This window comes from Streptomyces sp. NPDC030838, assembly GCF_055572035.1.
The window spans coordinates 227,624-282,548 of the sequence record NZ_JBVIED010000003.1 but is presented as its reverse complement, the minus strand read 5'-3'; the positions used below and the strand labels follow the sequence as shown (position 1 = coordinate 282,548).

Annotated in this window: 54 protein-coding genes and 1 pseudogene (2 of these 55 cut by a window edge); 27 read left to right on the top strand and 28 right to left on the bottom strand. The window is 72.3% G+C overall.

Translation table 11 applies throughout. The features are described 5' to 3' along the window. The 7 genes from ACZ42A_RS11760 to ACZ42A_RS11730 all read right to left on the bottom strand — a co-directional run. Positions 1-666 carry the 5' portion of a Fe(II)-2OG oxygenase family protein gene (locus tag ACZ42A_RS11760; protein WP_468527009.1) on the bottom strand. Its footprint begins 279 nt before the window's first position, so only the first 666 of its 945 coding nucleotides appear in the window; the start codon lies at positions 664-666; its stop codon lies off the left edge, out of view. Between the two features lie 80 nt (positions 667-746). Next, positions 747-1,499: a sulfite exporter TauE/SafE family protein gene (locus ACZ42A_RS11755; RefSeq protein ID WP_468527008.1), complete on the bottom strand. Its 753-nt coding sequence runs from the start codon at positions 1,497-1,499 to the stop codon at positions 747-749. A 31-nt stretch (positions 1,500-1,530) separates the two neighbouring features. Next, positions 1,531-2,289, bottom strand: coding sequence for an SDR family oxidoreductase (locus tag ACZ42A_RS11750; RefSeq protein ID WP_468527007.1), 759 nt, complete (start codon positions 2,287-2,289; stop codon positions 1,531-1,533). Between the two features lie 31 nt (positions 2,290-2,320). Continuing rightward, entirely contained in the window at positions 2,321-2,680 is a 360-nt protein-coding gene (locus tag ACZ42A_RS11745) for a cupin domain-containing protein (RefSeq protein ID WP_468527006.1), read from the bottom strand. 116 nt (positions 2,681-2,796) lie between these two features. Continuing rightward, positions 2,797-4,056 (bottom strand): diaminobutyrate--2-oxoglutarate transaminase, encoded by a 1,260-nt coding sequence (gene ectB / locus ACZ42A_RS11740; RefSeq protein ID WP_468527005.1) that lies wholly within the window; start codon positions 4,054-4,056, stop codon positions 2,797-2,799. A gap of 26 nt (positions 4,057-4,082) precedes the next feature. After that, positions 4,083-5,399, bottom strand: a complete 1,317-nt coding sequence (locus ACZ42A_RS11735; protein WP_468527004.1) for a lysine N(6)-hydroxylase/L-ornithine N(5)-oxygenase family protein — start codon at positions 5,397-5,399, stop codon at positions 4,083-4,085. 24 nt (positions 5,400-5,423) lie between these two features. Continuing rightward, on the bottom strand, positions 5,424-7,367 hold the full coding sequence (locus ACZ42A_RS11730; protein WP_468527287.1) for a class I tRNA ligase family protein: 1,944 nt from the start codon (positions 7,365-7,367) through the stop codon (positions 5,424-5,426). Positions 7,368-7,522: 155 nt separating this feature from the next. Here ACZ42A_RS11730 and ACZ42A_RS11725 point away from each other — a divergent pair, with 155 nt between their 5' ends. From ACZ42A_RS11725 to ACZ42A_RS11685, 9 genes are all read left to right on the top strand, one after another. Then, a complete protein-coding gene (locus ACZ42A_RS11725; RefSeq protein ID WP_468527003.1) occupies positions 7,523-8,374 on the top strand; it encodes a GNAT family N-acetyltransferase in 852 nt (283 codons plus the stop codon). Between the two features lie 7 nt (positions 8,375-8,381). After that, complete coding sequence (locus ACZ42A_RS11720; RefSeq protein WP_468527002.1) at positions 8,382-10,304, top strand: FAD/NAD(P)-binding protein; 1,923 nt, start codon at positions 8,382-8,384, stop codon at positions 10,302-10,304. Between the two features lie 112 nt (positions 10,305-10,416). Further along, the gene (locus ACZ42A_RS11715) at positions 10,417-11,433 is read left to right on the top strand and encodes an SIS domain-containing protein (RefSeq protein ID WP_468527001.1); all 1,017 of its coding nucleotides are present in this window, start codon (positions 10,417-10,419) and stop codon (positions 11,431-11,433) included. Beyond that, positions 11,430-12,767, top strand: a complete 1,338-nt coding sequence (locus tag ACZ42A_RS11710; RefSeq protein WP_468527000.1) for a hypothetical protein — start codon at positions 11,430-11,432, stop codon at positions 12,765-12,767. The genes ACZ42A_RS11715 and ACZ42A_RS11710 overlap by 4 nt, the downstream gene beginning before the upstream one ends. A gap of 104 nt (positions 12,768-12,871) precedes the next feature. Continuing rightward, on the top strand, positions 12,872-13,957 hold the full coding sequence (locus ACZ42A_RS11705; protein WP_468526999.1) for a GNAT family N-acetyltransferase: 1,086 nt from the start codon (positions 12,872-12,874) through the stop codon (positions 13,955-13,957). A 30-nt stretch (positions 13,958-13,987) separates the two neighbouring features. Continuing rightward, positions 13,988-15,250, top strand: coding sequence for an ATP-grasp domain-containing protein (locus tag ACZ42A_RS11700; RefSeq protein ID WP_468526998.1), 1,263 nt, complete (start codon positions 13,988-13,990; stop codon positions 15,248-15,250). After that, positions 15,244-16,476, top strand: coding sequence for an MFS transporter (locus ACZ42A_RS11695; RefSeq protein WP_468526997.1), 1,233 nt, complete (start codon positions 15,244-15,246; stop codon positions 16,474-16,476). The genes ACZ42A_RS11700 and ACZ42A_RS11695 overlap by 7 nt, the downstream gene beginning before the upstream one ends. 16 nt (positions 16,477-16,492) lie before the next feature. Then, a complete protein-coding gene (locus ACZ42A_RS11690) occupies positions 16,493-17,989 on the top strand; it encodes a TldD/PmbA family protein (protein WP_468526996.1) in 1,497 nt (498 codons plus the stop codon). Positions 17,990-18,031: 42 nt separating this feature from the next. Then, a complete protein-coding gene (locus ACZ42A_RS11685) occupies positions 18,032-19,465 on the top strand; it encodes a metallopeptidase TldD-related protein (protein ID WP_468526995.1) in 1,434 nt (477 codons plus the stop codon). Between the two features lie 24 nt (positions 19,466-19,489). Here ACZ42A_RS11685 and ACZ42A_RS11680 read toward each other — a convergent pair whose 3' ends face one another. The 4 genes from ACZ42A_RS11680 to ACZ42A_RS11665 form a co-directional block, all read right to left on the bottom strand. Beyond that, positions 19,490-20,464 carry a helix-turn-helix transcriptional regulator gene (locus ACZ42A_RS11680; RefSeq protein ID WP_468526994.1) on the bottom strand — a complete coding sequence of 325 codons (975 nt, stop codon included), beginning with the start codon at positions 20,462-20,464 and terminating at the stop codon, positions 19,490-19,492. A gap of 161 nt (positions 20,465-20,625) precedes the next feature. After that, positions 20,626-21,720, bottom strand: a complete 1,095-nt coding sequence (locus ACZ42A_RS11675) for a fatty acid desaturase (RefSeq protein ID WP_468526993.1) — start codon at positions 21,718-21,720, stop codon at positions 20,626-20,628. A 5-nt stretch (positions 21,721-21,725) separates the two neighbouring features. Beyond that, entirely contained in the window at positions 21,726-21,857 is a 132-nt protein-coding gene (locus ACZ42A_RS11670) for a hypothetical protein (RefSeq protein ID WP_468526992.1), read from the bottom strand. A gap of 306 nt (positions 21,858-22,163) precedes the next feature. Next, positions 22,164-22,784 carry a hypothetical protein gene (locus ACZ42A_RS11665; protein WP_468526991.1) on the bottom strand — a complete coding sequence of 207 codons (621 nt, stop codon included), beginning with the start codon at positions 22,782-22,784 and terminating at the stop codon, positions 22,164-22,166. A 242-nt stretch (positions 22,785-23,026) separates the two neighbouring features. On the opposite strand from ACZ42A_RS11665, the gene ACZ42A_RS11660 reads away from it, so the two are divergent. The 4 genes from ACZ42A_RS11660 (at position 23,027) to ACZ42A_RS11645 (ending at position 28,222) form a co-directional block, all read left to right on the top strand. Beyond that, positions 23,027-23,938 carry an EamA family transporter gene (locus ACZ42A_RS11660; protein ID WP_468526990.1) on the top strand — a complete coding sequence of 304 codons (912 nt, stop codon included), beginning with the start codon at positions 23,027-23,029 and terminating at the stop codon, positions 23,936-23,938. A 56-nt stretch (positions 23,939-23,994) separates the two neighbouring features. Beyond that, positions 23,995-24,840 carry an LLM class F420-dependent oxidoreductase gene (locus tag ACZ42A_RS11655; RefSeq protein ID WP_468526989.1) on the top strand — a complete coding sequence of 282 codons (846 nt, stop codon included), beginning with the start codon at positions 23,995-23,997 and terminating at the stop codon, positions 24,838-24,840. 137 nt (positions 24,841-24,977) lie between these two features. Further along, complete coding sequence (locus tag ACZ42A_RS11650) at positions 24,978-27,563, top strand: bifunctional FO biosynthesis protein CofGH (RefSeq protein ID WP_468526988.1); 2,586 nt, start codon at positions 24,978-24,980, stop codon at positions 27,561-27,563. 83 nt (positions 27,564-27,646) lie between these two features. Further along, positions 27,647-28,222, top strand: coding sequence for a hypothetical protein (locus ACZ42A_RS11645; protein WP_468526987.1), 576 nt, complete (start codon positions 27,647-27,649; stop codon positions 28,220-28,222). 17 nt (positions 28,223-28,239) lie between these two features. On the opposite strand, the gene ACZ42A_RS11640 is transcribed toward ACZ42A_RS11645, so the two are convergent. Then, positions 28,240-28,683 (bottom strand): DUF2000 family protein, encoded by a 444-nt coding sequence (locus tag ACZ42A_RS11640; protein WP_468526986.1) that lies wholly within the window; start codon positions 28,681-28,683, stop codon positions 28,240-28,242. A 49-nt stretch (positions 28,684-28,732) separates the two neighbouring features. Between ACZ42A_RS11640 and ACZ42A_RS11635 the strand changes: the two genes are divergently transcribed. Beyond that, entirely contained in the window at positions 28,733-29,551 is an 819-nt protein-coding gene (locus ACZ42A_RS11635; protein WP_468526985.1) for a helix-turn-helix transcriptional regulator, read from the top strand. Here ACZ42A_RS11635 and ACZ42A_RS11630 read toward each other — a convergent pair. Both ACZ42A_RS11630 and ACZ42A_RS11625 read right to left on the bottom strand, forming a co-directional pair. After that, positions 29,521-30,021 (bottom strand): DUF2165 domain-containing protein, encoded by a 501-nt coding sequence (locus tag ACZ42A_RS11630; protein ID WP_468526984.1) that lies wholly within the window; start codon positions 30,019-30,021, stop codon positions 29,521-29,523. The two genes, ACZ42A_RS11635 and ACZ42A_RS11630, sit on opposite strands and share 31 nt — an antisense overlap. Positions 30,022-30,074: 53 nt before the next feature. Continuing rightward, positions 30,075-30,434: a MerR family transcriptional regulator gene (locus ACZ42A_RS11625; RefSeq protein ID WP_468526983.1), complete on the bottom strand. Its 360-nt coding sequence runs from the start codon at positions 30,432-30,434 to the stop codon at positions 30,075-30,077. A gap of 69 nt (positions 30,435-30,503) precedes the next feature. On the opposite strand from ACZ42A_RS11625, the gene ACZ42A_RS11620 reads away from it, so the two are divergent. After that, complete coding sequence (locus ACZ42A_RS11620) at positions 30,504-30,926, top strand: hypothetical protein (protein WP_468526982.1); 423 nt, start codon at positions 30,504-30,506, stop codon at positions 30,924-30,926. Between the two features lie 15 nt (positions 30,927-30,941). On the opposite strand, the gene ACZ42A_RS11615 is transcribed toward ACZ42A_RS11620, so the two are convergent. Beyond that, entirely contained in the window at positions 30,942-32,057 is a 1,116-nt protein-coding gene (locus ACZ42A_RS11615) for an ADP-ribosylglycohydrolase family protein (protein ID WP_468526981.1), read from the bottom strand. A 227-nt stretch (positions 32,058-32,284) separates the two neighbouring features. Between ACZ42A_RS11615 and ACZ42A_RS11610 the strand changes: the two are divergent. Together ACZ42A_RS11610 and ACZ42A_RS11605 are read left to right on the top strand one after the other, a co-directional pair. After that, positions 32,285-32,413 (top strand): annotated as a pseudogene (locus tag ACZ42A_RS11610) (transcriptional regulator); the annotation flags it as partial. Further along, complete coding sequence (locus ACZ42A_RS11605) at positions 32,410-32,577, top strand: DUF397 domain-containing protein (RefSeq protein ID WP_468526980.1); 168 nt, start codon at positions 32,410-32,412, stop codon at positions 32,575-32,577. The pseudogene ACZ42A_RS11610 and the gene ACZ42A_RS11605, both read left to right, overlap by 4 nt. 440 nt (positions 32,578-33,017) lie before the next feature. Here ACZ42A_RS11605 and ACZ42A_RS11600 read toward each other — a convergent pair whose 3' ends face one another. Together ACZ42A_RS11600 and ACZ42A_RS11595 are read right to left on the bottom strand one after the other, a co-directional pair. Then, a complete protein-coding gene (locus ACZ42A_RS11600) occupies positions 33,018-34,592 on the bottom strand; it encodes a sodium:solute symporter family protein (protein WP_468526979.1) in 1,575 nt (524 codons plus the stop codon). Between the two features lie 173 nt (positions 34,593-34,765). Next, positions 34,766-35,554 carry an SDR family oxidoreductase gene (locus ACZ42A_RS11595; RefSeq protein ID WP_468527286.1) on the bottom strand — a complete coding sequence of 263 codons (789 nt, stop codon included), beginning with the start codon at positions 35,552-35,554 and terminating at the stop codon, positions 34,766-34,768. Positions 35,555-35,645: 91 nt separating this feature from the next. On the opposite strand from ACZ42A_RS11595, the gene ACZ42A_RS11590 reads away from it, so the two are divergent. Then, positions 35,646-36,473 carry a hypothetical protein gene (locus ACZ42A_RS11590; protein ID WP_468526978.1) on the top strand — a complete coding sequence of 276 codons (828 nt, stop codon included), beginning with the start codon at positions 35,646-35,648 and terminating at the stop codon, positions 36,471-36,473. Between the two features lie 6 nt (positions 36,474-36,479). Here the strand turns inward: ACZ42A_RS11590 and ACZ42A_RS11585 are convergent, their stop codons facing one another. Together ACZ42A_RS11585 and ACZ42A_RS11580 are read right to left on the bottom strand one after the other, a co-directional pair. Beyond that, positions 36,480-38,312 carry an MFS transporter gene (locus tag ACZ42A_RS11585; RefSeq protein WP_468526977.1) on the bottom strand — a complete coding sequence of 611 codons (1,833 nt, stop codon included), beginning with the start codon at positions 38,310-38,312 and terminating at the stop codon, positions 36,480-36,482. Positions 38,313-38,520: 208 nt separating this feature from the next. After that, positions 38,521-40,854, bottom strand: coding sequence for a D-alanyl-D-alanine carboxypeptidase (locus tag ACZ42A_RS11580; RefSeq protein WP_468526976.1), 2,334 nt, complete (start codon positions 40,852-40,854; stop codon positions 38,521-38,523). A 338-nt stretch (positions 40,855-41,192) separates the two neighbouring features. Here ACZ42A_RS11580 and ACZ42A_RS11575 point away from each other — a divergent pair, with 338 nt between their 5' ends. From ACZ42A_RS11575 to ACZ42A_RS11565, 3 genes are all read left to right on the top strand, one after another. Continuing rightward, positions 41,193-41,948 carry a GOLPH3/VPS74 family protein gene (locus tag ACZ42A_RS11575; protein WP_468526975.1) on the top strand — a complete coding sequence of 252 codons (756 nt, stop codon included), beginning with the start codon at positions 41,193-41,195 and terminating at the stop codon, positions 41,946-41,948. A gap of 256 nt (positions 41,949-42,204) precedes the next feature. After that, complete coding sequence (locus tag ACZ42A_RS11570) at positions 42,205-43,068, top strand: helix-turn-helix domain-containing protein (RefSeq protein ID WP_468526974.1); 864 nt, start codon at positions 42,205-42,207, stop codon at positions 43,066-43,068. Between the two features lie 176 nt (positions 43,069-43,244). Then, complete coding sequence (locus ACZ42A_RS11565) at positions 43,245-43,436, top strand: DUF397 domain-containing protein (RefSeq protein ID WP_468526973.1); 192 nt, start codon at positions 43,245-43,247, stop codon at positions 43,434-43,436. A gap of 94 nt (positions 43,437-43,530) precedes the next feature. Here ACZ42A_RS11565 and ACZ42A_RS11560 read toward each other — a convergent pair whose 3' ends face one another. The 3 genes from ACZ42A_RS11560 to ACZ42A_RS11550 all read right to left on the bottom strand — a co-directional run bounded on the left by ACZ42A_RS11560 (position 43,531) and on the right by ACZ42A_RS11550 (position 45,985). Further along, positions 43,531-44,385: a MerR family transcriptional regulator gene (locus ACZ42A_RS11560; protein ID WP_468527285.1), complete on the bottom strand. Its 855-nt coding sequence runs from the start codon at positions 44,383-44,385 to the stop codon at positions 43,531-43,533. 114 nt (positions 44,386-44,499) lie between these two features. Further along, the gene (locus ACZ42A_RS11555) at positions 44,500-44,997 is read right to left on the bottom strand and encodes a glutathione peroxidase (RefSeq protein WP_468526972.1); all 498 of its coding nucleotides are present in this window, start codon (positions 44,995-44,997) and stop codon (positions 44,500-44,502) included. A 10-nt stretch (positions 44,998-45,007) separates the two neighbouring features. Next, positions 45,008-45,985, bottom strand: coding sequence for an ArsR/SmtB family transcription factor (locus tag ACZ42A_RS11550; RefSeq protein ID WP_468526971.1), 978 nt, complete (start codon positions 45,983-45,985; stop codon positions 45,008-45,010). Positions 45,986-46,061: 76 nt separating this feature from the next. Between ACZ42A_RS11550 and ACZ42A_RS11545 the strand changes: the two genes are divergently transcribed. Then, entirely contained in the window at positions 46,062-47,288 is a 1,227-nt protein-coding gene (locus tag ACZ42A_RS11545; protein ID WP_468526970.1) for an MFS transporter, read from the top strand. Here ACZ42A_RS11545 and ACZ42A_RS11540 read toward each other — a convergent pair. Then, the gene (locus tag ACZ42A_RS11540) at positions 47,263-47,703 is read right to left on the bottom strand and encodes a MarR family winged helix-turn-helix transcriptional regulator (protein ID WP_468527284.1); all 441 of its coding nucleotides are present in this window, start codon (positions 47,701-47,703) and stop codon (positions 47,263-47,265) included. The two genes, ACZ42A_RS11545 and ACZ42A_RS11540, sit on opposite strands and share 26 nt — an antisense overlap. Positions 47,704-47,978: 275 nt before the next feature. On the opposite strand from ACZ42A_RS11540, the gene ACZ42A_RS11535 reads away from it, so the two are divergent. The 5 genes from ACZ42A_RS11535 (at position 47,979) to ACZ42A_RS11515 (ending at position 52,666) form a co-directional block, all read left to right on the top strand. Next, a complete protein-coding gene (locus ACZ42A_RS11535) occupies positions 47,979-49,418 on the top strand; it encodes a hypothetical protein (protein WP_468526969.1) in 1,440 nt (479 codons plus the stop codon). An 89-nt stretch (positions 49,419-49,507) separates the two neighbouring features. After that, entirely contained in the window at positions 49,508-51,013 is a 1,506-nt protein-coding gene (locus ACZ42A_RS11530) for a hypothetical protein (RefSeq protein WP_468526968.1), read from the top strand. A gap of 328 nt (positions 51,014-51,341) precedes the next feature. Further along, the gene (locus tag ACZ42A_RS11525; RefSeq protein WP_468526967.1) at positions 51,342-51,758 is read left to right on the top strand and encodes a hypothetical protein; all 417 of its coding nucleotides are present in this window, start codon (positions 51,342-51,344) and stop codon (positions 51,756-51,758) included. A 107-nt stretch (positions 51,759-51,865) separates the two neighbouring features. Then, the gene (locus ACZ42A_RS11520) at positions 51,866-52,348 is read left to right on the top strand and encodes a DUF2975 domain-containing protein (protein ID WP_468526966.1); all 483 of its coding nucleotides are present in this window, start codon (positions 51,866-51,868) and stop codon (positions 52,346-52,348) included. A gap of 57 nt (positions 52,349-52,405) precedes the next feature. Then, positions 52,406-52,666, top strand: coding sequence for a helix-turn-helix domain-containing protein (locus ACZ42A_RS11515; RefSeq protein WP_468526965.1), 261 nt, complete (start codon positions 52,406-52,408; stop codon positions 52,664-52,666). Here the strand turns inward: ACZ42A_RS11515 and ACZ42A_RS11510 are convergent. The 5 genes from ACZ42A_RS11510 to ACZ42A_RS11490 form a co-directional block, all read right to left on the bottom strand. After that, on the bottom strand, positions 52,663-53,064 hold the full coding sequence (locus tag ACZ42A_RS11510; RefSeq protein WP_468526964.1) for a hypothetical protein: 402 nt from the start codon (positions 53,062-53,064) through the stop codon (positions 52,663-52,665). The genes ACZ42A_RS11515 and ACZ42A_RS11510 overlap by 4 nt on opposite strands. Positions 53,065-53,114: 50 nt before the next feature. Next, positions 53,115-53,504, bottom strand: a complete 390-nt coding sequence (locus ACZ42A_RS11505; RefSeq protein WP_468526963.1) for a VOC family protein — start codon at positions 53,502-53,504, stop codon at positions 53,115-53,117. 78 nt (positions 53,505-53,582) lie between these two features. Beyond that, positions 53,583-53,933, bottom strand: coding sequence for a helix-turn-helix domain-containing protein (locus tag ACZ42A_RS11500; protein WP_468526962.1), 351 nt, complete (start codon positions 53,931-53,933; stop codon positions 53,583-53,585). 548 nt (positions 53,934-54,481) lie between these two features. Continuing rightward, positions 54,482-54,745, bottom strand: coding sequence for an SCO5918 family protein (locus ACZ42A_RS11495; RefSeq protein ID WP_468526961.1), 264 nt, complete (start codon positions 54,743-54,745; stop codon positions 54,482-54,484). A gap of 59 nt (positions 54,746-54,804) precedes the next feature. After that, positions 54,805-54,925, bottom strand: the 3' end of a protein-coding gene (locus ACZ42A_RS11490; protein WP_468526960.1) for a CBS domain-containing protein. The gene runs 227 nt beyond the window's last position; 121 of the gene's 348 nt are visible here — the last part of the coding sequence; its start codon lies off the right edge, out of view — the gene reads right to left on this strand; it ends in the stop codon at positions 54,805-54,807.

Genomic DNA, 54,925 nt, shown 5'->3' with positions numbered 1-54,925 from the left:
GTCCGGGGCGGTGATGTCGTAGAGCGGTTCGGCGAGCGCGGCCCGCAGACCGGCGTCGAGCGTCTGCTCCAGGTAGGGCAGCGGCATGACGTCGGTCGGGACGGCCTCCTCGTTGCGGATGCCGGTGAAGGTCAGATAGCGCGGGATGTAGCGGCGCGGGTCGGAGCCGGGGTCGCCGAAGTCGAGGTGCGGGTTGTCGGTGTGCCAGAAGAACTCGGTGTCGGCCCCCCATGAGCTGGTGGTGCCCGCCGCCGTGGGCGTCGGGCAGACGTTGCGCATCAGATGGCCCGCGTTCTCGTACTCGACGGCGAACGGCGCCAGACCCATCAGCTGCACGATGCCCATGTGCAGCGCGTTCAGCGCGGACAGCTCGCGCTCGGCGCACCAGCCGGCGGTCGGCGAGGCCGGCCAGACGGCCTGGCGGGGCAGATTGCGCAGGACGACGACCGAGGCGCCCGAGCGCGGGAAGCCGCGGAGTTCGTCGATCAGCTCGGCCGCGACCGAGGAGGCGAGCGCCTCCGCGCCGATCCGGGCGAGGATGCCCGGCTCGCGGTCCGGGTCCAGACCGTCCGGCGGCAGCGCGGCGGCGATCCGCTCGCCGACGCGGGCCGACTCGGCATCGGCCAGCTCCAGCTCGACGACCGGTCTGAGTGCGGTCACGCTCATGGCGGATGACATACGGGATTCCCCCTGTTGGTACGGCACCTCGGTGCGGTGCCGGTGTGTGGTGGAGCGTCCGACGGGCGTCAGACGACGTAGCGCAGGGTCAGAGAGACGAACAGCACGGAGAGGGAGGCGACGAGCGTCGCGCGGACGATCTTCGCGCCGCCCTTCACGGCGGCCTTGCTGCCGATCCAGTTGCCCGCGATGTTCGCGAGAAGCATGGGGATGCCGATCAGCCACAGGATGTGGCCGGAGATCACGAAGGCGATCAGCGCGCCCACGTTCGAGGCGAGGTTGAACACCTTGGAGGTGGCCGAGGACTCCAGCAGGCCCATGCGCAGCACCAGATGGAAGCCGAGGATCAGCATCGAGCCGGTGCCGGGCCCGAAGAAGCCGTCGTAGAAGCCGATGCCGAAGCAGAGCAGCGGCGTCCACAGCCACAGGGTGAGGCCGTGCAGTTCCTGGAGGGTCTCGGCGCGGCGGTTGCGCTTGGGCAGCAGGGTCAGCAGCAGGCCGAACGGGATCAGGAAGGTGACGATCTTCCCGATGGTCTCGGCGTCGAAGGCGAGGATCACCTTGGCGCCGACGAAGGCCCCGGCGAGCGCGAAGACGACGCCCGCGCCGACCAGCTTCCACACGACCTTCTTGCTGCGGGCGAAGTTCCACAGCGCGGCGAGGGTGCCGACCGTGGAGACGTACTTCTCGGTGCCGAGGGCGAGTTGCGGCGAGTAGCCGGCGAACAGCACGGCGGGCACGAGGATCAGCGCGCCGCCGCCGGCGATGCTGTCGATGAAGCCGGCGACGAAGGCCGCGAGCGTGAGCAGCCCTATTTCCATGGGGTGTCCTGACGTGGATGCGGAGAGTGGGTCACGGTTGTCTGTGCACCTTGTGCTGGGCGGCCTGGGCGCGCGGGCGGACCACGAGCAGGTCGACGTTCACATGCGGCGGGCGGGTCACGGCCCAGCCGATCGTGTCCGCCACGTCCTCGGCGGTGAGCGGGTCCGGGACGCCCGCGTAGACGGCGGCGGCCTTGCCGGCGTCGCCGCGGAAGCGGTTCACGGCGAACTCGTCGGTGCGGACCATGCCGGGCGCGATCTCCAGGACCCGCACGGGCGCACCGCACAGCTCCAGGCGCAGGGTCCCGGCGAGGGCGTGCGCGCCGTGCTTGGCGGCGACATAACCGCCGCCGCCCTCGTACGCGGTGAACGCCGCGGTCGACGAGAGCACGACCACCGTGCCCTCGGCGGCGGTCAGCGCGGGCAGCAGCGCCTGGGTGACATGGAGCGTGCCGAGGACGTTGACCTCGAACATCGCCCGCCAGTCGGCAGGGTCGGCGTCGGCGACGGACTCGGCGCCGATCGCCCCGCCCGCGTTGTTCACCAGGACGTCGACCCGGTCCAGGGACGCGGCGAACGCGCGGACGGCGTCCTGGTCGGTGATGTCGAGGGGGCGGACCGTGGCGCTGCCGCCGGCCGTCTCTATCTCCTTGGCGACGACTTCCAGGCGGTCGGCGCGGCGGCCGGTGAGGACCACGTGGTGGCCTTCGGCGGCCAGGCGCCGCGCGGTGGCGGCACCGATGCCGCTGCCGGCGCCGGTGACCACGGCGGTCGGGGTGGTGCTGGGCATGAGGGGCTCCTGAACGGACGGATGGTGATGGTCAGTTCGCCGAGTCGACGACGAACACCTTGCGGAGGGTCTCGGTGACCTCCCAGAGCGTGCGGTCGCCGGTCCGGAAGGCGGCGACGGCACCGGGGGAGAGGGTCAGCTCCGGCCCTCCCTCGACGCGGACGCGGGCGTGGCCGCGCAGCACGACGAGGGTCTCGTTGCGGGGGAAGTTCCACGTGAAACGTCCCGGCTCGCACTCCCAGACGCCGCGTACGACGGCCCGGTCCTCGGCGGCCCACAGCACGGCGGTGCTCATCCGCGGGTCGCCGTCCAGGACGTCGCCGGGGAAGCCGCCGGAGTCGGGGGTGAGGTCCACGTCCTCGACGAGGACGGAGAAGGGGACGGTGGTCATGACAGGGGGCTCCTGAGGGGCGTGAAGGGCGTGAAGGGCGTACGGCTCGGGCGGCCAGAGCCAGGCGGGCAGGTCGCTGGGGTCCGGGCGGCCGGTGGCGGAGGGGTGCGGGCGGTTCACGCCGCCAGCGGGATCCGGACGGCCGGGGACGTCACCGCCGCCACCGACTCCTCCAGCAGCGTCAGGCCCTCCTCCAGCTCCGCGTCCGACACGGTCAGCGGCGGCAGCAGCTTGACCACCTCGCCGCGGGCGCCGGAGGTCTCCACGAGCAGGCCCCGCTCGAAGGCGGCGTGACTGACCCGTCCGGCGAGCGCCGGGTCGTCGAACTCCACACCCCACACCAGGCCCCGGCCCCGCACCCGGGCGCCGGGCAGCTCGCGCAGCCGGTCCCCGACCTGCTCGGCGCGCCGCAGGGTGCGCTGCTCCAGGGCACCGTCCCGCCAGTACTCGCGCAGGGCGGCGGCCGCGGTGACGAAGGCCAGGTTGTGGCCGCGGAAGGTGCCGTTGTGCTCGCCGGGCGCCCAGACGTCCAGCTCGGGGCGGAACAGGGTGAGGGCGAGCGGGAGGCCGTAGCCGCTGAGCGCCTTGGACAGGCAGACGATGTCCGGGACCACGCCCGACGCCTCGAAGCTGAAGAACTGCCCGGTGCGTCCGCAGCCCATCTGGACGTCGTCGACGATCAGCAGCATGCCGTGCCGGCGGCACACCCGGGCCAGCTCGCCCAGCCACTCGGCGGACGCCACCTGCACACCGCCCTCGCCCTGCACCGTCTCGACGATCACCGCGGCGGGCCGGTCCAGGCCGCTGTTGCCGCTGGTCAGCATGGCGTCGAGAAGGGCGGGCCCGTTGACCGTGCCGCCCGCGAACCCGTCGTACGGCAGCCGGTGGACATGGCCGAGACCCACCCCGGCACCCGCCCGCTTGGCCTCGTTGCCGGTGACCGCGAGGGAGCCCAGCGACATGCCGTGGAAGGCGCCGGTGAACGCCACCACGGTCTGCCGGCCGGTGACCTTGCGGGCCAGCTTCAGCGCGGCCTCCACGGTGTTGGTGCCGGTCGGGCCGGGGAACTGCACCCGGTAGTCCAGGCCGCGCGGGGCGAGGACGTGCTGCTGGAGGGCGCGCAGGAAGTCGGTGCGGGCGGCGGTGAACAGGTCGAGGCTGTGGGTGATGCCGTCGTCCTCCAGGTACGCCAGCAGCGCCTTCTTCAACGGGGCCGGGTTGTGGCCGTAGTTGAGGGTGCCCGCCCCGGCGAAGAAGTCCAGGTACGAGCGTCCGCGCGCGTCCGTCACGCGGGAGCCGCGGGCGTGGGTGAACAGGGTGGGCCAGTCGCGGCTGTAGCTGCGGACTTCCGATTCCGGCGCGACGTCCGGGTACATGGGGTCTCTCCTAGGGGTACGTCGGTTCAGGCCGCGATCGGGAGCGGGGTGCCGGTGACGGTCGCGGAGGCGAGATCGCTCAGGGCGCCGGCAAGGGTGGCGGCGCGCAGCGACAGCAGGCTGAAGGAGCCCGCGTCGCCGATGCCGTGCGAGGACTCGCACAGGCCGTTCAGGAACAGCGGCGGGGTGTCCGCGCCGGACACGGGCTCGGCCAGGTACTCGGCGGAGACCCGGAGATGACCGTCGGCGTCGTAGGCGAACCGGTCGGCGATGCCGGCCACCACGCGCGGGAAGCGGTCCTGCCGCTCGCCGGGGCCGAGATCGCGGAAGCCGGTGGCGAGGACGACCAGGTCGGCGCGGTCCTCCTCGATCTCGCCGGTCACCGTCTCGCGGGCGGTCAGGCGGACGCCGTCCGGACCGGGCAGGGCCTCGGTGAGGTGCCGGTTGCCGAGGACGCGGATGCGGGGGTCGCCGTCGAGGCGCTGCTCGTACATCTTCACGTACAGCTCGCGCAGCACGTCGCCGTCGGCCGCTGAGTAGTTCGTCGGGCGCATATAGGCGTCGAGGGCGCGCTTGGCGTCCCGGGAGGCCCGGTAGTAGTACTCGGTGAACTGCGGGAAGTAGCCCTCCTCGCTGAACGGGCTGGTGTCCTTCTCGCGCAGCGAGTGCGAGCGCGACCACACGGTGATCCGCGCGTCCGGGAAGCGGTGCGAGAGGTCCAGGGTCAGCTCGACCGCGCTCTGGCTGCCGCCGACGACCGCGATACGGCGCGGGGTCTCCGGCAGCGCCTCCAGGGTGGGCAGGAAGCGGGTGAGGTGGCAGACGCGCGGGTCGTCCACCGTGTCGAAGGGAGCGGGGACGTACGGGGCGCGGCCGGTGCCGACGACGAGAGTGCGGGCGTGGCGGCGTCGGCCGTCGGCGGAGGTCACCTCGTAGAGCGGGCCGTCCTCGCCGGGAACGACGCTCACCTCGGTCACCTGGGTGTCGTATTCCACCAGATCCGCGAAATGCCCGGCGACCCAGTCGATGTACTGGGCGTATTCCTTGCGCAGCGGGAATTCCGTCGGAAGGTTGAGATGGTCGAGGAGCCGGCCGTGCTCGAAAAGGAAGTTGACGAAGCTGTAGCGGCTGCGCGGATTCCGTAGGGAGACGAGATCGCGGACCGGGTGGTTCTGGATGTCGGAGCCGGGCAGCATCATTCCGCTCTGCCACGGGGTGTGCGCCGGGGAGGATTCCAGGAACAGCGCGTCGAGGCCCGCCTCCTCCTCTTCCAGCGCGATGGCGAGCGCCAGGTTCGCGGGGCCGAAACCGATACCGATGAGGTCGTGTATGTGGCTGGTCATGTCTTTTCCTAGGCGGCTGGACGACTAGACGGCTGCGGGGAATTCGGGGGTGGTGCCGGACGGCAGGAACGTCCACGCCGCCTCGCGCTCCGGTACGGCGGGCAGGCCCAGCCAGCTCTGCACCCGCTCGGCGAGGTGCGGCAGCACCGGCCAGGCGAGCGCGGCGAACACCTTCGCGGCCAGGTACTCCAGGGCGAGGCTGGTGCGGGTCTCCTCGGCCTGCGAGCGGATGCCGCGCAGCGGCTCCTCGGTGGCCCGGAACTCCTCGGCGCGTGCCACCAGCCCGTCGAGCAGGCGGATGTAGCCGCGCGCGGAGAACGCGGCGGGCAGCAGCAGCCCGTCCAGCTCCTGGGTGACGGACTGCAGGTAGCGGTAGAACTCGCGCTGCGCGTCCGTCCACGCGCCGGTGCCCGGCACCTGCTGCCCGTACCGCTTGGCCAGGTCGGCGAAGTCGCCCAGCCAGGCGCGGGCCGCCCGGTAGAGCGGGTCGTCGCCGCAGGCCTCGGCGGTGGCGCGGGACATGCTGGTCTCGCGGCCCTCGGGCGCGGCGCGCAGCAGCGCGAGGCGCACGGCGTCCGGGTCGGAGCCGGCGAGCGCGTCGTCCGCCCACACGGCGTGGCCGCGGCTGGTGGAGAACTTGGCGCCGTCCAGCTGGAGGAACCGGTTCGTCACGTACGACGTCGGCAGGTACTCCTCGGTGCCGGTGGCGAAGGCCAGCGCGGGCAGCAGCACGGCGTAGAAGAAGCCGTTGTCCAGGCCGAGGAAGAGCGCCGTGTCGGCGGGGCCGTGCTCGGCGGTCTCCGCGCGGTTGGCGTCCAGGAAGGTCAGGGCCAGGTCCGCCCAGGGGTCGAGGCGCTGTGCCGGGTCGTCGCCGACGGGCACGCCCCAGTCGGTGGTGCGGGTGAGGCGGTACGGCGGCAGGCCGCGCGGGTCGTCGAGCAGCCGCTCCACGACGTCCCGCAGGTCCGGCGAGAGGGCGGTGCGGGCCAGGTGGGCGCGCAGCCGCTCGGCGAACCGCCCGAGGTCCAGCCACAGGCCGGTCTCCTCGCGCTCGGAGGCGGCGGCGCCGCAGATCCGGCAGTGCGGGTCCAGCAGCTCACGGGCCTGGTTGGGGCGGGCGCAGGCCTCGCAGATCTCGCCGTCGCTGCTCTCCCGGCAGCTGGGGCAGGTGCCGCGGGCGAACGCCTGGAACAGGGTGAGGTCGCAGTCGGCGCAGTACGCGGTGGGCTCGGTGCGCGCGGAGACCGCCGGGGACGCGGCCAGCTGCTCGAACCACTCCCGCATCCGCTCCGCGTGCCCGGCGTCGCCGCCGGGGCGGGTGGTGCGGGCGAGGTCGACACCGGCCGCGCGGAGGGTGCGCACGATCCGGTCGCCCTGCTCGCCTGCGACGGCGGCGGGGGTGCTGCCGGTGAGGCGGGCCGCGGCGGCGACGTAGGACTGGTGGTCGTCGGTGCCGGTGACATACCGCGCCGGGCGGCCCATCGAGCGCAGGGCGCGGGCGAACAGGTCCGCGCGGACGTACGGTCCGGCCAGGTGGCCGAGGTGCAGTCCGCCGTTGGGGGTGGGCGGCGGGCAGAACACGCGAACGGACTGCGGGAGTTGCCCGCGTGCGGGAAGCTCTTCCAGCGCCTTCGCGGCGGCCTGCGGATTGTCCCAGTAGACCGACACCAGGTCGAAGGGCTCGTCGGACTCGTTCCGGATCTCGTGGAAGGTGAACGGCGTCAGATAAACGGCGTCGCCCTTTCTCAGCGTGCGTTCCTCCTCGCCGAGCACCACCACGGCCTCGCCGCCGAGCACGAAGAAGATTTCCCCGTCCTGGTGGGAATGCCGCTTGGAGGTGCTGCGGCCCGGAACGCTGCCGAAGACCGAACCGAAAGGAAGTCCGGGAATGTCTTCGCCGCTCAGCAGGGACTGCAGATGCATTTCGTAGGACCAGGTCATCAGGTCCCGGTCGAACCGTCGCGTCATCACCCGACGAGCATGACCGCACGACCGTCCCGCCGAGAAGGCGAACAGGCGGCCAAATGCTGCCGTGACCCCTGGCGGACAGCTCGCCGGGCGCCCGGCGGAAATACGGGCTGGCATCGTGAGGGCGGTCCGTCACCCAGTTCGAAAGGGGACCCATGAGTGACCCGCTGTCGCCGATCCGCCGCCTGACCCCGGACGACATACCGGAGTGCGTCGCCCTGGCCGTCGACCGCGGCTGGCCCGCCGAACCGCGCCGCTGGGCGCTGCTGCTGGACATCGGCGAGGGCTGGGGCGTCACCGCCCCCGACGGTTCGCTGATCGCGACGATCGTCCTCACCCGCCACGGCAGGGTCGGCGCCGCCGGCATGCTGCTGGTGGCGTCCACGCACGAGCGCCGCGGTCTGGGACGCCGCCTGATGGAGCATCTGCTGCGCGAGGCGGAGTCGCTGGACAGCGTGTTCCTGTACGGGACGCCCGCCGGGCGGCGGCTGTACGAGCGGCTGGGCTACCGCGTGGTGCGCGAAGTCGCCAACCACATCGGCCGGTTCGCCCCGCCGGGCGTGTCGTACGGCGTCGAGACCGAGCCACTGCCTCCGGGCGCCGTCGGCGAACTGCACGCCCTGGACCTCGACGTCCTCGGCTTCGACCGGGCCCGGCTGCTCAAGGCGCTCCCGGACTTCGCCGAGCGTCTGCGGGTCGTCCGGGAGCCCGGATTGGGTCACGTCATCGCCTACGCCGCCGCCTGGCCCAACGCGGGCCGCCTCGCCGTAGGCCCGGTCGTCGCCCCCGACCCGCGTACGGCGCAGGCACTGATCACCGACCTGGTGGCGGGGGAGTCCCGGCCCGTCCGCCTGGAGTGCGCGCTCGACGCCGGTCCGGAGCTGCGGGACTGGGCGGTGGCGCGCGGACTGGCCGAGGTGGACCGCTGCACGGTGATGGTGCGCGGCCGGGACCTGCCGACCGACGCCGCGCGCATGGTCGCGCCGTTCATGCAGACGGTGGGGTGAGCCGCCGATGACCCACCGCATCGCCGTGATCGGTACCGGCCCGCGCGGCCTCGCCGTCCTCGAACGCCTGGCGGTCCGCCTGGCCGAACGACCGCCCGGACATCGCGTGAAGATCCACGCCTACGACGACCACGCGCCCGGCCCCGGCCGGATCTGGCGCCCCGACCAGTCCCCGCTCCTGCTGATGAACACCCCGGCGGGCGACGTCACCCTGTTCTCCGGCCCGGCCGACGGCGGCCCCGCCCGCCCCGGCGCCGGACCCACCCTCGCCGAGTGGTGGCAGGCCGAGGAGCCCGGCGTCGGCGGTCCCGGGGCGTACGCGCCGCGTCGGCTGTACGGGAGGTACCTGGAGTTCGTGCTCGACGCGATACGGCGGCACCTGCCGCCCGGCGTCGAACTGCGTCCCGTCCGCGCCCGCGTCGAACGACTGCGGCGGGCTCCCGGCGGCGGCTGGACCCTCCACCTCGCCGACGGCCGCCGCCACCCAGCCGACCGGGTCCTGCTCAGCACCGGCCACAGCCGCCCCCGCCCCGGCCGCACCGCCCGCGAGCACGCCGCCTTCGCCGCCGCGCACGGGCTGGCGTACGTCCCCGCCGACTCCGCCGCCGACATGGCGCTGGACACCGTCCCGGCGGGTGCGCCGGTCGGGGTGATCGGTCTCGGGATGGCCTTCTACGACGTGATGGCGCTGTTCACGGAGGGCCGCGGGGGCCGGTTCGAGCCGCGGCCGGACGGATCCCTGCGCTATCTGCCCAGCGGGGCGGAGCCGGTGCTGGTCGCCGGGTCCCGCAGCGGGGTCCCGATGCCCGCCCGCGGAGTCCACCAGAAGCGGCCCGACTACGTCTACCGGCCACGGCTGTTCACCCTCGACCGCGTGACCGCGCTGCGAGCGCGCGGCCCGATCGACTTCGCCCGGGACCTGCTGCCGTGGCTGCGGGCCGAGCTGGGGCTGGTGCACCACGCGACCGCGCTGCGGGCGGGTGCCGGGTTCACGGACGCGGCGCTGCGCGCGGCCGCCGGCTTCACCGAGGCGGCCGTCCGCGCCGCCCTCGCCACCCCCGAGGCACCCCACCTCGCCGTCGCCCGGGAAGCCGTACGGCACGGTCTCGGCGACGCCCGGCCCGTCGACCTGACCGCCTGGGCGCGGCCGTTCGCCGACGCCCGATTCGCCGGCCGGGACGCTTACGGGCAGGCGCTCGCCGCCTACCTGGAGGAGGACCTGGAACGGTCGGTGCGCGGCAACGTCGACGACCCGGTGAAGGCCGCCGTCGAGCTGCTGCGGGTGGTGCGCGGGGTGCTGCGCGCCGCCGTGGACGGCTCCGGGCTGACCCCGCGCTCCCACGAGGAGGACTTCCTCGGGCACTTCGCACCCGTCTGCGCGCAACTGTCCAGCGGGCCACCGGTGTTCCGGGTCCGGCAGGTGCTCGCGCTGCTGCGGGCCGGAGTGCTGCGCGTCCCGGGGCCCGGCACCCGCTTCGGCACCGACCCGGACGCCGGATGCTTCACCGCCTGGTCTCCGCAGGTCGACGAGGCCCCGCTGCGGCTGGCCGGGCTGATCGACGCCCGGGTGCCCGCGCCGGACGTACGCCGGGACGCCTCGCCGCTGATCCAGGACCTGTACGCGCGCGGCACCCTCACCGGCTACGCCAACGGCGGCTTCGACACCGGGGGAGTGGCGGTCACCGGCGCCGCCTGCCACCCGGTCGACGCGCGCGGCGAGGCCGTCCCCGACCTGTATGTGGCGGGCATCCCGCTGGAAGGGCCGCGCTGGTTCACCCAGGTCGGCAGCGGACGGGCGGGCTCCGTGTGGAGCGACTTCACCCGGGACGCCGACGCGGTGGCGATGTCCCTCGCCGAGGCCGAAGCCGAGGCCGAAGCCCAAGCCGTAGCCGTAGCCGTGGAGGCCGGGCGCCCGGCGGTCGCCGCGTAGGCAGCGTGCGGTCAGGGCCGTATGCGGTCACCCGGCGGCGTGGACAGGTCCCGTCCGCCGTCCGCAGGATCGAAAACGGCCCGACCGGCAACCCCAGGATGGAGCAAGAGAGTTGAGCAGTACCGAGTTCGACCAGCACGTGGCCGAGCAGCCGGACGTCGTCGAGGGACTCCTCGGCCTCACCGGACTGCCCCGGCTCGACCCCGGGCGTCCGCTCGTCCTGGCGGGCATCGGCACCTCGCTGCACGCCTGCCGGGTCGCCGCCACCTGGGTGCGACGGCTGACCGGCGGCCGGGTGCGGCCGGTCGCCCTGGACGCCCACGATCTCGCCCTCACCGAGTCGCTGACCGCCCGCGACCAGGTCGTGGTGGTCAGCCACCGGGGCACCAAGCGCTACCCCAACGAGGTGCTGCGCCAGGCCCGGGAGGCGGGCGCGCTCACCGTCTGCGTCACCGGCCAGGGCCCCGCCGAGCCCGAGGCGGACGTGGTGCTGCGCACCAGCCACCAGGAGCGGGCCAGCACCCACAGCGTCTCCTACACGGCGTCCCTCACCGTCCTCGGCCGGCTGGTCTGCGCGCTGCTCGGCGACGAGGCGAAGGAGCTGGACGAGGCCCTGCGCGCCGCCCCCGAGGCGATGCGCCGCACCCTCGCCCTGCCGCTCGCGCCGGGCGCGGTGGACCGGCTGGTGGACTCCGCGCCGCACCCGGTGCTGATCGCCGGCACCGGCCTGGACGCGATCACCGCCGACGAGGCCGCCCTGAAGATCAAGGAGGGCACGTATCGCTGGACGGAGGGCCTGCACACCGAGTTCGCCCTGCACGGCACGCCCGCCGTGTTCGCCCCCACCACGGTCGCCTACCTGATCCGCCCCGCCGCCCCCGACGGCGGCCGCACCGACGACCTCGCGGGCTATCTGCGCACCCTGGGCGCGCCCGTGCTGGTCAGCGGCACCGACACGGACGCCGACCTGCCCTTCGCGGACGTGCCGGAACTGGCCCGCCCGCTGGTGAGCGTGCTGCCCTTCCACCGGCTCGTCTCGGCCGCCGCCGCCCGCCTCGGCGCCAGCCCCGACCTGACCCATCTGGAGGCCGAGCCGTGGACGTCGGCGGCGAAGCAGGTGCGGCTGTGAGCCTCACGACCACCGCCCTCGCCCCGACCACCGCCCCGCGCACCGACGTCGTCACCGACGCCTACCTGCGCACCGAGGCCCTGCGCGATGCCGTGCGCACGGCGCCGTACCCGCCCGTCTTCCGGGACTGCTGGGGCGCGCGCATGCTGGACCGGCCGCTGTTCGCGCCGGAGGCCGAACTGCACGGGTTCGCCCGGGACCTGAGCGACTTCATCGGCATCCTGGAGTCCGTCCCGGACCGCCTCTTCGACGGCGACCTCGGCCGCTACTGCGACTTCGTCGGCATCGAACCGGTCCGCGCCGCCGTGCTGCGCCGCTTCCACCTCGGCTCCCTGGTGCGCTACGGTCGCGCCGACGCCTACCACGACGGCACGGGCTTCCGCCTGCTGGAGATCAACATGGCCAGCAACCTCGGCGGCACCGACCGCTCCGAGATGCAGCGGGCCCTGCTCCAGGTCCCCGCGTTCCGGGCCTTCGCCGACGAACACGGCCTCGGCTACGTCCACACCGGCGAGCGGATCAAGGAGACCCTGCTCGCCCGCTCCCGCCCCGGCGCCCACCGCTACGCCGTCGTCTGCGGCCGTACGGGACTCGCCAAGTACGGCCACCTCCTGCGCGGCTTCACGGAGATGATGTCCCGCCTCGGCCTCGACTTCCGGCTCGGCGAACTCGACCAGGTCACCGAGCGCGGCGGCCGGGTCCTGCTCGACGGCGCCGAGATCGACGTCGTCCTGCGGTTCTTCAACGTCGACGACGTGTGCTGGGACTCCACCACCACCGCCCGCGCCGACATCCTCTTCCGCGCCCACGAGGAGGGGCGGCTGCTCCTCTGGTCGCCGATCAACGGCTCCCTGTTCTCCAACAAGGGCGCCCTCGCGCTGCTCTCCGACCCGGCGTTCCGGCACGCCCTCACCGCCGAGGAGGCCGCCGTCGTCGCCCGGGTGCTGCCGGAGACGTTCCTGCTCACCGCGGACACCGTCGAACGCTGCCGGGCCGAGCGCGCCGAGCTGATCCTCAAACCGCTGCGGGACTTCGGCGGGCGGGGCATCGTCGCGGGCTGGAAGCTCGACGACCGGGAGTGGCGCACCGTACTCGACGAGAGCGTGCGGCGGCACTACGTCGTCCAGCGCAGGGTCGTGCCCTGCGCGGAGCCGGTGGCCGACCCGGACACCGGCGAGCCACGGGACTGGCACGCCGTGTGGGGCGTGTTCTTCACGCCGGACGGCTACGCGGGCACCGACGTGCGCGCCGCCCCCGCCGGCCACAGCACGGTCATCAACTACGGGGCCAATCCGCACGTGCGGACGGGCTGCGCGTTCACCTACCCGTCGTAGCGCACCTGCCCGCCGTGGAGCGGTACGGCCTGTTCCGGACGTGTCCCCACCAGGACAGCGAACACCGTGGACCCCGCTCGGCGCCCCCGGAGAGGATCACAGCCATGAGCCTGCACGAGTACTCCCGCGCGGCCGACCTGCCCCGCGAGGCCTGGGCGGAGCTGCTGCGTCCCGAGGACCTGTTCCTGGGCGACCGCTGGCTGGAGGTCGCCGAGCGCACCGCCGGCTGCCCCATGCGCTATCTGCTCCTGGAGCGGGACGGCGAGACCGTCGCCGGGCTCGCCACCGCGCTGGCCGACCACACCGCGCCCTGGGTGCTGGGGCGGCCGGACACCATGCTGGTGACGGCAGCGAAGGACGGCCGGGACGGCGCCGCCGAGCTGCTGGCGGCGCTGCCCGGACCGGCCGCCGACAGCCTGCTGCCCACGCTGGTGTGCGGCGGCCGGCACATGGGCCGCAGCCGGGTGCCGCGCCGCCCGGACACCGGCCGCGCGGAGGTCGAGGCGCTGGTCGCGCGGGCCGAGGAACTCGCCGCCGAGCAGGGCGCCCGCTCGGTCGCGTTCCCCTTCGTGGAGGACGGCGACACCGCGCTGCGGGAGGTGTTGCGCGAGCGCGGCTACCGGGTGCACGAGGCGGGCCGCTACAGCTCCCTGACCGTGGACGCGGGCGGCTTCGACACTTACCTGGAGCGGCTGTCGTCGTCCAAGCGCCGCCGCCGGGTGCTCGCCGAGCGCCGCCGGATCGCCGCCGCGGGCGTCGAACTGCGCCTCGCCCCGCTGGCCGCGGAGCTGATCCCCCGGCTCGCCGAGCTGGAGGAGCAGCTGATGGGCAAGTACGGCGTCACCTGGACCGCCGCCCAGACCGAGCAGGTGCTGCGGGAGATGCTGGCGGCGTACGGCACCGACGCCCAGGTCGTGCTCGCCGAGGCCGAGGGCGAGATCCGCGGCTTCGCCACCCTGCTGCACTTCCGCGGCCACTGGTACGCCCGCCAGACCGGCTTCGACTACGACTACCAGCAGCGCCACAACCTGGCCCTCTACTTCGAGACCGTCTACTACTTCCCGGTCGAGGCCGCCGCCCGGCTCGGCATCGAGGCCATCCACTACGGCCTGGGCAGCGAGGAGGCCAAGGCGTCCCGGGGCTGCGCCGCCGAGACCCACCACGCCCACCTGTTGGCCCTCACCCCCTGACCACGAGCACCGCAAGGACGTCCACCACCCATGCCTGCCGGAAATGTCATCGCCGTCGTCGAGACCGGCCGCGGCGAGTACGGCCTCCAGCCCCTGCTGCGCGCCCGCGACCTGGGCCTGCGCCCGGTGCTGGTCACCGACGACCTCAGCCGCTACGCCGTCGACGACGACTCCCGCGCCCTCATCGAGGCCACGGTCCACGCGATTTTGCCCGCCGACACCCGCGACAGCGCCTCCGTCGCCGAGGCCCTGCGCCCGCTGCGGGACAGCGGCGACCTGTGCGGGATCCTCGCCGTCATCGACTACTACGTCCCGGTCGTCGCCGAGGCCGCCCACGCCCTGGGCCTGCCCGGCCTCGACCCGGCGGCCGCCCACGCGGCCCGCAACAAGCTGCGCACCCGCGAGATCTGCGCCGAACTCGGCGTGCCCGTCCCGAAGTTCGTCCGCGCCGGCTCCCGCGAGGAGGCCGCCGAGGCCGCCGCGACCGTCGGTCTGCCGTGTGTGGTGAAGCCGCTCACCGAGGCCGCCAGCATCGGCGTACGGCTGTGCCGGACCGCGGACGAGGTGGTCGCGCACTACGCCGAACTCACCGCGACCGACACCGACATGCGCGGCATGCGCAAGCCGGGCGGCGTCCTCGTCGAGGAGTACCTGACCGGGTTCGAGGTGAGCGTCGAGACCTTCACCACCGAACAGGGCCCGCGGGTCGTCGGCGTGACCGACAAGTCCCTCGCCCCGCACCCCTACTTCGTGGAGACCGGCGAGACCTTCCCGACCCAGCTGCCCGCCGCCGTGCGCGACGAGGCCGCTCAGACCGCGCTCGACGCGCTGAAGGCGATCGGTCACGACTTCGGCGCCGCGCACGTCGAGATCAAGATGACGGCGGCCGGTCCGCGCCTCGTCGAGATCAACGCCCGGATGGGCGGCGCCCAGATCGGCCGCGTCATCCAGGAGGCGACGGGCCTCGACCTCCTCGCCGAGGTCATCAAGCTGCACGCCGGACAGCGCCCCGACCTCACCACCACCCGCTCCGGCGCCGCCGCCTCCCGCTATCTGACGGCGGCCGACGACGGCACTCTGCGCGGCTTCTCCGGCCGCGAGCTGGTGGACCGGCTGCCGGGCGTGCTCACGGTCGACCTGTACGCCCGCCCCGGCGCCGGGGTCCGCCGGGCCCGCAGCAACGCCGACGTCCTCGGCCACCTCGTGGTGCGCGCCGACACCCCCAGCGAGGCGGCCCGCTGGGCGGACACCGCCGCCCTCATGCTCACCGCCGACGTGGACACACGGTGCTGAGCGGCCTCAGGGCGTCCCTGCCGACCGGCCGGGGCGCCCCCTGGTTCGCCGCCGCGACCTTGGCCAACGCGGTCGGGATGGGCGTCTACTACCCCTTCTCGCTGCTCTTCTTCGACTCGGTCCTGGACGCCTCCCTCACCGCCATCGGCACCGCCCTCACCGTCGCCGCGCTGATCGCGCTGCCGCTGATGCCCGCGATCGGACGGCTCATCGACCGGTGGGGTCCCAAGCGGGTGCTGTGCGCCAGTACGGCGGTCAGGGCGGCGGCGTTCGCCGCTTACCCGCTGGTCGACTCGCTTCCCGCGTTCGTCGCGCTCAGCGTGCCGGTGGCGCTCGCCATGCGCACCGAGCAGGCCGCGACGCCGGTGCTGGCCACCGTCCTCGCCGAGGGCGGCGGGGACAGCGGGGGCGCGCCGGGGCGCTGGCTGGCGCTGTCCCGGGCCATGTTCAACGCCGGGTTCGGCCTGGGCGCGGTCGCGGCCGGGCTGGTGGTGACGGCCGACCAGGACGTGCTGGTCAAGGTCGGCGCGGCCAACGCGGTGTGCATCGCGGCCGCCGCCGCGCTGTACCTCGCCCTGCCGGGCGGGCGGGGCCGGCCCGTCGAGCAACCCGCCGTACGGTCCGGTAAGCCGTGGCGGGACCGGCCGTTCCGGGTGGTCGTGGCGGCCGGCGCCGGACTGTGGATCATCGCGGTCGGTCTTGAGACGGCGCTGCCCGTGCACCTGGTGCGCGAGGGCGCGACCCCCGCCTGGACGGTCAGCGTCCTGTTCGCCCTGAACACCGTGCTGCTCGCGCTGTTCCAGGTGCCGGTCGCGCACCGCGTGGAGCACGTCCGCCCCGCCACGCTGGCCGCCGTGGGCGCCGCCCTGCACATCGCGCTGCCGGCCGCGCTGGTCGTCGCGGACGCGCTGCCGCGGGCGGCGGCGGTCGCGGTGCTGGTGCTCGCCATGACGGTGTACACGCTGGGCGAACTGATCGCCTCGCAGGCGGTGCTGACCCTGCTCACCGGCATCGCCCCGGAGCAGCGGCGCGGCGCGTACCTCGCCTTCAACCAGATGTTCGTGGGCCTCGCGAACGCCCTGACCCCGCTGCTGGTGACGGTGACGCTGGACCGGTCGGCGAACGGCCTGTGGACGCTGTTCACGCTGTGCGCCCTGGGCATCGCGGGGCTGATGACGGCCTCGGGCCGGACCCTGCCGAGCCTGCGGCCGGTCCGGACGACGTAGGAGACGAGAGCGCACGATGGGCAGGGACCTCGCCCCGGACTTCACCCGCGTCCCGTACCACCGGCTGGCCGACGCGGCACTGACCCGCGCCGCCGAACTGGGCGTGGCACACGCGGACTTCCGCTACGAGCGGGTCCGCGACGCCTCCTGGCGGCTGCGGGACGCCCGCCCGGCCGGCGCGTCGGACACCGTGACCGCCGGATACGCGGTACGCGTCCTCCACCACGGCGTCCACGGCTTCGCCGCCGCCGCCGACACGACCGTCGACGCCGCCGTGTCCGCCGTACGCCGGGCCGTCCGCGCGGCGGAGAGGGCCGCCACCCTCAGCCCGGCCCGGGTCACCCCGGCCCCGGAGCCCCCGCACGGCGAGCGGACCTGGATCGCCCCCTACGAGACCGACCCCTTCGAGATCCCCGCGGACGAGACGACGGCCCTCCTCGCCGACTACAGCGACCGTCTCCTCTCCGCCCCCGGCGTCCGCCACGCCGACGCCGCCCTCCAGGCCGTACGGGAGAGCAAGTTCTACGCCGACACCACCGGCACCCGCGTCACCCAGCAACGCGTCCGCGTCCTCCCGGAGTTCACCGCGCACGCCCCCGACCTGCGCACCGGCGAACTCGTCTCCCTGCGCACCACCGCCCCGTCCACCGGTCGCGGCTGGGAATACCTGACCGGCACCGGCTGGGACTGGGACACGGAACTCGCCGGACTGCCTGGCCTGCTGGCGGAAAAGGCGGCGGCCCCCGAGGTGGTCCCTGACACCTACGACCTCGTCATCGATCCCACCAACCTCTGGCTCACCCTCCACGAGACCGTCGGCCACGCGACCGAACTCGACCGCGCCCTCGGCCACGAGGCGTCCTTCGCGGGCACCTCCTTCGCCACCCCCGACCTCCTCGGCAGCCTCCAGTACGGCTCCCCGCTGATGCACGTCACCGCCGACCGCACCACCCCGCACGGCCTCGCCACCGTCGCCTACGACGACGAGGGCGTCGCCGCCCAGCGCTGGGACCTGATCCGCGACGGCGTCCTCACCGGCTACCAGACCGACCGCACCACCGCCGCCCGCGCCGGCCTGCCCCGCTCCGGCGGCTGCGCCTACGCCGGGTCGTACGACGGCATCCCCCTGCAGCGCATGCCGAACGTCTCCCTGGCCCCCGCCCCCGACGGCCCCGACACGGCGGGCCTGATCTCCCAGGTCGAGGACGGCCTGTACGTCGTCGGCGACGACTCCTGGTCCATCGACACCCGGCGCCTGAACTTCCAGTTCACCGCCCAGCGCGTCCACCGCATCCGCTCCGGCCGCCTGACCGGCCAGGTCCGAGGCGCCGCCTACCAGTCCACGACGACCGGCTTCTGGCGTTCCCTCGCCGCGCTCGGCGGGCCGCGGACCCATCTCCTCTGCGGTGCCTTCCACTGCGGCAAGGGTCAGCCCGTCCAGGTCGCCCCGGCCGGCCACGGCTGCCCGTCCGCCCTGTTCCGCCGGGTGCCGGTGCTCTCCGCCCGTACATGAGTGCCCGTACATGAGTGCCCGTACATGAGGAAGTCCCCGCCCATGACCCCCGACGACATCGCCGACCTCGCCCTCGCCCGCTCTCGCGCCACCCACTGCACGGTCGTCGTCGACGACACCGCCGCCGCCTGGCTGCGCTGGTCCGGCCACGACCTCACCGCCAACGGCGAGAGCACCGGCCGCAGGGTGACCGTCGTGGCAGCGCTGCAACGCCCCGGCGGCACAGCCGTCGGCACGTACACGGCCCCGGCCGACACCCCCGCCGACGTGGCGGAGGCGGTCCACACGGCCGAGTCGATGGCGTCCCGCGCGACCCCCGTCCCGGACCTGCCGCCCCCGCTGGGACCCACGGGTTCCGGCACCCACCTCACCCGAGCCACCAGCTCCGCCGACCTCTCGGAGGCCGCCCGCGCCCACGCCCTAGGCGCCGCCTGGCCCGCCCCCGAGCCCCACCCCCACCTCCCCCTCGACACCCTCACCGCCCTCCGCCACCCGGCCCTCTCCGGCTACACCCGCCACCACCTCACGGCCACCCTCCTCGCCACCTCCACCGGTCTGCGCCGCCGGCATCTCCAGCCGACCGCCACCCTGGAGCTCTGTGCCCGGGACGGCGTCCGCTCGGCGTGGGCGGCGTACGCGGCGCGGGACTTCGCGGAGGTGGACGCGGGCGCCCTGGAGGCGGCGACCGCCGGTGTGCTCGCCCGGCGGCTGCCCCGCCGTACCCTCCCGCCCGGCCGTTACGAGGTGCTGCTGCCGCCCGCCGCGGTCGCCGACCTGATGATCACGGCGTACCGGGCGCTGGGCGCCGAGGACGCGGCGCAGGGCCGTACGGTCTTCGGCCGCCCCGGCGGCGGCACCCGGCTCGGCGAGCGACTGGCCGGCCTTCCGCTGACCCTGCGCGGCGACCCGGCCGAACCCGGCCTGGAGTGCGGCCCGTTCGTGCTGTCGCGCGGTGAGGTGTCCGACGTGTTCGGCGGTGCGGCGGGCGCGGGGAGCAGCCCCGCCGACAACGGCCTGCCGCTCGGCCCGGTCGACTGGATCCGCGACGGCGTCCTGACCTCGCTGCTCACCAGCCGCCGCGACGCGACGGCGCTGGGCCTGCCGGTGCGCCCGGCCGTCGGCAACCTGGTCCTCGACGGCGGCCCGCACGCCAGGACCCTCTCCGACATGGTCCGCGACACCCGCCGGGGCCTCCTGCTGACCTGCCTCTGGTACATGCGCCCGACGGACGCGGCCACCCTCACGCTCACCGGCCTCACCCGCGACGGCGTCTACCTCGTCGAGGACGGCGAGATCACCGCCGAGGCGGACGACGTACGGTTCGCCGAGTCCCCCGTCTCCCTGCTGGCCCGCGCCACCGAGGCGGGGCGCACCGAGCGGACGCTGGGCCGCGAGTTCGGCATGCACTTCCCGCGTACGGCGATGCCGCCCCTGCGTGTCCCGGACTTCCGGGTGACAGGAACGGCACCTCGATAGGCAGGCCCCGTGGAGCGGCCGTGCTCAGAGCCAGCCGCGCCGGCTGGCCAGCACCCCCGCCTGGAAGCGGCTGCCCGCCCCCAGCCGGTCGGTCAGTTCGGCGATCCTGCGGCGCACGGTGCGCTGGGAGACGCCGAGCTGGCGGCCCGCCGCCTCGTCCGTGAGGCCCTTGGCGAGCAGCCGCAGCAGCTCCTTCTCGGCGGGTGTGAGTTCGTCGTCGTCGGCTTCCTGCGGACGCCCGCCGAAGGGCGCGCCGGCGTCCCAGTACTGCTCGAAAAGGGCGAGCAGCGCGGACAACATGCCGGTGCCGGTCACCACCAGCGCGCCGGCGCCGCGTTCCTCGGGGTCGACGGGCAGCAGAGCGGTCTCCCGGTCGAAGATGAGCAGGGTGAGCGGGAGCACCGGGGTGGTGCGGATCTCGGCGCCGTTGTCGGTGAGCCAGCGCACGTGGTCGCGGGTCGGCGGATGGTTGCGGATGCTCTCCAGGTAGAGGCCGCGCATGACGACGCCCCGGTCGAGCGCCGCCCGGTCGGTGGCGCGCCCGGCCTCCAGGGCCTCGGCCTCGTAGGAGCCCGCGTTGAAGGAGATGATCTCCAGCGAGCTGCGGCAGACCAGTTCCTCGATCCGGGTGCGGATGGCGTCGATGCCCTCAAGCCGCTGGACGCCGTTGTCGCCGGGAACGTAGCCGACGGTGGTGTACTCCGAGACCAGCCGGGCCAGCGAGGCGCGGCTGCGCTCCAGTTCCTGCCGTTGGCGCAGCAGCCGCTCCTCCTGGTCGGCGAGGAGCGCTCCCACGGCCACTTCCGGGCTGATGGGCAGCAGCAGGTCGGCGTCCTCCCAGGAACGCCGGATCAGGGAGAGGTCCGTGAGCCGGGAGATGGCGTCCCGGATGGCGGCCTCGTCCGCGTCGAGCTCGGTGACCAGTTCGTGGATCCGCCCCCCGGCCGTACGAAGAATGAGTCGGTAGACCGACTCCTCAAACTCACCCAGCCCCAGCACATGTCCCCCCGAGTAAAGATGATCATGACGTGCGGCCGGGGCGACTATATTCGTAGCTTGGCATAGCCATGCAAATGTGTCTCAGGTAGTGGATCGGGGACGCCCGGTAATCGGGCGCCCCCGTCACATCCGCAGGGTTCCTTCGGATTTCGTGGTCTTCGTCAGGCGGCCCGCAGCAGCTGCTCCTCCTCGGCGGCCGGCACCGTCGGCGCGTGCCGTTCCCCGAGTCCCCGGATGATCTGCCGGATCGCGGACTCCTGCCCCTGCGGACCCTTGGTGAACAGTCCGCCCATCCGCGCGTCCCACGCCGCGTACTCCGGGTCCTGGAGGCGCAGCTGGTGCACCTTGCGGATGTTCCAGTACGGCGTACGGGTGTCGAGGTGGTGGTCCAGGTGGAAGTTCTCGCGGTGCATCGCGGTGAGGAACCGCTCCAGACCACGGCTCTTGCGGTTGCGCGTCATGTAGAGGTTGACGCTGTGGTCCCGCACCAGCGGGGTGTGTTCCGCCAGTTCGATGTACCAGCTGACGATCTGGAAGGTGGTCAGATACGGCACCAGCCAGAACAGCGCGAACTCCACGAGCAATCCGCCCCAGGCGAGTCCGCCGAGCGCGGCCGCCCAGAACACGGCGAACGCGATGGTGTCGCGCCGCGCCTTGACCCGGTAGTCGGCGCGCAGCTCCTCCTCCGCCGCAGAACCGTTCCTGCCGCCACCGAGCCGGTTGACGACCAGGTACTTCAGCACGGACAGCGTGCGTGAGCCGAGCGCCGGCAGCACCACCAGCCGCATCCAGCGCTGGCGGGTGGTCAGCCCCTCCTCGTAGACGCCCTGCTCGATGAAGAAGACCAGATCCGGGTCCACGTCCGGCCGCCCCAGCTTGGGGTGATGGGTGGCCACGTGCGACTTCTTGTACGAGTAGTGCGTCTGGAAGATGGGATACGCCGACAGGACGGTGCCCAGGACCAGGTTGAGGGCGCGGTTGGCGGCGAGGATGCCGTGCGCGCTCTCGTGCAGCAGGGTCGCCAGGGCCCGCATCCGGGATCCCACCACGACCAGGGTCAGCGGGTAGAACCAGTAGGAGACGCCGGCGCTCAGCCAGATGGCGGCCGTGATCCAGAAGGCGTCGGAGAGGAATCCGAGGATGCCGTGCCAGTTGTCGAGCCGGTTGAGTTCCCGGACGCGTTCCTGTATCTCGCGGCTGAAGCGGTAGGGCTTGTAGCGGCCCTCCGCGACGGCCCATTGGGTGGTGGTCTCCACTCGGGTCACCACTCGGTGATCAGCACCGAACCGCCGGCCGCGCCGCCGTTCTCGGTGGCGGAGGCGGCACCCGCGCCGAGCGCGACGACGGCCAGGGTGGTCACCAGGGTGAGAACCGAACGACGGACGAAACGCATGGGGATTCCTTCTCTCAAGAGAGGTGGGTGAATTTCTCGTGAACCGGCGGGCGTTGATCGCCGTCCCGCTCGCTGGAGAAGATCTTGCCGACGCGCAACGCCCGGAGAAAGGGATTTCCGCGTCCGCAAATGTCATTGGCAGGCTTAGGACGCACACTCCGCGCGGTGGCTGGCCGCATGCGGACAAAAGGCCGTGTCCGCATGCGGACAAAAGACTGTGTCCGGATGCGGACAAAGGGCCGTGTCCGCATCCGGACACGGCCCTGCTGAAAGGCGGGAATTCAGGAACGAGAATTCGAGCGCCGCTCAATACCCCTGCGGCACCCGGAAGTACACCGGCAGTCCGGCCGGCAGCCGCCGCCCCGGCGTGAGCAGCCGCCCCCCGGTGCCGGGGCGCGGCGGCCACTGGGCGTCCGTCCGCAGCCCCAGGTGCCGGGCGACGAACTCCGACCAGCCCGGCATCATCGGCCGGGCCGTCACCGAGAGGGCGGCCAGCAGATCGAGGTGCGCGGTGAGCCAGCCGCCGCGCACGGCGGGCCGCAGCAGCGGCGCCGCGTCCAGCCGGCGCAGATCGCGGCGCGCGGTCGTCGCGGTCTCGGCGAGCACGGAGGCGGCCAGGTCGGGCCGGAACCAGTCGGGCGAGAGCCAGCGTCCGAGGTCGGGCACGGCCGTCCACAGCAGCCGCCCGGCGACCCCGCCCGGCCCGTCCGCGGGCGGCGGGACGGCGGCGGAGTCCGCGGTGGGCCCGGCGAGCGTGCCCAGCAGCCGGTTGGCCCAGGTCTCCAGCTGGTCGACGAGGATCAGCTGGACGGTGTCGGCCAGTTCCCGTTCGTCGAGCACGGGCGGCCGGCCGTCGGCCCACAGCAGGCAGACGTGGAAGCGCAGCGCGTCACTCATCGCCGCGTCCGTCGTCGTCAGTCCTGCCATGCGCCCATCCTGCTGGGCGGGCCGGGCATGATCGCCGCTCTGGCGCTGTCAGGAAGCGGAAGTGGCCGATCCCGGCCGCATTGTTGGCCGAGTACCCGCCCTGGTGATTGCCGGGGCTTGTCCGGTCGGGGCCATTTCCGCTTTCGGCCGGGAAATGGAGCTGACACGTCCGTATCAGGTCGGTGAAGCTGCTCGCGGCACAGCAGGCAATGGGAAACGACCGGACAGGAGAAGCCAGCAAAATGCCGCGCACCAGAATTCGGTCGGGAACCGCCGGACCCGCCGCGCTCGCCGTACTGGCCATGACCAGCGTCCAATTGGGGGCGGGCGTCTCCACCTGGATGTTCGACCGGTCGGGCCCGGTCGGCACCGCATTCCTGCGGCTGGCCTGGGCGGCCGTGTTCCTGTGGGTGTGGGCCCGGCCCCGGCTGCGCGGCCGCTCCCGGGACGATCTGCTGGTCGCCGCCGCGCTCGGCCTGATGAGCGCCGCGATGACGATGTTCTACTTCCTCGCCATCGACCGCATCCCGCTCGGCGTCGCCAGCGCCCTGGAGTTCCTGGGCCCGCTCGCGGTGGCCGTCTGGGGCCTGCGCGGCCGGCGCGTGGACCTGCTGTGGCCCGCGCTCGCCGCCGTCGGCGTACTGGCGCTGACCCGCCCGTGGGAGGGCGACGCGGAACTCCTCGGCCTGCTCTTCGGCTGCCTGGCCGGTGCCTGCCTCGGCGGCTACGTGGTCTTCACACAGAAGGTCGGCGACCGCTTCTCCGGCGTGGACGGGCTGGCCATCTCCCTCACCGTGGCCGCGCTGTGCGCCGCGCCCTTCGGCCTGCCCCAGGCGGCCGGTCATCTGCTGGACCCGTGGGTGCTGCTGGGCTCGGCGGGCGCCGCCCTGCTGCTGCCGGTGCTGCCGTACGTCCTCGAACTCATCGCCCTGCGCCGGCTGTCCACGGCCGCGTTCGGCACCCTGATGAGCTTCGAGCCCGCCATCGCGGCCGTGATCGGCCTGCTGCTGCTGTCCCAGTCCGGAGACACCCTCCAGTACGTGGGCACGGCCTGCGTCATCGTGGCCAGCCTGGGAGCCGTACGCCGAGGCGCCCGCACCCCGGACGAGGAGGAGCCGGTGCGGCCGGAACCCAAGGAAGCCGCCCTGGCGTAGGAAGTGACCGACTGGTCGGTATGGACAGATGCCCCGCGCCCCGGTAGAGATGGGTCATGCGTATCGCGGTCACCATCTTCCTCACCGACGAGACGATCACCCCGACCCGGCTCGCGCGTGAGCTGGAGCAGCGGGGCTTCGCCGGGCTGTACCTCCCCGAGCACACGCACATCCCCGTCGAGCGGACCACGCCGTACCCGGCGGGCGGCGAACTGCCGCGCGAGTACGGCCGTACGCTCGACCCGTTCGTCGCGCTCGGCCAGGCCGCCGCCGTCACCGAGCGCCTCGGACTCGGCACCGGCATCACGCTCGTCGCCCAGCACGACCCGATCGACCTGGCCAAGCGGATCGCCACCGTCGACCACCTCTCCGGCGGCCGGTTCACCCTCGGCCTCGGCTTCGGCTGGAACGTGGAGGAGGCCGCCGACCACGGCGTCGAGTGGCGCACCCGCCGGGAACTCGTCCGGGACCGGATGGCGCTGATGCGGGCGCTGTGGACCGAGGAACCGACCGCCTACGAGGGCGAGTTCGGCTCCGTTCGTGCCAGCCATGCCCACCCCAAGCCGGTGCGGAAGCCGCGCGGCCCGGTGATCGGTCCGCGCACCCTGGCCGGCGGCGCCGCAGGGCCGAAACTCTTCGCGCACATCTGCGAGTACACCGACGGCTGGCTGCCCATCGGCGGACGCGGCCTGTCCACCTCCCTGCCGGTGCTGCGCGCCGCCTGGGCGGACGCCGGCCGCGACCCGGCCGCCCTCCAGGTCGTCCCGTACGCCGTCCACCCCACCCCCGGCAAACTCGCGCACTACGCCGACCTCGGCATCGAGGAGGTCGTGGTGCAGCTGCCGCCCGGCGGGGAGGCGGAGGTGCTGCGGGTTCTGGACGGATATGCCGAGTACTTGTAGCCCTGGGTGCGGGCACCCACCTAGGGGCGCGGGGAACTGCGCGACCAGCCACAACGCCCCCGCACCCGGCCATGCACCGCAACCCGGCACCTCGCCCCCCGAAATCCGCTGAACCGGCGGAGCCTTACGCTCGGAGGATGACGACTTCCGCGACCTCCGGAACCGGCCCCACCGAGAACTCCATGCGTCGCGCCCTCAAACGCGCCCGGGACGGTGTCGCCCTCGATGTCTCCGAGGCGGCGGTCCTGCTCCAGGCCCGCGGCGAGCATCTCCAGGACCTGGCCGCCTCGGCCGCCCGGGTACGCGACGCGGGCCTCGAGGCGGCGGGCCGCCCCGGCGTCATCACCTACTCCAAGAGCGTCTTCATCCCGCTCACCCGGCTGTGCCGGGACAAGTGCCACTACTGCACGTTCGTCACCGTTCCCGGCAAGCTGCGCCGCGCGGGGCACGGGATGTTCATGTCCCCCGACGAGGTCCTCGACATCGCCCGGCGCGGTGCGGCACTGGGCTGCAAGGAAGCCCTGATCACCCTCGGCGACAAGCCCGAGGACCGCTGGCCCGAGGCCCGCGAATGGCTGGACGCGCACGGCTACGACGACACCATCGCCTACGTCCGCGCCATCTCCATCCGCATCCTGGAAGAGACGGGCCTGCTGCCGCACCTCAACCCCGGCGTCATGACCTGGACGGACTTCCAGCGCCTGAAGCCCGTGGCGCCCTCCATGGGCATGATGCTGGAGACGACCGCCGAACGGCTGTGGTCCGAGCCCGGCGGCCCCCACTACGGCTCCCCGGACAAGGAACCCGCCGTCCGCCTGCGGGTGCTGGAGGACGCGGGCCGCTCCTCGGTGCCGTTCACGAGTGGTCTGCTGATCGGCATCGGCGAGACGTACGAGGAGCGGGCGGAGTCCCTGTTCGCGCTCCGCCGTGTGGCCCGGTCGTACCACGGCATCCAGGAACTGATCATCCAGAACTTCCGCGCCAAGCCGGACACCGCGATGCGCGGCATGCCCGACGCGGAACTGGACGAACTCGTCGCCACGGTCGCGGTCGCCCGCCACATCATGGGGCCCAGCGCCTGCCTCCAGGCCCCGCCCAACCTGGTCGACGACGAGTACGAGCGGCTGATCGGCGCGGGCATCGACGACTGGGGCGGCGTCTCCCCGCTCACCATCGACCACGTCAACCCCGAACGCCCCTGGCCGCAGATCGAACGACTCGCGGAGCGCTCCCGCACCGCCGGCTTCGAACTCCGCGAACGCCTCTGCGTCTACCCGGAGTTCGTCCAGCGCGGCGAACCCTGGCTGGACCCGCGCCTGCTGCCGCACGTCCGCGCGCTCGCCGACCCGGAGACGGGCCTGGCCCGGGAGGACGCCGTGGTCGAGGGCCGCCCGTGGCAGGAACCGGAGGAGGTCTTCGTCGCGTCGGGCCGCACCGACCTGCACACCACGATCGACACCGACGGCCGTACGGCGGACCGCCGCGACGACTTCGACGAGGTGTACGGCGACTGGGCCGCCCTGCGCGAGGCGGCGGCCCCCGGCATGACTCCCGAGCGCATCGACACGGACGTACGCCAGGCGCTGCGGGTGGCGGCCGACGACCCGACGAAACTGACGGACGCCGAGGCGCTGGCCCTGCTCCACGCGGACGGTCCGGCGCTGGACGCGCTGTGCCGGGTCGCCGACGACGTCCGCAAGTCGGCGGTCGGCGACGAGGTGACGTACATCGTCACGAGGAACATCAACTTCACCAACGTCTGCTACACGGGCTGCCGCTTCTGCGCCTTCGCACAGCGCCGCACCGACGCCGACGCCTACACCCTCTCTCTGGACCAGGTCGCCGACCGCGCCCAGCAGGCCTGGGACGTGGGCGCGGTGGAGGTCTGCATGCAGGGCGGCATCCACCCGGACCTGCCCGGGACGGCGTACTTCGACATCGCGAAGGCGGTGAAGGAGCGGGTCCCCGGCATGCACGTCCACGCGTTCTCCCCGATGGAGGTGGTGAACGGCGCGACCCGCACCGGCATGTCCATCCGCGAGTGGCTGACGGCGGCGAAGGAAGCCGGCCTGGACACCATCCCCGGTACGGCGGCGGAGATCCTGGACGACGAGGTCCGCTGGGTCCTGACCAAGGGCAAGCTGCCGGCGGCGACATGGATCGAGGTGGTCACAACGGCCCACGAACTGGGCATCCGCTCCAGCTCGACCATGATGTACGGCCATGTCGACCAGCCCCGCCACTGGCTGGGCCACTTCCGCACCCTCGCCGGAATCCAGCAACGCACGGGCGGCTTCACGGAGTTCGTCACGCTCCCCTTCATCCACACCAACGCCCCGGTGTACCTGGCGGGCATCGCGAGGCCGGGCCCGACGATGCGCGACAACCGCGCGGTGACGGCGATGGCGAGGCTGCTGCTCCACCCCTGGATCCCGAACATCCAGACGAGCTGGGTGAAGCTGGGCACGGAGGGCGCGGCGGAGATGCTCCGCTCCGGCGCCAACGACCTGGGCGGCACGCTGATGGAGGAGACGATCTCCCGCATGGCGGGCTCCTCCTACGGCTCGTACAAGTCCGTCAAGGAGCTGATCGCGGTCGCGGAGGCGGCGGGCCGTCCGGCGAAGCCGCGCACCACGGTCTACGGCGAGGTCCCGGAGGAGCGCCGGCGGGCGGCGGAGGCCTCCGACGGCCACCTGCCGGAGCTGCTGCCGGTACTGGACTGAAGGCAGGCGGTTTCGGCCCGCACAGTACGATGATCCGACCCTCGGTGCGGTCCGGCACCGGGGGCCGGAGACTGAGGAGATGCGTGCCCGTGCCTGCCCGCCGGCTTCCCTCGTGGGCCTGGGTGACCGGTCTGACCACCGGGGCGATAGCGGTGGTCGCCGTCCTCGCGGTCCAGGCCACCCAGGGCACCCGTCCGGTCGCGACGGCGACGGAACCGACCCCGTCGGCGACGGCGACGGCGACGGGGAAGCCCAAGCCCACCGCGACGGCTCCGACGGCCGTACCCGACGACTCGGGCACAGGCCGCCGTATCGTCTACTCCCTCTCCCAGGACCGGGTCTGGCTGATCGACGCGAGCGACAGCCCGCGCCGCACCTTCGCCGTCTGGCCGGGCACGGTGGACCCGGACCCCGGCACGTACACGGTGGGCACCCGCTCGGAACCCGTCACCACGGGCTCCGACGGCGTCCGCATCGAGCACATCGTCTACTTCGCCGCGAAGTCCGGCGTGAACATCGCCTTCTCCCACGCGGTCGACGGCTCCTCCCCGCCCCCCGCCTCCGGCGCCCAGACCGGCGGCATCCGCACGAAGAGGGCGGACGGCACGGCGCTGTGGGCGTTCGGTACGACGGGCACGACGGTAAGCGTCGTCGAATAGCCTTGCCCGGAGTTCGTTCAGGGATGCATCCGGGCACCCTTGAGCACCTTGTCGACGGCGTTGCGCGGCCCGTACACGGCGATCCCCACCAGATCCAGCTGATCCGCGGGAACGGCCCGTACGGCGGCCCGGTTGTCACGGTCGTTGCCGGTGGCGAAGAGGTCGGAGGTGAACACGGCGCGGGGCAGCGCGCGTGAGACGGCCCGCGCATGGGCGGCGGTCAGAAGCTCCTTGCTCCCCTCCATCACCAGGACGGGCTGCCGGAACATGGGCAGATAGGAGGTCCCGTCGGCATCGGCGTACGGCTCGCCGATCACCTCGGGGACCTCGGTACCGAGCCCGCTGACCAGGAAGGCGGTGACGTTGAGCCGCTGCCAGGGGGCGAGGTCGTCCCGCAGCAGAACGGCGATCTTCGTATCGAAGCGAACAGGCGTGGTCCCGGTGATGGCGTCGGTCGTCATGTACCGAGCCTGCCGCCCGCGCCGCCAGCCCGTCTTGTACGTTCCTTGCATGGTCGGCCGACCGGAGATCGCAGCGTGGCGCCCCCGCGTACCGGGCGTCGTGGAGGTCTTCCACGCCCACTTCACCGAGCACGCGTACCCCATGCACATCCACGACGTGTGGACGCTGCTGATCGTCGACGACGGGGCGGTGCGCTACGACCTCAACCGCCGCGAACACGGCACCCCGCACGACACGGTCACCCTGCTGCCACCGCAGGTCCCGCACAACGGCGAGCCCGCCACCGCGCACGGCTTCCGCAAACGCGTGCTCTACCTGGACCTGACCCAGCTGGACGAGACCTTCATCGGCGCGGCGGTGGACGCCCCGGACATGGCCGACCCGTTGCTCCGACGACGGGTCGCCCGACTGCACGCGGCGCTGGCGCACCCGGGCGAGGAGCTGGAGGCGGAGAGCCGCCTGACACTGATCACCGACCGCCTGCGCGGCCGCCTCCGCCCGCGCGGAGAGACGGGCCTGGGGATGGACGACCGGCCGCCGGCCCAGGGGGTGGCCCACGACCTCCGCGACATCCTGGACGCCCGCCTCCGCCCCGGCGTGACCCTGAACGAGGCGGCGGAGCTGGTCCACGCCCACCCCGCCCACCTCGTCCGCTCCTTCAGCGCCACCTTCGGCATCGCGCCGCACCAGTACCTGACGACCCGCCGCATCGACCGCGCCCGGCGCCTGCTGCTCGCCGGCCACCGACCGGCACAGGTGGCGACCGAGGTCGGTTTCCACGACCAGGCCCACCTGACCCGCCACTTCAAACGCCTGGTGGGCACGACACCGGGCCGCTACGCGGCTGCTTCCCGCCCGGGCAGGTGATTGACGACAAGCACGACCCCACTCACCAGAAAGATCCGAGTGGCGGCATCCAGCCCGTTCCAGTCCCCGGACTGCCACATGGCGAACCACTCACCGCCGATCCCGATGAACCCGACGCCGAAGAGCAGCATGACCATGAGCAGCCCGTACGTGGAGATCCGCCGCCCCCGGCCGCCGTCCCCCCGAGCCCAGAACCACGTACCCGCGACGAGCACCAGCGCGGCGACGGTCTCCCACACGATGATCGCGACGTAGGCGACGTCCTGAACCGTCTCGTTCGTGATCGCCCGCCACATCAGATCGTCGTCCTTGAACGTCGTATCCATGGCGAGCACATGCTGCACGAACTGCTGATTCGTCCCGAAGTCCGTGATGTTCCCGAAGGCGACCAGCGCCATGTACAGCGCGACAGTCCCGGTGAGCAGCGTGGCGGCGAGCGAGAGAGCGCCGCGCGAGGTTGTGGTGGACATGGCGCCCATCTTGCCGCGCGGACCGCGGGACCGGCAGCAATTGAGCCACGCGACTATGAAGCCTGCCGCCGCAGCGGACACCCCGTACCCACCCGGCTGGCCAATTCGGCCCGCAGGACGGCCAGTTCGGCCATACGGGCATCGATGACCGCGATCTTCTCGGCGAACAACGCGGACAACGCCTCGGCCGTGTCCGGAGCCTCGCGCAACTCCTCTCCATGCCGCGCGATCTCGGCCAGCGAGAACCCGAGCGTCTGCGCGGTACGGACATACTGCAGCCAGGCGACGGTCTCGGCCGGGAAGTCCCGGTACCCGTTGGCCAGCCGCCGCGCCTGCACGAGCCCGACCTTCTCGTAGAACCGGATGGCGTCCCTGCTCACTCCGGCTCGCTCTGCCAACTCCCCGATGCGCAAGGCCCCCTCCGTCCCCTCACCCCCGAGACTTGACCTTGGAGCGTAGTCCACTGTTTAGCGTCAGGCGCCATGACCGGAACTCCCGCATACCTGCGTGTCGTCCGTGCCAGCGCCTGGTACGACCTGATCGTCACCGCCGGCTTCGCCACCCCCTGGACCTACGCCGTCCTCCACGACCTCCTCTCCTCCCTCAGCACCGACCTGGGCCTGGGAGCACTCCCCGGCCCGGACCCCATCCAGACCCTCTACGCCAACCTGATGGGCTCGGTGGTCGTCATCTGGGCCACCCTCCGCATCCTCCGCCCCCTGCCCGTGCACGGCCTGTTCGACGGCACGACCCGCGCCCTCTTCGCCGCCTGGCAGGCGTACGCCCTGAGCCAGGGCGCGTTCGGCCTGCTGTGGTTCTTCTTGGCGGTGGAGGTGACGTTCGGCGCGGCCCAACTCCTCCCATGGCTCCGAACACCGGGCCGGACAACGACCTCCCCGCGGTGACGCGGGGTGCTTCGCTCACCCTCTCGGATACCGCGCCAGCCACGCCGGCGACGCCCCCGCCGGGCTGTGAAGTGCCGGCCCCTGGGTCATCTCCATGGCGAAGTCGTCGGCGAGTTCGAGGATGGTGGGGCGGCCTTCGATTTCGGCCAGCCAGGCCGGCGGGAGGGCCGTCTCCCCGTGCAGGGCACCGAGGAGGCCGCCGGCGAGGGCGGCGGTGGCGGCGGAGGGGCCGCCCTGGTTGACGGCGAGACGCAGGCCGTGACGTACGTCCTCGCCGACGAGTGCGCAGTAGAGGGCGGCGGAGAGGACGTCCTCGGCCGTGCCGTCCCCGGCCAGCTCCTCCACCCTCCCGGGCGTCGGTATCCCCTGCCGTACGGCCCCCAGCGCCTGCTGCAACGCGCCCGACACCGGCTCGTGCCCCGGCCGCACGGCCAGCATCGCCATCGCCCGCTGCACGGCACCGTCCAGACTCTCGCCCCGGGCCAGCCCGTGCACGACGACGGCGTACGCACCGGCGGCGAGATAGGCCGTCGGATGCCCATGACTCTGCGCCGCGCACTCCACCGCCAGCTGCACGACGAGCTGTGGCTCCCACCCGACGAGCAGCCCGAAGGGAGCGGAGCGGGCCGCCGCCTCCGGCCCGGCCTCTCCGGGATTCTTGGGCGCCTCCAGGGTGCCCATCTTCTCGTCGCCGAACCCGATCAGCAGCGCCCGGGCCGGATCCCGGCGGGCGTACAGCCACTCCTCCCGGGCCAGCCATCCGTCGTCCTTGCGCCGCTCGTCCGGCCCCCAGTCCCGCTGGGTGGCCGCCCAGCGCAGATACGCCCGGTGCAGATCGGTCGGCGGATGCCAGGCGCCGGTGTCGCGCCGCACCTGGGCGCGTATGAGCCCGTCGACGCTGAAGAGGGTGAGCTGGGTGAGGTGGGTGACGGCACCGCGCCGCCCGTAGGCGGGTACGAGGTCTACGACCCCCTCCGGCCCGTACGCCTCCCGAATCTCCTCGATCCCCATCCCGTCGACCGGCGCCCCAAGCGCGTCCCCGACGGCCACGCCCAGCAACGTGCCGCGCACCCTGCTCCGAAAGTCCTGCTGCTCGGCCCGTCCCCAGACAGGCCCGGCTGTCGCACCCACCTAGACCTCCCCGGGGAACCGTCCGCTCGTACGACGCCAGCACTGTAATCGAACGGGAACGGCCGGTTCAGGGGACGAATCAGTACGTCACAGCGCAAGGTCCCTCTCGGCCGCTTCCCAGATCGCTGAGATCTCGGTGATCGCCTGGTGCAGGGTGGCGGGAGTGCGGTCGGCCCTCGGCTACGCCGCGGCAGTGGACTCGCGGCAGTCCCGGCAGCGGCCGGGACAACCGCCTGATCAGCGGTCCCAAGCAGGTGCAGCCTCTCGAACTGCGCTATGGGATCATCCGATCTCAGGCGCTCACGCCCCGGGAGTCACCGGCCTTCATCGAGAAAGTGCTGGGGAAAGAGACATGACCACCACACTCGAGTGGTTCAAGAGCAGCTACAGCAGCAACGAGGGCCCGGACTGCGTGGAGGTCGCGGTTGCCCCCGCCGACACCACCGTCCACGTACGCGACTCCAAGGACACGGCCGGTCCCCAGCTCGCCCTCACTCCTCGAGCATGGTCACCTTCGTGAGCGGCGTCTGCAAGTGACCGTGGGGGCTGCCCGCTTCCTTGGCAGTGTCGTGCTTCCACGGCCCGCCTCAAGGGCGCTGCGCGTCGCCTTCGGCGATGGCCCTCCGGGCCACCCTTGACCCGGGCCGCTCCAGCACGGGGAAGAAGCGAGCGGGCGGCCCGGAAGAGCGGGGTCCCGAGGTGGGGCAGTGTGCGGGTGGGGTGAGCTGCCGGCCGGGGTCGGGGGCGCGTCAGCGCCGTAGGGGCACGCCGGGTCGGCTGAGCGGCTGTTCGCCGGTGGTGCGTGAGCGCGCATCGGCGTCTCGCATGCACGCCGGGTCGGCTTGGCGGGTCGCCGCCGGGGGGCAGAGGGTAGGTGATCGGGGTAGAGGCCGCGAGGCCACGATTGGAGCTGAAGCGAAGGGCCTCGGCATGTGAGCCGAGGCCCTAAGGGGCAGGGCGTCAGTCCTTGATCGCCACCCCCGGCGCCCCGCCCTGCTGTGCCGGGATCGCTGCCGCGGCGCCCGTGGAGTCTCCGTCGTCGTCCGTGTTGATCCGTTCGATGATGGCCAGGCGTTCCGGGGTGTCTTCCGGCTTGAGGAAGCCGATCAGGATGTAGAGGATCAGGGAGACCGCCAGGGGGATCGAGACCTGGTACTGGAGCGGGACTCCGCCGTCGATGTTCCAGTGGATGGGGTAGTTCACCAGCCAGAAGGCGAACAGGCCCGCCGCCCAGCTGGTGAGGGCGGCCGTCGGGCCGGAGCGGCGGAAGGGGCGGAGCAGGCCGAGCATCATGGGGATGGCCATGGGGCCCATCAGGCCGGCCACCCACTTGATGACGACCGTGATGATGTCCTTGAAGGCGGGGGAGTTGACCTGCGTGGCCGCCGCCATGGACAGGCCCAGGAAGACGACCGTCGTGATGCGGGCGACCCGCAGGCCCTGGCCCTCGCTCCAGGCCCGCGCCCGGCGCCACACCACCGGCGCGCAGTCACGGGTGAAGACCGCGGCGATCGCGTTGGCGTCGGAGGAGCACATGGCCATCGTGTGGGAGAAGAAGCCGACGATGACCAGGCCCAGCAGGCCGTGCGGGAGGAGTTGTTCCGTCATGAGTCCATACGAATCCGAGCCGTCCGGCTTTTGTGATTCGACCAGCAGTGGGGACATCCACATCGGGAAGAAGAGGACCAAGGGCCAGACCAGCCACAGCACCGCCGACAGGCGCGCTGAGCGTTCGGCCTCGTACGCGCTGCTCGTGGCCATGTAGCGCTGGGCCTGGTTGAGCATGCCGCCGTTGTACTCGAAGAGTTTGATGAAGAGGAAGGCCAGCAGGAACACCGTGCCGTACGGGCCTACCAACGGCTCTTCGTGGCCCTGGAGTTCCGGCTCGTCCCAGGCGCCCAGGAAGCCGATGCCCCGGTCGTTCAGCTCCACGATCACGGCTACGAACATCGCTATTCCGGCCAGGAACTGGATGACGAACTGGCCCAGCTCCGTCAGCGCGTCCGCCCACAGGCCGCCGATCGTGCAGTAGACGGCCGTGATGGTGCCGGTGATGAGGATGCCCTGGTTCAGGGATACGCCCGTGAAGACGGACAGCAGTGTCGCGATCGCCGCCCATTTCGCGCCCACGTCCACGATTTTCAGGAGCATGCCCGACCAGGCCAGGGCTTGCTGGGTCTTCAGGTCGTAGCGGTTTTTCAAGTACTCCAGGGGTGAGGCCACATGGAGCCGGGAGCGCAGTCGGTTGATCCGTGGGGCGAAGAGTTTCGAGCCGATGGCGATGCCCAGGGCGATGGGGAAGGACCAGGTGACGAAGGATGTGACGCCGTAGGTGTAGGCGATGCCCGCGTAGCCCGTGAACATCACCGCGCTGTAGCCCGACATGTGGTGCGAGATGCCGGAGAGCCACCAGGGCATCTTGCCGCCGGCGGTGAAGAAGTCGCTGACGTTGTCCACGCGCTTGTGCGACCAGACGCCGATGGCCACCATCACGCCGAAGTAGCCGATGAGCACGGCCCAGTCGAGACTGTTCATGTGCCACCCTTCCAGGGTCCGCCCAGGGTCCGCCTTGTGAACGGCCCGCTCATCGTGAGTGCGGTCACGTGAGCACGACAAGCAAGCGGAAGGTCAAAGGGTGGTAAAATTGTTCTGCCAGGTGACTTCCGTTCATGGACCTGAACCGCGACCGCGGTCGGTGGCGTGTCCCCTCAGCGCATCAACTCCCCCGCGTTCACCAGCAGCGACTGGCCCGTGATCGCCCTCGCCCGGTCCGAGCACAGGAACACCGCCGCGTCCGCCACGTCTCCGTCCGTCGCCAGGTCCGGCAGTGCCATCCGGTCCGTCAGTCTCCGCAGGACCTCCCGCTCCTCCACCCCCTCCGATCGCGCCGTGAAGCGGACGTACGCCTGTACCGGCGGGCCCCACATCCAGCCCGGCAGCACCGTGTTCACCCGGATCCGGGACGGGCCCAACTCCCGGGCCAGCGAGTACATCGCGCTCGTCAGCGCGCCCTTGGACGCCGCGTACGCCGCCTGCCGCACCTGCGACGGCGCCGCCACCGCCGACTGCGTGCCGATGAAGACCACCGAGCCGCCGCCCGCCGCCCTCAGTCCCGGCAGGCACGCCCGCGTCATTCGCAGGGTGCCGAGGAGGTTGACGTCGAGTACCGACCGCCACGTCTCGAAGTCCGCGTCCTCCAGTCCGCCGAAGTGGCTGTCCCAGGCGGCCACATGCACCACCGCGTCGACACGGCCGAATCGCTCCGTCGCCAGTTCCGTCAGTGCCGCGCACTGGTCCTCGTCCGTGATGTCCGTGAACCGGTACGCCGTGCGCCTCCCCTCCGGGTCTATCGCCGTCGCGCACTTCGCGAGATGTGTTTCCGTCCGCGCCCCCAGAACCGCGTTCCCGCCCTCCCGTACGACCGCCGCCGCGACCTGGTGTCCGAGTCCGGCGCCGACTCCCGAGACGACGACGGTCTTGCCCGCGAGCAGTGACATTCCGGCCTCCCGGTCGTGAGCCGTCATGGGCCTGGTGCTTTATCTGACGGAGCGTCAGAGTATGGGCGAGCCGTCCAGGAAGGGGAAGCCCATGAGCGACGACACCCGCAGCGAGGTGTACGGCGAGCTGGCCGCCGTCGGGCCGTACGGGGTCCGGCCCGGGCATGCGCTGATCACGATGGTCGAGCCCCACCCGGGCCACGAGTACGCCTACAACCGCTGGTACGAGGACGACCACTACTACGCCGGGGCCATGGCCATGCCCTGGATGTACGCCGGCCGCCGCTGGGTCGCCACCCGCGAGCTGCAACTGCTGCGCTACCCGGAGAAGTCGGCCGTCGCCCAGCCGGTCACCGCCGGGTGCTACCTCTCGACGTACTGGATCACCGAGGGCCGGTACGACGACCACATGCGCTGGACCGTCGCCATCAACCGGCGGCTCAACCGGGACGGCCGCGTCTACCGGGACCGCACCCATGTCTTCACGGCCTTCCAGGACCACGCGGCGACCGTCTACCGGGACGGCGCCGCCGGGCCCCGGGACATCCACGCACTCGACCATCCGTACGCCGGGCTCGTCCTCCAGGTCGTCGACACCGAGACGCCGGAACAGCTCGCCGGGCTGCTGGAGTGGCTGTGCGGGCGGTATCTGCCGAAGCGGCTGGGCAACGGGTCGCCCGCCGCCCTCGTCACCGTCTTCCGTCCCACGCCGCTGCCGCTGGACCGCATGTCGTACGTCCGGCAGGTCGAGGGCGTCGACACCCGGCTCACACTGCTGTGGTTCCTGGAGGCCGATCCGCGGGAGTGCTGGGAGGCCCACTTCGCGGACCTCGGCACCGAGGTGGGGCGGGTGGAGCTGGTGGCCCCGTTCATCCCGACCGTGCCCGGCACCGACCGGTACGTTGGCGAGCTGCGCTGAGGCGGGTCAGCGCAGCTCCTCCGGGCAGGGCGTCCCGCGCGGCCAGTCGTAGGGCGAGGCCAGGCGGTAGGTGCCCGCGCGGGGCGCGAGCAGGACCGTCCACTTGTCGCCCTCCTCGTCCTCCTCCGTCTCCATCAGACAGCCGTTGACGTTCTCGTACGTCTTCGGCTCGCCGTCCGGGCGGGCCTGGGACTCCGCCGTCTCCCGCGGCCCCTCCACGCCCTTGCCCTCGGCGTCGACCAGCTTCAGCCAGGGCGAGTAGGGGACGCGGATGAGGACCCGGCCGGGTTCGCTGACCCGCAGGGTCATCTCGCCCTGCTCGGCGCGCTCCACGGTGGCGGGCGGGTCGGCGAGCGGGGCCGGGTCGACGACCCGGAACAGCTGCCAGTTGGCGTCGCCCCAGATCTGCTCCAGGTACGGCAGGCCGCGCTGCACCAGCTCGCGTTCGCGTTGGCCGCCGTCGCCGTCCGGCTTGTCCTTGGGCAGGACGACGAAGTGGACCGCCCAGCGCTTGAGCCACAGGTGGTAGTTGGCCGAGTTGAGGGTGTCGTCGTAGAAGAGCGGGTTGCGCTCCATGTCGGCCTGGCGGTTCCAGCCCCGGGCCAGGTTGACGTACGGCGCGAGCGCGGAGGCCTCGCGGTGCGAGCGGGCCGGGACCACCTCGACGCGGCCCTTGTCGGCGCCGACCTCCTGGAGTTCGTTGACCAGCGGGGCCAGCTCGCGGGCCCAGGAGGCGCGCGGGGTGGTGCGCACCACGTCGTCGACCGACTTGAAGCCGATCCAGCCGACGAAACCGACGAAGGCGACGACGAGCGCGTACCACTTGCGGGAGCGCGGCACCGCGAAGGGCAGCGCCGCCACCAGCGCGACGCCCGCGAACAGCATCGCCAGCCGGGTGATGTTCGAGCCGATCTGCGAGCTGATCAGCCAGACGAGGAGGATGGCGAGGAAGTAGACCGCCGAGGTGATGCGTACCGTCGTCCACTCGCGCGGGACCAGGAGGAAGACCAGAAGCGCGTACAGCATCGGCAGCGCCGCCGAGCCGAACGACATCGGCTGGGTGCCGGAGAACGGGAACGCCCACGCCGAGACCGCGACGACCGCGGTCGGGCCAAGGCCCAGCGCCCAGGCGCCCGGCCGCCGCTTCTGCAGGAACAGGGCGACCGCGATCAGGCCGACGAACAGGCCCGCGACCGGGGACGACATGGTGGCCAGTGCCGCCAGCGGCGCCGCGCACAGCGCCTTCGCCCAGCGCTTGTAGCGCCAGCGGTACGGCCAGCAGAACACCACCGCCACGGCCGCGAGGCCGAACAGGGTGCCCAGACCGAAGGTGACCCGGCCCGAGGCCGCGTTGCCGAGGAGGCCGAACACGCCCGCCAGCGCGGGCCACAGCGGATTGCGCACCACCCGGCTGCGGATCAGGACCATCGTCAGCAGACCCGCCGACAGCGTCCCCGCGATCATCATCGTGGTGCGGACGCCGAGCACCGACATCAGATACGGCGAGACCACGCTGTACGACACCGGGTGCATGCCGCCGTACCAGGCGAGGTTGTACGCCGAGTCGGGGTGCCGGCCGACGAACTCCGCCCAGGCGTCCTGGGCCGCGAGATCGCCGCCGCTGTTCGCGAACGTGAAGAACCAGACGAGATGCAGTGCTCCGGCCAGGGCGGTGACGAAGAGCACGGGGTGACGGAGCACCCGGTCACGTACGGCGGAGACCACCGGCCGCCGTGACCGCTCCGGCTGCTCCGGAGGGGACGCGGATATGGGTATTCGCGGGCCGTCTCCCGGGCCCGGACCGGTCTCGTCGGTGCGTGTCGGCTCCGCAGTGGCCACCTGTTGGCACTCCCCGTGTCCCGTTCTTCTGTTCTCGGCCGCGTGGTCCGTGTTCGCCGACCGTTCCCGGCAGGGTCTCCGGGAGTTCCCCTCCGCGTCCCGCACGCGGGCGGCCTGTCCCGATTCGTGACGCTAGCACGCACCCCGCCGGAGGGCTCCCTGGCGGGTCCCGGCGGGGTGCGGTCAGGCGCGGTCGGATGCGGTGCGATCAGCCGATACGGGTCAGCTTGTCCACGAAGCCCGGCTCGACGAGGTCCTGCTGGAGGGCGACCGGCACCTTCACGGCTCCGGCGACCGCCCCGTCGCCCACGGTCAGCGTGCCGACCTTCGTGCCGGCCTTCGCCGTGTGCGGCAGCTCGTCGGCGGCGAAGGACAGCTTGACCTCCAGGCCCGCCCAGCCGACCGCGGTGACGTCCTTCGTGGCGACGACCGGGGTGCGGCCGCCCAGGCCGTCGTCCACATAGCCGACGACATCGCCCTTCTTCAGGATCGTCGCCGACTGCAGCGCGCCCTGCGCGGCGCGGATCAGCAGGTCGCTCTGGTGCAGCGCGGCGCCGAGGATGGTGTTGTCCGCGCCGCCGGCCGGCTGGCGCACCACGGCGCCGACGATGGTCCGGGTCTCGCCGCCGACCTCCTTCTTCGCGGCGAACACCAGGTTGCCGAGGGCGGAGGTGGTGGTGCCGGTCTTGATGCCGACGACGCCGTTGCTGCCCACCAGCTGGTTCCAGTTCGGGTGGTTGACGCCCTTGTAGTCGTCGTACGACATCATCGCGGCCACCTCGCGGAAGGCGGGCTGGGTCATCGCGGCCTTGGCGAGCTTCACCTGGTCCACGGCCGTGCTGACCGTGGTGTCGTTCAGACCCGAGGGGTCGGTGTACGTCGTGTTGGTCATGCCGAGGTCCTTCGCGGTCGCGTTCATCTTCGCCACGAAGTCCTTCTCCGAGCCCGCGTCCCAACGGGCCAGCAGACGGGCCACGTTGTTCGCGGATGCGATGAGAATGCTCTCCAGCGCCTCGCGTTCGGAGATCTCGTCACCCGCGAACACGTTGACCGTCGACTCCTGGCCGGCCTGCGACTGGTCCTCGGCCGCCTGGTCGATCTTGATCATCGGGCCCTCCTCGCCGCTCTTCAGCGGGTGGTCCCGGAGGATGATGTACGCCGTCATCACCTTGGCGACGCTCGCGATCGGCACCGGCTTCTGCTCGCCGGACGAGCCGAACGTGCCGATGCCCTGGACGTCGAGGGCGGCCTGGCCGTTCTCCGGCCAGGGGATGTCCACCTTGCTGCCGTCGAAGGTGTGGCTGTCCTCGGCGGTCAGCTGGAGCGTCGGCGTCGGCAGCGAGCGCATCGACTGGACGACCGCGAACACGATGAGGACCAGCAGCACCAGCGGCGTCCAGATCTTCACCCGGCGCACGGCGGTACGCAGCGGCGTCTGAGGAGGCGGCGGCGTGTTCGTCAGCTCCGCCAGCAGATCCAGCGGCGGCTTCGGCGGCAACGGCTGCTGCGTGGTCCGCTCCGGGCCGAGCTGGGGGACGGCGGCGGTGACGTCGCCGGGGGCGGTGGGCGCGGTGGGAGCAGTGGGTGCGGTGGGTGCGCTGGGCTTGGCGCCCGCGGCGGGCGTGTTGGGCTTGGCGGGGTCGGCTTCGGCCGCGCGGGGCTTGCGGGTCGCCGGGTCGTCGAGAGGCTTCAGCGCGACGAACTTGCTGGTCCGCTCGGCGTCCTTCTCGGCGTCCTCGCCGGACTGCTTGGCGGGCTCCTCCGGCTTCCCGGCCTTGTCGGCCTTCTCGGCGGGCTTCGCCTTGAGGGCATCGCCGAGCTTCAGCATGGTGGTCGGCTGGTCGACGGCGGGCTTGGGCGGTCGTACGGCCTTGAAGACGGTGGTGGGCTGGTCGACGGGGGATTCGTCGGTGTCCGCCTTGGCCTTGGCGGAGCCCTTCTCAGCGTCCTTGGCGGCGGCCGGGGTCGGCTCCTCGGCGTCGGAGTCGGTGTCGGCGTCGTCCTTCGCGTCCTCGGAGTCCGGGGCGGGCTTCTCGGCGTCGGCGCCGTCCTCCGCGTCGGCGGAGCCAGAGGCGTCTTCGGCTGCGTCCTCGCCGGAGTCGGACTCGGAGTCCGAGCCGGAGTCGGAGTCGGAGTCGGCGTCCGCGTCGGCCTCGCTCTCGTCCCCGCCCTGCGCCGCGTCCTCGGCCACCGCACCGGCGCCGGCCCCGGCCTCCTCGGTGTCCTCCTCGCGGCCGTCACCGGCGACCTCGGGCTCCTCCGTGCCCTCGGTCTCCGGGGCGTCCCCAGCCGCGTCCTCGGCGTCGTCCTGGGCCGCCGTACCAGCCTTGTCAGCCCCGTCGGTCTCCTCGGCCCCGTCGGTCTCCCCGGCGGAGTCGGTCTCGTCCGCCGAGCGGACCCACGCCGCCACCGCGGCGCGGAGCTTCTCGTCGTCCTTGGTGCCGTCCTCGGTGTCGGCCTTGGTGGCGGCGGCCTCCCGGGCCTCCGCGAGGTCCTTGGCGGAAAGGACGCGCGTAGCCGTGTCGACGTCCGTGCGAGCCACGGAGAGCCGCGGATCGTCCGAACGCGCTTCGCTCCGGGCCTCGGGAACCGGACCCGCGCTCCCCGACGTCGGTTCTGCCGACGACTCGCGCTGCTTCGACCTGTCGGGGGACTCGCCCGCCACCGATGCCTCCTAAACCGTGAACCGTGTGAACCGCCGCCCGGCACACCGCTCCGCGGCGCTGTCCGAACCATGTACCAGTGTCCTGTGTGCGGGTTAAACCCAAGCGGTAGACGAGAACGACATACCTACTGGTTCCACTACAAACAGGTCACGCACCCTCGACAGACCAATGTGAGAGGGGTCACCCTGTCATTCATCCACGCGGGGAGGCATGGATGGGCAGGAGCCGCAGAACACTTCCGGAGGAGCTTCTGCTGCTGGCACTGGACCCGGCCACGGGTACCACTGCACAGCCGCAGTCGCTCGACCTCGGTCTGGCCGGAGCGCAGCTAGTGGAGCTGGCGCTGGCCGGACGGATAGCCCCAGACGGGGATCGTATCGCCGTGGTGGTACCACGGCCGACAGGAGATCCGACACTGGACTGCGCGTTGGAGTTGCTGCGAAGGCGCGGCGCTCCGGTTCGGGCCGTCCACTGGATCGGCGGGCCGCGTCTCGGGCTCCGCCAGACCTACCTCTCGCATCTCGAACGGTGCGGCATGGTCGCCGCCGTACCGGGGCAGATGTGCGGAGTGCTGCCGACGACTCGCTACCAGGCGACGGACACCGCCATCAGCCGGGAGATCAGGGCCCGGCTGGATTCCGCGATCCGCACCGGCGTTCCGCCGGACCCGCGGACCGCGGCGCTCGCCGCCCTGGCGCACGCGGTGGGTCTCGGCAAGCACCTGTATCCGGGGAACGAGGGACGTTCGTCCCGCTCCCGGCTGCGGGATCTGATCAGGCACGACCCCATGGGCGGACTCGTGGCGCACGCCGTGATGGACGTCCAGAACGGCGCGGCGGCCCAGCCGCGCCGTGCCGCGGGAGGCCCGGCAGGCCGGCCGGCCGCCGGAGCGAGGGCGGTGGCGGAACCCGCACGCGGGGTTCCGGCCCAGCCGCGCCGCGGCAGCATGGCACGCGCCGTGGCCCACTGAGCCGCAGTTCCACGGCAGTACGGCACACAAGCCCGGTTCGGGAGCCGCGCGAGCCGCGCGGGGTGGCGGAACGCGTCGTTCGGACGACGCACGCGTCCGCCGCCCCGCGCGGACGCATGCGCGCATGTGTGGATCTGGCGTGTACCCGCCGCATATCCGCAGTTTCCCAGCGGTAAGAAGCACCTTGGTGGCAGTCTGCTCAACAGCAGATACGCAAAGTTGCAAGTTTGAGGCAGCAGCCGGAGGTGCACGTCCCGTGGCGTCCAATGTCAATCCCACCGTCAGGCGGCGCCGGCTGGGCCAGGAGCTGCGCCGGCTCCGCGAGCTCAAGGGCATGACGGCCGAGGAGGTGGCGGAGCGGCTCCTGGTCTCGCAGTCGAAGATCAGCCGCCTGGAGAACGGCCGTCGCAGCATCAGCCAGCGCGATGTGCGCGACCTGTGCGGGGTCTACGAGGTGGAGGACCACCGCATCGTGGATTCGCTGATGCAGATGGCCAAGGACTCGCGCCAGCAGGGCTGGTGGCACTCCTTCGGCGACATCCCCTACAGCGTCTACATCGGCCTGGAGACGGACGCCGCCAGCCTGCGCGTGTACGACCCGCAGGTGGTGCCCGGCCTGTTGCAGACCCGCCAGTACGCGGAGGCGCTGATCCAGGGCGCCCTGCCGGAGGCGACACCGGCCGACATCGACAAACGGGTGCAGGTGAGACTGCGCCGGCAGGAACGTATTGCCGCCGAGGAGAACCCGCTGCGGCTGTGGGCGGTGCTCGACGAGGCGGCGGTGCGCCGCGAGGTGGGCAGTAAACAGGTGATGATCGAGCAGCTGGAGTATCTGCTCGAGGCGTCCCAGCTGCCGCATGTCACCGTGCAGTTGATCCCGTTCTCGATGGGTGCGCACCCCGGCGTGAGCGGGCAGTACGCGATTCTGGAGTTCCCGGACGCGGCCGATTCGTCCGTCGTCTACATCGAGGGCGTCACCAGCGACCTTTATCTGGAAAAAGCCCAGGATGTCCAGAAATACGCGGTGATGTACGAGCACTTGCGGGCGCAGGCGCTCAATGTCGAGCAAACCCGGGAATTCATCTCGGAAGTGGTCAAGGACTACGCCGGTCGCAGGTGAGGCGCCGCAAAGTACACCGTCGCCCCGACCGGATGGAAGACCCAACTGGAATATGCCATCCGGTCGAGTGAATAGTCGCTCCGGACCTCCGAGTTGGCGAGTAGCGTCGATCACGCCATCGAGCAAGAACGTTGGCGCAAACGCAGCAACTCAGCAACTGGCTTACTGGAGCGAAAATGGCGATCAAGCAGGGCGCGACGGACACGTGGGTCAAGTCCTCGTACTCCCAGGGCAACGGCGCGTGCGTCGAGATCAAGTCCCCGGTTCCGTCGGCCATGGCCGTCCGGGACTCCAAGGTGCAGCAGGGCCCGGTCCTGGCCTTCCCCGCCGACGCGTGGAACGCCTTCGTGGCCTCGGTCAAGGCGTAACACCGGACACCGACACCACCCGCGCGACACCAAGCACCACGCGCAGAGCCCTCTCGACGAGCCCGCCGTCCTTGCCGAGGGGGCTCGGCTTGTGTCAGCCCGCGGCCACCGGGAACGCCACATCGCACACGGGATCCTCGGAACCCGCCGCGTCCCAGTCCGCGAAGTACACCTCGCGGCAGGAGGCGACCGGCTCGAGACCCCGCTCCCGGATCCACTCCTCCACCGCCTCGAAGGCGGCCTGGATCTGCGGATGCGCCACCTGCGCCTTGGTGATCCGGGTGTAGGCGAGGCGCATGGCCGGTTCCACCCGCACCGTCGTCTCCCAGGCACGCCCGCGCGCCTCCGCCCAGGCCCGCGCCGCCGCCTCGTCGGCGACCGGCACACAGGCCTCGGCGGGGCCGTCGCTCTCCATGGAGACCTCGGAGTGGTAGACGACGTAGGGCGCGCCGGTCGTCCCGCCGCACTCCCGGGCCGCCTCCTCCAGCCGCCCCAGCGACGCCCCGATCCACGCGGGCAGTTCGTCGGCCAGCGTGTGCCGGGTCTCGCTGATCACCACCTGGGCCGGTACGTCGACCAGCTCGACCCCGAACTTCTCGTACATTTCGGAACTCCTCCCGGACAACCGTCCACGGAGGTATGCGGCAAGCGTCCGCTGCCCGGCCACCCGCGCCTCGACGTCCGCCCAGTACGCGGCCAGCGACTCGGCCGCTGCCTCCCCGTCCGCGCGGACCACCTCGGCGATCCTGGCGAGCGGCATGTCGAGCCGGCGCAGCAGGGCCACCAGCCGGGCCCGTTCGACCTGGGCGGCGCGGTAGTAGCGGTAGCCGCTGGACTCGTCGACATGGGCCGGGGCGAGCAGGCCGAGCCGGTCGTACAGCCGCAGGGCCTTGGCCGAGAGGCGGGCCCGTGCGGCGAACGCCCCGATGGTGAGCAGTTCCTCGTCCATCTGTGCATCCACCTGTGCATCCTCCGTCACCGGGCGCTCCTCGGCGCCCGGCGGGAAGAGGCTCGGGCCTGCCCCAGGGGCAAGGTCAACCGGGAGACCGGAGACCGGGGTGCCTCAGCCGAGCTGCGCCTCGATCGCGGCGACGACCTCCGCCGACTCCGGCTCGGTCTGCGGGGAGAACCGGGCGACGACGGCGCCGTCCCGGCCGATCAGGAACTTCTCGAAGTTCCAGCGGATGTCGCCGCTGTGGCCCTCGGCGTCCGCGAACCCGGTCAGCCGCTCGTACAGCGGGTGCCGGCCCTCGCCGTTGACCTCCACCTTCTCGGTCATCGGGAAGGTCACGCCGTACGTCGCCGAGCAGAACTCGGCGATCTCCGCGGCGCTGCCCGGCTCCTGGCCGAGGAACTGGTTGCAGGGCACGCCGAGCACGGTGAAGCCCTGGGCGGCGTACCGCTCCTGGAGACGCTCCAGACCGGCGTACTGAGGGGTCAGCCCGCACTTGGAGGCCACGTTCACCACGAGCACGGCCTGTCCGGCGTACTGCTTGAGGTCGGCGGAGCCGCCCTGGAGGGCGTCGATGTCGACGTCGAGGGGGGATGCGTTGGTCGTCATACGGCGGATGCTAACTCCGCCGGGTGACAGCCGCCTCGACGAGTACCTCGCCCGCCGCCGTACGGGCGTACAGCACCGACCGGCCGGCCCGCCGGCCTGCCACCAGGCCGGCGTCCCGCAGCACCCGCAGGTGCCGTCCGACCGAACCGAGTCCCTGCCCGGTCACGGCCACCAACTGGGTCGTGCTCATGGGGGAGTCCAGGAGGACGAGGACGGCGGCACGGGCGCGGCCGAGCAGCGTGCCGAGGCTCGCGGGCACGGGCCGGGCGCGGTCGTCGGCGAGCGGACCGGCGCACGGGTAGACGACGGCGTACCGCGGTGGCTCCGGCTCCTGCCAGGACACCCAGCCGGTGCGCGGGGTGACGGGGACGAGGACGAGTTCGGCGCCGGAGATGTCGCGGGGCGGGTACTCGTGCAGGTTGACCTGGAAGCGGCTGGCGCCCAGCCAGCGGGTGCCGGGCCGCAGCGCGTCCAGCACGGCCGCCCAGCCGCCCTCGCTCACCCGCGCGGTGCGGGCCGTCACGTCGGCCTCCAGGATGCGCCGCCGCCGGGCCCAGTACGGCCGTACGGTCTCGGCCCAGACGTACTCCAGGAGCGCCGCCGCGCGCTGCGGCAGATCGTCGCGGTCCAGCTCGGCGGGGAGCGGGCCGGCGAGCGAGACCCGCAGCTGAGCGCGGGCGGCCGCGGGGTCGGCCGCGCGGACGCGGGCGATCGCCCGCGCGAAGTCCTCGCCGTCCCGCGGAGTGGGGGTGAGGAAGTCGGCGAGCCAATTCCGGCCGATCCCGGCGCGCACCAGCGACGCGGTCACCGGGTCGGCGGCCAGGCGGGCGCGGTAGCCGGGGAGGTGGGCACGCAGCCACGCCTGCTCACCGGGGTGGGCGCCGGTTCCCGCGTGCAGCAGTTTCAGGCTCGCGAAGGCCTCGGCGTACGGGGAGAGCAGGAAGCGGCTGCGGGCGAGGGTGTCGGCGTCGACCTGCCACCAGCCCATACCCGTCCCCGCCCCGTTGGTTTCGCGTGTGCGCGAAACAGTACCGGGGCGGTGGCGGGCGCCGAAGACTCCGCGCATGCGCAGATCACCGGGCTATGCAGACCTTTTCCGTACACCGGAGTTCACTCCGCTCTTCCTGTCCTCCGCCGCCCAGACCGCCGCCCAGACGCTCGGCGGGCTCGCGCTCGGCACGCTGGTGTTCCGGGCGACCGAGTCGCCGCTGCTGGCGGCGGTGAGCATGTTCGGCCCGTCGCTGGCCCAGGTCGTCGGCGCGACCTTCCTGCTGTCGGGCTCCGACCGGCTGCCGCCGCGGGCCACGCTCGCCGGGGTGGCGCTGGCCTTCGCGGCCGGTACGGCGGTGCTCGCGGCGCCGGGGCTGCCGGTGGCGGCGGTGTTCGCGGTCGTCTTCGCCCTGGGGCTGGTGGCCTCGCTGGGCGGCGGAGTGCGGTGGGGACTGCTGACCGAGATCCTCTCCAAGGAGCGCTATCTGCTGGGGCGTTCGGTCTTCAACATGATGAGCGGGCTCGCGCAGATCGGGGGCTACGCGGCCGGCGGCGTCCTGGTCGCCGTCGTGACGCCGCGCACCGCGCTGCTGCTGGCGGCGGTCCTGTACGCGGGTGCGGCGCTCGGGCTGCGGCTGGGGCTGACGGACCGCCCGCCGCGCGCGTCCGGCCGCCCTTCGGTGCGGGCCACCTGGCGGGCCAACGCGCTGCTGTGGTCGTCGCGTCCGCGGCGCTTCGTCTATCTCGCCCTGTGGGTGCCCAACGGGCTGATCGTCGGCTGTGAGTCGCTCTACGTCTCCTACGCGCCCGAGGCCGCCGGGACGCTATTCGCCTGCGCGGCGCTGGGCATGTTCGCCGGGGACGTGACGGTCGGCCGGCTGGTGGCGCCGGGGCGGCGGGCGCGGCTCGGGGTGCCGCTGCTGTTGTTGCTGGCCGGGCCGTATCTGGTGTTCTTCCTGCGCCCGCCGGTGCCGGTCGCGGCCGTGCTGGTGCTGGTGGCGTCCGCCGGGTTCGGGGCGAGTCTGGTGCAGCAGGAGCGGCTGGTCGCGCTGACCCCTCACGAACTCTCCGGGCACGCCCTGGGGTTGCACTCCGCCGGGATGCTCACGATGCAGGGGGTGAGCGCGGCGCTGGCGGGTGCGGTGGCCCAACTGGCGTCACCGGCAGCATCCATGACGGTGATGGCGGTGGCGTCGGTCGCGGTGACGGGGGTGCTGGCGCGGGGCTTGCGGGCGGCGGAGGACCCGGGCCGGCCGGACGGACAGGCCGGCGGCGCTACGGCCGCGGCTCCGGCTCGATGAACACCTGCGGGACCTCGTTGTCCCGCACCACCCGGGCGAGGAGCGCCGCCAGCTGTTCCCGCTCGGCGGGGGCGAGGCCTGAGGGCAGCTCCTCGATCCGGCGGCAGGTCGCGTCGTAGAACTCCTTGGCGAGCGCCGCGCCCTCCTCGGTCAGGCCCACCCGCACGGCCCGCTTGTCCCGGGGGTCGGCCTCCCGCCGCACCAGGCCGCGCTGCACGGTGCGGTCCACCAGCCCGGTCAGGCTGGACTTGGCCAGCCCGAGCATGCTGCCCAGCTCGGTCATCCCGTACGGCTGCGGCATCAGCACGCACAGCAGCTGACCCTGCTGCGGGGTCAGCCCGAACCGACGGCCCGACTCGGCGTACACGGCGTCCACCAGGAACGCCGAGCGCACCAGCGCGGCCACCACGCCCATCTGCTCACCTGCGGCTACGGCTTCGCCCATTCGGCCAGGGTACCGAGGGCGGGCAGCGGCGGCGTCAGTCGGCGGGGACCTTCTGGGCCCGGGCGGCCGGGTGCGGCCCTCACCGCCACCAGACCGAGCGCCCAGGCGGTCACCACCGCTGGGTGGATCCGGTGCTCGCCCTGCCGGTACAGCCGGGGCTCGAGAATTCTCTCCTGTCTCGTACAACCCTCCGGCCCCTCCGAGTGTCTCCTGTGCGCCGATCAACCGCGCCCCTGGAGGAGCCCGTGCGCAAGCGCATCCTGCTGATGTCCGCCACCCTGCTGGCCGCGGGCCTCACCCCGCTGGTCGCGGCGGGTGCCGCCCAGGCCGTCGTCGGCACGCCGGGCGACATCAACAAGGACGGATACCGCGACGTCGTCGTCTCCGCGCCGGACGCCACGGTCGGGGGCCGCGCCAAGGCCGGTGCGGTCGTCATCCTCTACGGCACCGCGCAGGGCGTCAGCTCCACCAAGCGCACCGTCCTCACCCAGAACTCCACCGGCATCCCCGGCACCGCCGAGACCGGCGACCGGTTCGGCGCCGCGGTCGTCGTGCACGATCTGAACGCCGACGGATACAGCGACCTGGTCGTCGGTGCTCCCGGCGAGGAGGTGGCCGGGGACGTCGGCGGCGGCTCGGTGACCGTCGTCTACGGCACCGCCTCCGGCCCGGTCAAGGCGAAGGACGTCGCCGACCCGTGGCCGTCCACGCACGACGCCTGGGGCCGCACCCTCGCCGTCGGCACCTACAACTCGCTCAACCCGGTCAACGGCGGCAAGCTGTCCATCGCCGTCGGCGCCAACGACGCCGAGGTCACCTACATGCCGGCCGACCTGTCGGCGCAGTCCGGCACCAGCGGCAACGGCCACGACTTCAACCCGGCGTACGGCATCCTCGCGCTCACCCAGGTCGACCTGCCGAACACCGACGCCGACCACCTCATCGTGCACGGCCGCGGCGTCTCCGACGGCGGCTGGGGCTACGACGGCCACGGCGACGACCCGCACACCGTGATGCACGACCCGGGCGGCTTCGACTACTACACCCTGCCCCCCGGCACCACCTCCGCCGTCGGCGACCTCAACGGCAACGGCGCCCCGGACCTCGTCATCGGCAACCCCGAAGACCCCGCGCAGAGCCCCGGCACCTCCCTCGGCGGCCGCGTCACCGTCTACTTCGACGCGGCCTACGGCGGCTCCCCGAGCAGCAGCCAGACGATCACCCAGGACACCCCGGGCGTGCCCGGCGGGGGCGAGGCCGGGGACCGCTTCGGCGCCTCCGTCGCCATCGGCGACACCGACAAGGACGGCAAGGCCGACCTGGTGATCGGTGCCCCCGGCGAGAACTCCAAGGCCGGCGCCGTCACCGTCCTGCGCGGCACCGCCGGACAGCTGGACGCCGCCCACGCCCGCGTCTGGACGCAGAACAGCCCCGGCGTGCCGGGCGGTTCGGAGACGAACGACGCGTTCGGCACCGCCCTGCGGCTCGTGGACACCAACAAGGACGGCTACGCCGACCTGCTGGCCGGCGCCCCCGGCGAGGACTCCGGCGCAGGCGGCCTGTGGGCGCTGCGCGGCTCCGCGGGCTCCCTCACCGCGACCGGCGCGAAGAGCATCACCACGGGCGCGGTGGGCCTCGGCTCGGCCGGGGCCGCGCGGCTCGGCGGGGTGGTGAGCGGCCGATGACCCGCCGGGAACGCCGGACGGGGGCTCCTGCCGGAGTCGCGATGACCGCCCTTGCCAGAGCCACGACGACCGCCCGCACGGGAGCCACGATGACCGCCCGCACCACCCGCATCACCAGAACCACCGGTGCGCCCCGCACCGCGCTCGCCGCCGCCGTCGCGGTGACCGCCGCCGCGGCGCTCACCGCGGCCCTGCCCGCCCCGTCCGCCTCCGCCGCGAGCCCCTACCACGGCGCCAACACCGCCGCCGTACAGGACGACTTCAACGGCGACGGCTACCGCGACCTGGCCGTCGGCGCGCCCGGCGCCGCCAACGGCTCGGTCGACGCGGCGGGCGCGGTCGTCGTCCACTACGGCTCCGCGAGCGGCGTCACCGCCACCACCCGCCGGACCGTCATCACCCAGGCGACCACCGGCATCCCCGACAGCCCCGAGGAGTGGGACGGCTTCGGCAGCGCCGTCGCCTCCGCCGACCTCGACCGCGACGGCTACGCCGACCTGCTCGTCGGCACGCCCTCCGAATCCGCCGGCACCATGGGGGGCACCGGGTCGCTCACCGTCGTATGGGGCGGCTCCGGCGGCCTCCAGGGCGGCGCGGCGATCCCGCCCCCGACCGGTCTCGACGAGGGCTGCGGGTTCGCCGCCGGGATCGCGGCCGGCGATGTCACCGGCGACGGGGCGCCCGACCTCGGCGTGACGGGCAAGTGCGGCGGAACGACGTACACCGGCCCCTTCACCCGCACCGGCCGCCCGGCCGCCCGCGCCTTCGTCAACCGCCTCGGCACCAACCGCGGCGTCGTCATGGGCGACGTCGACGGCGACGGCACGGCCGAGCGGTTCTGGCTGCCCGGCCCGACGTCCGGCGATGTCAGCGGCCCGGTGTACCTGGACGAAGGGGACGGCACGTACACCGAACTCCCCCTCGCCGACGGGCTCACCGGCCAGGTCGGCGACATCAACGGCGACGGCTACGGCGACCTGGTCACCGGCAATCCGTACGACGCGTCCCTGATGCCCGGGGAGACCCCCGCGTACAAGGGCGGCGAGATCCAGGTCCTCTACGGCGGCCCGCAGGGCATCACCACCGACCAGAAGCCGAAGGTCTTCCACCAGGACACCCCGGGCGTCCCCGGCGCGGCCGAGAACGCCGACCTCTTCGGCGCCACGCTCTCGGTCGGCGACACCAACGGCGACAAGTACGCGGACGTCCTGATCGGCGCCCCCCAGGAAGCGGTCGGCTCCGCCTCCTACGCCGGCTCGGCGACCCTCCTCCGAGGCTCCTCCGCCGGCCTGACCGCCACCGGCTCCGCCCTCTACACCCAGAACGCCACGGGAGTCCCCGGCACGGCGGAACGCGGCGACGCGTTCGGCGCCGCCACCCACCTGACCGACCTCAACAAGGACGGCCGGGCGGAGGTCGTGGCAGGCACCCCCGGTGAGAACTCCGACGGCCTCATCTGGCTGGCCCGAGGCACCACGACGGGCCCGGCGACCAGCGGTTCGACGACCGTCTCCGGCAAGTCGGCGGGCCTGACCCTGCGCTACACGGAGATCGCCTACGGCACGGCCCTCCCGAGCGCCCGCTCCACGATCTGACCAGCACACCCCAGAGGGGCCGACCGGGATCCACTCCCGACCGGCCCCTCCGCTGTCTCTCCCGCAGCCGACACTCCGGTACGACCTGCGGCCGATGCGTCGCCGCCGACCGGGGGAGGGCGGGTTCGTCTGCCGGGGGGACGTGGGCGCCGGGGACGGTCGGAAGACTGGCGGTGGGGGGAACGGCCCCCTGGTCGCGGGCGCGGCGCGAGGAGGCGTGGTGGTGGCGGTGGGGAACGGGTCGGACGCGGTGCGGCGGCCTGCGCGATGGGCGGTGTGGGCTGCGTGGGCGGTGCCTGTGGGGGTGTTGCCGTCGTCGGTGTGGCGGGTGGCCGTGTCGTTCGAGGTGGGGCACACGGCGGGCGAGCGGATGTACCTGTGGGTGCTGAGCTGTCTGACGGTGGGGCTCGCGTTCCTGACCGTGGGGCTGGTGCGGCCGTGGGGTGAGGTGTTTCCGCGGTGGATGCCCGGTCTGGGCGGGCGGGCCGTGCCGGGACGGGGCGTCACGGCCGTCGCGCGGACCGGGGGCGTGCTGCTGGTGCTGATCACCTTGTACGCCGTGCTCAACTCCCTCTTTGGCTTCGTCGGGGAGGGCCCCAGGCTCATCGAGCAGAAGCGGGAGTTCGACGAGCCCGACGCCTGGGTGACCTGGCTCTACCTGCCCGCCGCGACCTGGGGCTTCCTGCTGCTCGCCGTCACCGCGGACTACGCACGGCGGACGAAGGGTGCGAAGGCCGCTCGGTGAGCTCCATCCTCCAGGGACTTATGGGCACCCTCTTGCAGCAACCTATCGTTTCTCGATAGATTCCAATCGAGAAACGATGAGCTGTTGTGGATGGAGGAGGGAAGGCGATGGGGAAACTGACGGTGCTGGCGCTGCGCGCCGTGCTCGTGGGGCTGCTCGCCGGCTCGCTGTTCGTACAAGCGGTGATGGTCCCCCTGCTGGCCGCCGACCTGAGCGACTTCGGACTGCGCACGCCGGTCGTCGTGATCGTGCTCCTGGGGGTGGTGACGGCCCAGGTCGTCCTGGTCTGCGTATGGCGGCTGCTGACGATGGTCCGCCGGGGAACCGTCTTCTCCGAAGGCGCCTTCCGCTACGTCCACGTCATGATCGGCGCGATGACGGCCGCCGCGCTGCTGGTCTTCGCCCTCGGCGTGGTCCTGGCACCGGGCGAGGCCGTACCCCCGGGCATCGTGCTGCTGATCGGCGGAGTCGCCGTGGCGGTCCTGGGCGTCGCGCTCATCGTCCTGGTGCTGCGGATGCTGCTCGCCCAGGCCGTCGCCCGCGACGTCGAGGCGGCGAGGATGCGGGCCGAACTGGCCGAGGTGATCTGATGCCGATCGTCGATGGGGAGTTGATCTGATGCCGATCGTCGATGAGGAGTTGATCTGATGCCGATCGTCGTCGAGATCGACGTCATGCTCGCCCGGCGCAAGATGTCCGTGGGCGAACTCGCGGAACGCGTCGGCATCACCCCCGCCAACCTGGCCGTCCTCAAGAACGGCCGCGCCAAGGCGGTCCGCTTCGCCACCCTCGCCGCACTCTGCGAGGCCCTCGACTGCCAGCCGGGGGATCTGCTGCGGTGGGAGCCGGAGGGGGAAGGGCCATCCGCGGAGGAGGTCGAGGAAGCCGTGGACGCGGCGAACGGCTAAAGATCTTCGAAAGCGTCTTCGCCGGGCCGCCAGGTCATCCAGGACCGATCAACGAAACCGTTGAGCGTAGCGATCTCCGGACTGACGAGTTCCCCCTCGCTGGGGTGCACCTGGACGGAGCCGGTCACGAAGTCGACCTTGATCCCGATGCCGGTCTTCTCATGAGTGGCCGTCACCTGTTGCGAGATGAGCCCACGGAGCGCGTCGGTCCAGCCGGCCTCCGTCGGCGAGAACCGTCGCCCGGAGAGCGTGACGGTGGGCAGCGCGTCGCAGGTGAGCACGGGCGTGTCGTCGGTCGGGCCGTCGAAGTGCAATTGGACGTAGTCCAGGACGAACTGCACCGAGTGCAGCCGAAAGCCGACGAGGCGGCCAAGCAGGGAGTTCAGCTCATACGCCACGACGGGGAGTCTAGGTGTGAGCCGCGATTCCGGCGTTACGAACTCGGCGGTCACCCGAGGTAGTTCGCGCGCCCCTCGTCGTCGAGCTCGAAGGGGCCCTCAGGGATGATGCAGAACTCGTTGCCCTCCGGGTCCGCCATCACCAGGAACCCTCCGTCGGCGTACTGCTCCAGCCGGCGCCCGCCGAGCTTCTCGACCCGCTGCTGTTCGGAGGCGGGATCGGAAGAGGAGATGTCGACGTGCATCCGATTCTTGCCCGCCTTGGGTCCGGCGGCCCGCTGGAAGCCCAGCCCCAGGCCGTCCTCCCGCCGCAGCCAGACGTACGGGCCCATCCGGCCCACGACCGGCCTGCCGAGCAGTTCGGACCAGAACGCGGCAAGTCGCTCGGGGTCGGTGGCATCGATGATGAGGGCATTGATCCGCATGGGTGAGTCCGCCATGACCGGATCTTCTCAGGGGGTGGCCCGGAATGCCTCTTCTCAGGGGCCCCGAATGCCCGCCGCTGCCCGCCCAAGTGATCAGCTTGAACCGGGATCGGGACTTCCGGCCGCTTCCTTCGCGGCACGGCGGTACTCCGCGTTGATGCGCTGAGCCTCCTCAAGCTGATCCTCGAGGATGATGATGCGGCATGCAGCCTCGATCGGGGTTCCCTTGTCGACGAGCTCGCGGGCGCGAGCGGCGATCCGCAGTTGATAGCGGGAGTACCGGCGATGTCCGCCCTCCGAGCGCAGCGGAGTGATCAGACGAGCCTCCCCGATGGCTCGGAGGAAGCCAGGGGTGGTGCCGAGCATTTCGGCGGCCCGGCCCATGGTGTACGCGGGGTAGTCGTCGTCGTCGAGACGATCGCTGAGTGGAGTATCTGCTGCCATGTCACCTCGTTGTGCAACGCGTCGAGGGGCCCTGATGCCGTACGGCACCAGGGCCCCGAAGGAAATGAAACACCATCTGTCGGCCCTAATGCTCTGCCGACCTTCTGTTTCCGCTACCCGGCCCGGCTAGGGGAGGGGTGCGGGGATCGCTGCTGCGTGACCGGGGACCACCATCCATTCCGGGGTCTTGCGGTACCCGGACCGAGAGCTTCCCGGGCCGGGCGATCCTGATGGCGTCTGCTCCTCCGTCCTTTCTCTGAACCGACCACTTGGTGAACGGGTGCTGCGGTACTGCTCGGTAATGCTGCTGTGCAGCCCCTGAACTACGTACTGCTACCCGCCAGTTCGTGTCTGCCGGGTCTCACTTGACCGTGTCAACGAGAAAAAGATTAGCCGTGCCAAGAGTCAATGTCTACTCTGACAACAGTAGATTTCAGCACTCAGGAGCCACAGGTCTCCTGCGGCCGACGATACGACGGTGAGGGCCCTGCCGACGCGCGTCGGCAGGGCCCTCACCGGGTCTTCGATGGCGGTTTTTCCGCCTGTGTTCACACCTCCGAGGAGGCCGGCGCGATCTCGGGGTGCTCGTGGCAGGTGAAGCCGAGGCGGGTCATGGCCCGGACGACTTCGCCGCTGGTGAAGTCGCGGCGGTCCAGTCGGGTGATGACCTGGCCCACTTGCTTGACCGGGTAGCGGCGGCGGCCGATGGTCACGGACTCACCCGTGACGAGCTCGGCCCTGACGCCCTTCATCGAGGTCAGCACCCCGCTCTTGGTCAGCTCGAACGGGTACCGGGCGATGACACAGCGCATGATGCCTCACAGAGATGCCTCACAGAGAGGAAGGAGAACGGGCTGACCGGCCGAGGTGATCAGCGGGCGAGGGTGAGGACGCCCGGGGTCCGGCCATGCTCCCCGACGCCGTCGGGCCGAGCGCCGGGCGCGGTGACCGGTCCGTCGAGGATGTCCCGTAGACGGATCCGGTCCGTGTAG

What these genes read in the sequence shown, in the direction of transcription:
- ACZ42A_RS11755 (WP_468527008.1), bottom strand. Translation starts at nt 1,499, where the DNA reads ATGGAAATAGGGCTGCTCACGCTCGCGGCCTTCGTCGCCGGCTTCATC.
- ACZ42A_RS11750 (WP_468527007.1), bottom strand. Translation starts at nt 2,289, where the DNA reads ATGCCCAGCACCACCCCGACCGCCGTGGTCACCGGCGCCGGCAGCGGC.
- ACZ42A_RS11745 (WP_468527006.1), bottom strand. Translation starts at nt 2,680, where the DNA reads ATGACCACCGTCCCCTTCTCCGTCCTCGTCGAGGACGTGGACCTCACC.
- ectB (WP_468527005.1), bottom strand. Translation starts at nt 4,056, where the DNA reads ATGTACCCGGACGTCGCGCCGGAATCGGAAGTCCGCAGCTACAGCCGC.
- ACZ42A_RS11735 (WP_468527004.1), bottom strand. Translation starts at nt 5,399, where the DNA reads ATGACCAGCCACATACACGACCTCATCGGTATCGGTTTCGGCCCCGCG.
- ACZ42A_RS11730 (WP_468527287.1), bottom strand. Translation starts at nt 7,367, where the DNA reads ATGACGCGACGGTTCGACCGGGACCTGATGACCTGGTCCTACGAAATG.
- ACZ42A_RS11725 (WP_468527003.1), top strand. Translation starts at nt 7,523, where the DNA reads ATGAGTGACCCGCTGTCGCCGATCCGCCGCCTGACCCCGGACGACATA.
- ACZ42A_RS11720 (WP_468527002.1), top strand. Translation starts at nt 8,382, where the DNA reads ATGACCCACCGCATCGCCGTGATCGGTACCGGCCCGCGCGGCCTCGCC.
- ACZ42A_RS11705 (WP_468526999.1), top strand. Translation starts at nt 12,872, where the DNA reads ATGAGCCTGCACGAGTACTCCCGCGCGGCCGACCTGCCCCGCGAGGCC.
- ACZ42A_RS11700 (WP_468526998.1), top strand. Translation starts at nt 13,988, where the DNA reads ATGCCTGCCGGAAATGTCATCGCCGTCGTCGAGACCGGCCGCGGCGAG.
- ACZ42A_RS11690 (WP_468526996.1), top strand. Translation starts at nt 16,493, where the DNA reads ATGGGCAGGGACCTCGCCCCGGACTTCACCCGCGTCCCGTACCACCGG.
- ACZ42A_RS11685 (WP_468526995.1), top strand. Translation starts at nt 18,032, where the DNA reads ATGACCCCCGACGACATCGCCGACCTCGCCCTCGCCCGCTCTCGCGCC.
- ACZ42A_RS11670 (WP_468526992.1), bottom strand. Translation starts at nt 21,857, where the DNA reads ATGCGTTTCGTCCGTCGTTCGGTTCTCACCCTGGTGACCACCCTGGCC.
- ACZ42A_RS11665 (WP_468526991.1), bottom strand. Translation starts at nt 22,784, where the DNA reads ATGGCAGGACTGACGACGACGGACGCGGCGATGAGTGACGCGCTGCGC.
- ACZ42A_RS11660 (WP_468526990.1), top strand. Translation starts at nt 23,027, where the DNA reads ATGCCGCGCACCAGAATTCGGTCGGGAACCGCCGGACCCGCCGCGCTC.
- ACZ42A_RS11655 (WP_468526989.1), top strand. Translation starts at nt 23,995, where the DNA reads ATGCGTATCGCGGTCACCATCTTCCTCACCGACGAGACGATCACCCCG.
- ACZ42A_RS11650 (WP_468526988.1), top strand. Translation starts at nt 24,978, where the DNA reads ATGACGACTTCCGCGACCTCCGGAACCGGCCCCACCGAGAACTCCATG.
- ACZ42A_RS11640 (WP_468526986.1), bottom strand. Translation starts at nt 28,683, where the DNA reads ATGACGACCGACGCCATCACCGGGACCACGCCTGTTCGCTTCGATACG.
- ACZ42A_RS11635 (WP_468526985.1), top strand. Translation starts at nt 28,733, where the DNA reads ATGGTCGGCCGACCGGAGATCGCAGCGTGGCGCCCCCGCGTACCGGGC.
- ACZ42A_RS11630 (WP_468526984.1), bottom strand. Translation starts at nt 30,021, where the DNA reads ATGTCCACCACAACCTCGCGCGGCGCTCTCTCGCTCGCCGCCACGCTG.
- ACZ42A_RS11620 (WP_468526982.1), top strand. Translation starts at nt 30,504, where the DNA reads ATGACCGGAACTCCCGCATACCTGCGTGTCGTCCGTGCCAGCGCCTGG.
- ACZ42A_RS11605 (WP_468526980.1), top strand. Translation starts at nt 32,410, where the DNA reads ATGACCACCACACTCGAGTGGTTCAAGAGCAGCTACAGCAGCAACGAG.
- ACZ42A_RS11600 (WP_468526979.1), bottom strand. Translation starts at nt 34,592, where the DNA reads ATGAACAGTCTCGACTGGGCCGTGCTCATCGGCTACTTCGGCGTGATG.
- ACZ42A_RS11595 (WP_468527286.1), bottom strand. Translation starts at nt 35,554, where the DNA reads ATGTCACTGCTCGCGGGCAAGACCGTCGTCGTCTCGGGAGTCGGCGCC.
- ACZ42A_RS11590 (WP_468526978.1), top strand. Translation starts at nt 35,646, where the DNA reads ATGAGCGACGACACCCGCAGCGAGGTGTACGGCGAGCTGGCCGCCGTC.
- ACZ42A_RS11575 (WP_468526975.1), top strand. Translation starts at nt 41,193, where the DNA reads ATGGGCAGGAGCCGCAGAACACTTCCGGAGGAGCTTCTGCTGCTGGCA.
- ACZ42A_RS11565 (WP_468526973.1), top strand. Translation starts at nt 43,245, where the DNA reads ATGGCGATCAAGCAGGGCGCGACGGACACGTGGGTCAAGTCCTCGTAC.
- ACZ42A_RS11560 (WP_468527285.1), bottom strand. Translation starts at nt 44,385, where the DNA reads ATGGACGAGGAACTGCTCACCATCGGGGCGTTCGCCGCACGGGCCCGC.
- ACZ42A_RS11555 (WP_468526972.1), bottom strand. Translation starts at nt 44,997, where the DNA reads ATGACGACCAACGCATCCCCCCTCGACGTCGACATCGACGCCCTCCAG.
- ACZ42A_RS11550 (WP_468526971.1), bottom strand. Translation starts at nt 45,985, where the DNA reads ATGGGCTGGTGGCAGGTCGACGCCGACACCCTCGCCCGCAGCCGCTTC.
- ACZ42A_RS11545 (WP_468526970.1), top strand. Translation starts at nt 46,062, where the DNA reads ATGCGCAGATCACCGGGCTATGCAGACCTTTTCCGTACACCGGAGTTC.
- ACZ42A_RS11540 (WP_468527284.1), bottom strand. Translation starts at nt 47,703, where the DNA reads ATGGGCGTGGTGGCCGCGCTGGTGCGCTCGGCGTTCCTGGTGGACGCC.
- ACZ42A_RS11530 (WP_468526968.1), top strand. Translation starts at nt 49,508, where the DNA reads ATGACCGCCCGCACCACCCGCATCACCAGAACCACCGGTGCGCCCCGC.
- ACZ42A_RS11520 (WP_468526966.1), top strand. Translation starts at nt 51,866, where the DNA reads ATGGGGAAACTGACGGTGCTGGCGCTGCGCGCCGTGCTCGTGGGGCTG.
- ACZ42A_RS11515 (WP_468526965.1), top strand. Translation starts at nt 52,406, where the DNA reads ATGCCGATCGTCGTCGAGATCGACGTCATGCTCGCCCGGCGCAAGATG.
- ACZ42A_RS11505 (WP_468526963.1), bottom strand. Translation starts at nt 53,504, where the DNA reads ATGGCGGACTCACCCATGCGGATCAATGCCCTCATCATCGATGCCACC.
- ACZ42A_RS11500 (WP_468526962.1), bottom strand. Translation starts at nt 53,933, where the DNA reads ATGGCAGCAGATACTCCACTCAGCGATCGTCTCGACGACGACGACTAC.
- ACZ42A_RS11495 (WP_468526961.1), bottom strand. Translation starts at nt 54,745, where the DNA reads ATGCGCTGTGTCATCGCCCGGTACCCGTTCGAGCTGACCAAGAGCGGG.